The organism is Gemmatirosa kalamazoonensis, from assembly GCF_000522985.1.
GTDB lineage: Bacteria > Gemmatimonadota > Gemmatimonadetes > Gemmatimonadales > Gemmatimonadaceae > Gemmatirosa > Gemmatirosa kalamazoonensis.
Map to the genome: position 1 here is coordinate 571974 of NZ_CP007129.1, position 56977 is coordinate 628950.

General features: G+C 72.5%; 53 protein-coding genes (2 of these 53 only partly in view). 9 read left to right on the plus strand and 44 right to left on the minus strand.

Annotated elements, in window-relative coordinates; translation table 11 throughout:
- From J421_RS25455 to J421_RS25540, 19 genes are all read right to left on the minus strand, one after another.
- Positions 1 to 498, minus strand: the 5' portion of a protein-coding gene (locus tag J421_RS25455; protein WP_025413938.1) for a hypothetical protein. Its footprint begins 24 nt before the window's first position; the window shows 498 of its 522 coding nt (coding positions 1–498); it begins with the start codon at positions 496 to 498; its stop codon lies off the left edge, out of view.
- 17 nt (positions 499 to 515) lie between these two features.
- Entirely contained in the window at positions 516 to 704 is a 189-nt protein-coding gene (locus J421_RS25460; protein ID WP_025413939.1) for a hypothetical protein, read from the minus strand.
- 51 nt (positions 705 to 755) lie between these two features.
- The gene (locus J421_RS25465) at positions 756 to 1799 is read right to left on the minus strand and encodes a universal stress protein (protein ID WP_025413940.1); all 1044 of its coding nucleotides are present in this window, start codon (positions 1797 to 1799) and stop codon (positions 756 to 758) included.
- A gap of 115 nt (positions 1800 to 1914) precedes the next feature.
- Entirely contained in the window at positions 1915 to 4314 is a 2400-nt protein-coding gene (locus J421_RS25470) for an ABC transporter permease (RefSeq protein WP_025413941.1), read from the minus strand.
- A gap of 13 nt (positions 4315 to 4327) precedes the next feature.
- Positions 4328 to 4669, minus strand: a complete 342-nt coding sequence (locus tag J421_RS25475) for a hypothetical protein (protein ID WP_148306533.1) — start codon at positions 4667 to 4669, stop codon at positions 4328 to 4330.
- Positions 4670 to 4694: 25 nt separating this feature from the next.
- Positions 4695 to 5270, minus strand: a complete 576-nt coding sequence (locus J421_RS25480) for an electron transport complex protein RnfA (RefSeq protein WP_025413943.1) — start codon at positions 5268 to 5270, stop codon at positions 4695 to 4697.
- Positions 5267 to 5986, minus strand: coding sequence for an electron transport complex subunit RsxE (rsxE, locus tag J421_RS25485; RefSeq protein WP_025413944.1), 720 nt, complete (start codon positions 5984 to 5986; stop codon positions 5267 to 5269). The genes J421_RS25480 and rsxE overlap by 4 nt, the downstream gene beginning before the upstream one ends.
- Before the next feature lie 16 nt (positions 5987 to 6002).
- The gene (locus J421_RS25490) at positions 6003 to 6983 is read right to left on the minus strand and encodes an FAD:protein FMN transferase (protein ID WP_025413945.1); all 981 of its coding nucleotides are present in this window, start codon (positions 6981 to 6983) and stop codon (positions 6003 to 6005) included.
- Entirely contained in the window at positions 6980 to 7129 is a 150-nt protein-coding gene (locus tag J421_RS32305; RefSeq protein WP_148306534.1) for a FeoB-associated Cys-rich membrane protein, read from the minus strand. Before J421_RS32305 ends, J421_RS25490 begins: the two co-directional genes overlap by 4 nt.
- Positions 7126 to 7791 (minus strand): RnfABCDGE type electron transport complex subunit G, encoded by a 666-nt coding sequence (locus tag J421_RS25495; RefSeq protein ID WP_025413946.1) that lies wholly within the window; start codon positions 7789 to 7791, stop codon positions 7126 to 7128. The genes J421_RS32305 and J421_RS25495 overlap by 4 nt, the downstream gene beginning before the upstream one ends.
- The gene (locus tag J421_RS25500; protein WP_025413947.1) at positions 7788 to 8804 is read right to left on the minus strand and encodes an RnfABCDGE type electron transport complex subunit D; all 1017 of its coding nucleotides are present in this window, start codon (positions 8802 to 8804) and stop codon (positions 7788 to 7790) included. Before J421_RS25500 ends, J421_RS25495 begins: the two co-directional genes overlap by 4 nt.
- Positions 8801 to 10180, minus strand: coding sequence for an electron transport complex subunit RsxC (gene rsxC / locus J421_RS25505; protein WP_025413948.1), 1380 nt, complete (start codon positions 10178 to 10180; stop codon positions 8801 to 8803). Before rsxC ends, J421_RS25500 begins: the two co-directional genes overlap by 4 nt.
- Entirely contained in the window at positions 10153 to 15270 is a 5118-nt protein-coding gene (locus J421_RS25510) for a 2-oxoacid:acceptor oxidoreductase family protein (RefSeq protein WP_025413949.1), read from the minus strand. Before J421_RS25510 ends, rsxC begins: the two co-directional genes overlap by 28 nt.
- A complete protein-coding gene (locus J421_RS25515) occupies positions 15267 to 16181 on the minus strand; it encodes an RnfABCDGE type electron transport complex subunit B (RefSeq protein WP_025413950.1) in 915 nt (304 codons plus the stop codon). Before J421_RS25515 ends, J421_RS25510 begins: the two co-directional genes overlap by 4 nt.
- Positions 16178 to 17212, minus strand: coding sequence for a hypothetical protein (locus J421_RS34140; RefSeq protein WP_025413951.1), 1035 nt, complete (start codon positions 17210 to 17212; stop codon positions 16178 to 16180). Before J421_RS34140 ends, J421_RS25515 begins: the two co-directional genes overlap by 4 nt.
- Entirely contained in the window at positions 17202 to 18164 is a 963-nt protein-coding gene (locus J421_RS25525) for a thiamine pyrophosphate-dependent enzyme (RefSeq protein WP_025413952.1), read from the minus strand. The genes J421_RS34140 and J421_RS25525 overlap by 11 nt, the downstream gene beginning before the upstream one ends.
- Positions 18161 to 20077: a 2-oxoacid:acceptor oxidoreductase subunit alpha gene (locus J421_RS25530; RefSeq protein ID WP_025413953.1), complete on the minus strand. Its 1917-nt coding sequence runs from the start codon at positions 20075 to 20077 to the stop codon at positions 18161 to 18163. The genes J421_RS25525 and J421_RS25530 overlap by 4 nt, the downstream gene beginning before the upstream one ends.
- Before the next feature lie 146 nt (positions 20078 to 20223).
- Positions 20224 to 21165, minus strand: coding sequence for a universal stress protein (locus tag J421_RS25535; RefSeq protein WP_025413954.1), 942 nt, complete (start codon positions 21163 to 21165; stop codon positions 20224 to 20226).
- A 36-nt stretch (positions 21166 to 21201) separates the two neighbouring features.
- Entirely contained in the window at positions 21202 to 21801 is a 600-nt protein-coding gene (locus J421_RS25540) for a CBS domain-containing protein (RefSeq protein WP_025413955.1), read from the minus strand.
- Between the two features lie 323 nt (positions 21802 to 22124).
- Here J421_RS25540 and J421_RS25545 point away from each other — a divergent pair, with 323 nt between their 5' ends.
- Together J421_RS25545 and J421_RS25550 are read left to right on the plus strand one after the other, a co-directional pair.
- Positions 22125 to 22814, plus strand: a complete 690-nt coding sequence (locus J421_RS25545; protein ID WP_025413956.1) for a hypothetical protein — start codon at positions 22125 to 22127, stop codon at positions 22812 to 22814.
- Positions 22815 to 22932: 118 nt separating this feature from the next.
- Positions 22933 to 23262, plus strand: coding sequence for a hypothetical protein (locus tag J421_RS25550; RefSeq protein ID WP_025413957.1), 330 nt, complete (start codon positions 22933 to 22935; stop codon positions 23260 to 23262).
- A 42-nt stretch (positions 23263 to 23304) separates the two neighbouring features.
- Here J421_RS25550 and msrA read toward each other — a convergent pair whose 3' ends face one another.
- The 9 genes from msrA to J421_RS25595 all read right to left on the minus strand — a co-directional run bounded on the left by msrA (position 23305) and on the right by J421_RS25595 (position 35066).
- Entirely contained in the window at positions 23305 to 24765 is a 1461-nt protein-coding gene (msrA, locus tag J421_RS25555) for a peptide-methionine (S)-S-oxide reductase MsrA (protein ID WP_025413958.1), read from the minus strand.
- A 4-nt stretch (positions 24766 to 24769) separates the two neighbouring features.
- Positions 24770 to 28360: a M1 family aminopeptidase gene (locus J421_RS25560; protein ID WP_025413959.1), complete on the minus strand. Its 3591-nt coding sequence runs from the start codon at positions 28358 to 28360 to the stop codon at positions 24770 to 24772.
- Positions 28357 to 29292: an ABC transporter ATP-binding protein gene (locus tag J421_RS25565; protein WP_025413960.1), complete on the minus strand. Its 936-nt coding sequence runs from the start codon at positions 29290 to 29292 to the stop codon at positions 28357 to 28359. The genes J421_RS25560 and J421_RS25565 overlap by 4 nt, the downstream gene beginning before the upstream one ends.
- A gap of 103 nt (positions 29293 to 29395) precedes the next feature.
- Positions 29396 to 29767 carry a hypothetical protein gene (locus tag J421_RS25570; protein WP_025413961.1) on the minus strand — a complete coding sequence of 124 codons (372 nt, stop codon included), beginning with the start codon at positions 29765 to 29767 and terminating at the stop codon, positions 29396 to 29398.
- A gap of 9 nt (positions 29768 to 29776) precedes the next feature.
- Positions 29777 to 30106, minus strand: coding sequence for a hypothetical protein (locus J421_RS25575; RefSeq protein ID WP_025413962.1), 330 nt, complete (start codon positions 30104 to 30106; stop codon positions 29777 to 29779).
- Positions 30107 to 30229: 123 nt separating this feature from the next.
- A complete protein-coding gene (locus tag J421_RS25580) occupies positions 30230 to 31117 on the minus strand; it encodes a creatininase family protein (RefSeq protein WP_236646340.1) in 888 nt (295 codons plus the stop codon).
- A 112-nt stretch (positions 31118 to 31229) separates the two neighbouring features.
- On the minus strand, positions 31230 to 31769 hold the full coding sequence (locus J421_RS25585) for a mycothiol transferase (RefSeq protein WP_025413964.1): 540 nt from the start codon (positions 31767 to 31769) through the stop codon (positions 31230 to 31232).
- Between the two features lie 11 nt (positions 31770 to 31780).
- On the minus strand, positions 31781 to 32218 hold the full coding sequence (locus J421_RS25590) for a VOC family protein (protein ID WP_025413965.1): 438 nt from the start codon (positions 32216 to 32218) through the stop codon (positions 31781 to 31783).
- Positions 32219 to 32360: 142 nt separating this feature from the next.
- The gene (locus J421_RS25595) at positions 32361 to 35066 is read right to left on the minus strand and encodes a GAF domain-containing protein (protein ID WP_025413966.1); all 2706 of its coding nucleotides are present in this window, start codon (positions 35064 to 35066) and stop codon (positions 32361 to 32363) included.
- A 263-nt stretch (positions 35067 to 35329) separates the two neighbouring features.
- Between J421_RS25595 and J421_RS25600 the strand changes: the two genes are divergently transcribed.
- Entirely contained in the window at positions 35330 to 36238 is a 909-nt protein-coding gene (locus J421_RS25600; protein ID WP_025413967.1) for a lysyl oxidase family protein, read from the plus strand.
- On the opposite strand, the gene J421_RS33090 is transcribed toward J421_RS25600, so the two are convergent.
- The 3 genes from J421_RS33090 to J421_RS33095 all read right to left on the minus strand — a co-directional run bounded on the left by J421_RS33090 (position 36210) and on the right by J421_RS33095 (position 38805).
- Positions 36210 to 37235, minus strand: a complete 1026-nt coding sequence (locus J421_RS33090) for a hypothetical protein (RefSeq protein WP_025413968.1) — start codon at positions 37233 to 37235, stop codon at positions 36210 to 36212. The two genes, J421_RS25600 and J421_RS33090, sit on opposite strands and share 29 nt — an antisense overlap.
- Before the next feature lie 277 nt (positions 37236 to 37512).
- On the minus strand, positions 37513 to 38331 hold the full coding sequence (locus tag J421_RS25610) for a hypothetical protein (RefSeq protein WP_025413969.1): 819 nt from the start codon (positions 38329 to 38331) through the stop codon (positions 37513 to 37515).
- A 117-nt stretch (positions 38332 to 38448) separates the two neighbouring features.
- Positions 38449 to 38805, minus strand: a complete 357-nt coding sequence (locus J421_RS33095) for a hypothetical protein (RefSeq protein ID WP_025413970.1) — start codon at positions 38803 to 38805, stop codon at positions 38449 to 38451.
- Positions 38806 to 38891: 86 nt separating this feature from the next.
- On the opposite strand from J421_RS33095, the gene J421_RS25620 reads away from it, so the two are divergent.
- Entirely contained in the window at positions 38892 to 39527 is a 636-nt protein-coding gene (locus J421_RS25620) for a class I SAM-dependent methyltransferase (protein ID WP_025413971.1), read from the plus strand.
- A gap of 49 nt (positions 39528 to 39576) precedes the next feature.
- On the opposite strand, the gene J421_RS25625 is transcribed toward J421_RS25620, so the two are convergent.
- The 10 genes from J421_RS25625 to J421_RS25670 form a co-directional block, all read right to left on the minus strand.
- The gene (locus J421_RS25625; RefSeq protein WP_025413972.1) at positions 39577 to 39846 is read right to left on the minus strand and encodes a hypothetical protein; all 270 of its coding nucleotides are present in this window, start codon (positions 39844 to 39846) and stop codon (positions 39577 to 39579) included.
- Positions 39847 to 39987: 141 nt separating this feature from the next.
- Positions 39988 to 40302: an EthD family reductase gene (locus J421_RS25630; protein ID WP_025413973.1), complete on the minus strand. Its 315-nt coding sequence runs from the start codon at positions 40300 to 40302 to the stop codon at positions 39988 to 39990.
- Positions 40303 to 40375: 73 nt separating this feature from the next.
- A complete protein-coding gene (locus tag J421_RS25635) occupies positions 40376 to 40993 on the minus strand; it encodes a transglutaminase-like cysteine peptidase (RefSeq protein ID WP_025413974.1) in 618 nt (205 codons plus the stop codon).
- Positions 40994 to 40999: 6 nt separating this feature from the next.
- Positions 41000 to 41485 (minus strand): hypothetical protein, encoded by a 486-nt coding sequence (locus tag J421_RS25640; protein WP_025413975.1) that lies wholly within the window; start codon positions 41483 to 41485, stop codon positions 41000 to 41002.
- Positions 41486 to 41533: 48 nt separating this feature from the next.
- Positions 41534 to 41953: a VOC family protein gene (locus J421_RS25645; protein ID WP_025413976.1), complete on the minus strand. Its 420-nt coding sequence runs from the start codon at positions 41951 to 41953 to the stop codon at positions 41534 to 41536.
- 21 nt (positions 41954 to 41974) lie between these two features.
- Positions 41975 to 42376, minus strand: coding sequence for a hypothetical protein (locus J421_RS25650; protein ID WP_025413977.1), 402 nt, complete (start codon positions 42374 to 42376; stop codon positions 41975 to 41977).
- Between the two features lie 28 nt (positions 42377 to 42404).
- The gene (locus J421_RS25655; RefSeq protein ID WP_148306536.1) at positions 42405 to 42830 is read right to left on the minus strand and encodes a hypothetical protein; all 426 of its coding nucleotides are present in this window, start codon (positions 42828 to 42830) and stop codon (positions 42405 to 42407) included.
- 502 nt (positions 42831 to 43332) lie between these two features.
- Positions 43333 to 44313: a carbohydrate kinase family protein gene (locus J421_RS25660; protein ID WP_025413979.1), complete on the minus strand. Its 981-nt coding sequence runs from the start codon at positions 44311 to 44313 to the stop codon at positions 43333 to 43335.
- A 138-nt stretch (positions 44314 to 44451) separates the two neighbouring features.
- Entirely contained in the window at positions 44452 to 44952 is a 501-nt protein-coding gene (locus J421_RS25665) for a YciE/YciF ferroxidase family protein (RefSeq protein WP_025413980.1), read from the minus strand.
- 49 nt (positions 44953 to 45001) lie between these two features.
- Positions 45002 to 45664 (minus strand): hypothetical protein, encoded by a 663-nt coding sequence (locus tag J421_RS25670; protein WP_148306537.1) that lies wholly within the window; start codon positions 45662 to 45664, stop codon positions 45002 to 45004.
- Between the two features lie 208 nt (positions 45665 to 45872).
- Between J421_RS25670 and J421_RS25675 the strand changes: the two genes are divergently transcribed.
- From J421_RS25675 to J421_RS25685, 3 genes are all read left to right on the plus strand, one after another.
- Positions 45873 to 47411, plus strand: a complete 1539-nt coding sequence (locus J421_RS25675; RefSeq protein WP_025413982.1) for an alpha-N-arabinofuranosidase — start codon at positions 45873 to 45875, stop codon at positions 47409 to 47411.
- Positions 47412 to 47611: 200 nt separating this feature from the next.
- Positions 47612 to 49111, plus strand: coding sequence for an L-arabinose isomerase (gene araA / locus J421_RS25680; RefSeq protein ID WP_025413983.1), 1500 nt, complete (start codon positions 47612 to 47614; stop codon positions 49109 to 49111).
- Positions 49112 to 49303: 192 nt separating this feature from the next.
- Entirely contained in the window at positions 49304 to 50662 is a 1359-nt protein-coding gene (locus J421_RS25685; RefSeq protein ID WP_025413984.1) for a glycoside hydrolase family 27 protein, read from the plus strand.
- Here the strand turns inward: J421_RS25685 and J421_RS25690 are convergent.
- The 3 genes from J421_RS25690 to J421_RS25700 are packed head-to-tail and all read right to left on the minus strand — an operon-like array spanning position 50604 to position 53492.
- Positions 50604 to 51476, minus strand: coding sequence for a LytR/AlgR family response regulator transcription factor (locus J421_RS25690; RefSeq protein ID WP_025413985.1), 873 nt, complete (start codon positions 51474 to 51476; stop codon positions 50604 to 50606). The genes J421_RS25685 and J421_RS25690 overlap by 59 nt on opposite strands.
- On the minus strand, positions 51473 to 52768 hold the full coding sequence (locus J421_RS25695) for a sensor histidine kinase (RefSeq protein ID WP_236646341.1): 1296 nt from the start codon (positions 52766 to 52768) through the stop codon (positions 51473 to 51475). The genes J421_RS25690 and J421_RS25695 overlap by 4 nt, the downstream gene beginning before the upstream one ends.
- Position 52769: 1 nt before the next feature.
- Complete coding sequence (locus J421_RS25700) at positions 52770 to 53492, minus strand: YceI family protein (RefSeq protein WP_158508902.1); 723 nt, start codon at positions 53490 to 53492, stop codon at positions 52770 to 52772.
- 480 nt (positions 53493 to 53972) lie between these two features.
- Here J421_RS25700 and J421_RS25705 point away from each other — a divergent pair, with 480 nt between their 5' ends.
- Positions 53973 to 56246 carry a TonB-dependent receptor domain-containing protein gene (locus J421_RS25705; RefSeq protein WP_260525868.1) on the plus strand — a complete coding sequence of 758 codons (2274 nt, stop codon included), beginning with the start codon at positions 53973 to 53975 and terminating at the stop codon, positions 56244 to 56246.
- 186 nt (positions 56247 to 56432) lie between these two features.
- A protein-coding gene (locus tag J421_RS25715) for a DUF4097 family beta strand repeat-containing protein (RefSeq protein WP_025413989.1) crosses the window boundary here: on the plus strand, positions 56433 to 56977 show its 5' portion. It continues 316 nt past the right edge of the window; only the first 545 of its 861 coding nucleotides appear in the window; the start codon lies at positions 56433 to 56435; its stop codon lies off the right edge, out of view.

Below are 56977 nucleotides of genomic sequence, written 5' to 3' on the forward strand. Positions count from 1 at the left end.
CCGCGGCCCGCGCGGCGGCTCGACGATCATCGCGTCGGCCGCCGTCGCGCCGGGCCGCAGCTCCGAGTGGCGGATGCGGCCGCCGAGCAATCCCGTGTACACCATCATGCCGCTCACCACGGCGGCCCCCGCGATCGCGACGAGCGTCGCGCCGCCCGGCACCGGCGTACGGCGCCAGCGCACGAGGGCGCCGAGGGCGAGCACGCCGAGCACCCCGGCCGCGATGAGCGACGCGTCGCCCATCTCCTCGTGGTCGTGGATCATGGCGCGACGCACGCCCGGGTATCCGCGAATCGCGTCCTCCGCCGGCTCGCCCGTGACGTTCGCCGCGGCGGCCGCGAGCCCGGTGCCGACGAGCACCACGAACGCGGTGCGCCGCAGCACGTCCGGCGCCCACCGGAGCGAGCCGACGAGCAGCGCGAGGCCGAACAGCGCCCCGAGAATCGGCACGTGATTCGTGAGCAGGTGGACGTGCACGCCGGAGAAGAAGTCGCTCATGGGAGCCGGGCTCGCGTTCAGAGATCGGGTGGATGGGAGCCGTCGCCCGCGCCGGCACGACGCCGCCCAGCGAGCAGGAAGAACAGGGCGACGGCCAGCCAGAAGCCGACCGTCATCCAGCTGCGCCGCTCGAGCGCCTCGAGCAGCGAGAGGCCGAAGAACAGCGCAAACACGGTCATGCGCTGGCTCGCGGGAGATTCGCGCATGGTACCTCCGAGCGTGGAATCGATGTTCCGCCCGCCACGCCGATCGGAAGTCTACACCGACGGCGCCGGGTCTCTCCTGAACGCGGCCGAGTTCCCGGGCCCCGGAGGCCACGCGGATGCGGGCTCCGGGCAGCACAGCACCGAGCCCGCCGGCAACCGCACGCTCGTTAGGCGCACGACGTCCGCCGCCACGCTGCCCACGAGCAGCCGCTCGACGAGCCCCGGCCCGTGCGTTCCGACGGCGACGAGGTCCACGCCCGCGCGCTCCGCGTAGTCGAGCACCTCCGCCGCGGGGTCGCCGACGAGAACCGCCGTGCCGATCGTGACGTCGCGTCGGCCGCGTGCGTAGCAGCAGTCGTCGTCTCCGACCGTCCCGAACCGCAGTCCGAAGGCGAGCCGCCGCAGCAGCTCGTCCGCTCCGGTCGCGGGCACCTGCTCCGCCGCCCTCGGCCGCCTCGGCTCGGGTCGCGACCGCACGTGCACGAGCGACAGCGTGCCGCCCGGCACGACGAGCTGCGCCGCGATCGCCGCCGCGCGCACGCTCGCGGCGCTGAAGTCCACGGCGGCCACGGCGTGCCGGATCACACCGTCCGCGTCCGGTCCCGCGGCGACGACCGGCCGGTCGCCACTCCGCAGCACCTGGAGTGCCGTCTCCGATCCGAACAGCCGGTCCACCAGCCGGTGCCGGCCGATGCCCAGCACGACGAGCGCGGCACGCCGTTCGTCGGCGACCCGGGCGATCGTCTCCGCGGGCACGCCGAACGTCACCTCCGCGGGCCACGGCGCGGCGACCACCGCGTCGATCTGGTCCCGCAGCACCTCGTGCGTCGCGGCGGCGCGCTCCGCCTCCAGCGCCTCCATGCACGCCACCGGAGCGTCGACGTAGACCGGGAACGGCTCGAGCACGTCGAGCACCTCCGGCGCCCCGCCTAACCGTTCGGCGAGCCGCCGCGCGACGAGCAGCGCGGACGCCGCGGCCGCGCGGCCGTCGGTGGCCACGAGAACCGGCAGTGCGCTCGGCGGCGTGAACGGCGGCGCGGTCGGATGCACGGCGCACGACGCCGACGAGTCGACCGGGCTGACGGTAGCGGACATGGGACCCCTCTCGACGCGGGTGACGCCTGCATCGTAGCGTCGCCGGTACCGACGGGCAGTCGGGTGATGCCGGTGGCGTTGTCGGGCAATCGCCGCGCGGCGTGTACGGAGACGGTCACTCCACGGTGAGCGTGACGATCGGATCGACGCGCGCGGCACGCCACGCCGGAACGAAGCACGCCACCGCGGCAGTCAGCACGAGCACGACGGCGCTCGCGACGAGCGTCGCCGGGTCCGACGACGACACGCCGAACACGAACTGCCGCATCGCCCGCCCGAGCCACAGCGACGCGACGGTGCCGAGCAGCGCGCCGGCGCCGGCGAGCGCCGCGCCCTCGCGCACGACCGCGCGCACGACGTGCCGTCGGGCGGCGCCTAACGCGAGGCGGATGCCGAACTCCCGCGTGCGGCGCGACACGAGGTACGCGAACAGCCCGTACGTGCCCACCGCTCCGAGCAGCAGCGCCGAGAGCCCGAACGTCGCGGCGAGCAGCATGCGGAAGCGCGGCGTCGTCAGCTCACGGTCCATCCGCTCGGACATCGTCACGAGCGTCTTCGGCTCGAGGTCGGGATCGAGCGCGCGCAGGCGGGCGCGCACCGCCGCCGCGACGCTCGCCGGCGGCACGCCGGTGCGCACGACGACGTACGTGAACGGGCGCGGCAGCTGCCGGTTCGACCAGTAGAGCTGCGGCTGCACCGGGGCGCCCGGGTCGACCGGCGGCACGTCGCGCACGACGCCGACGATCTCGAAGCGCACGCCGCTCTCGGACATCGTGAGCCGCTGGCCGACCGGGTCCTCGCCGGGCCAGTAGCGCCGCGCGAGCGACTCGTTCACGAGCGCGACCGCCGGCCCGTCGAGCACGTCGCTCGCCTGCAGGTCGCGTCCGCGCACGACGGGCACCCCCAGTGCCCGGAAGAATCCGGGGCTCACGTCGAAGTAGCGCACGGACGCGCCCTCGGGCGTCGGCCGGCCGACGAGCCGCACCTCCTCCGTCTCCATGCCGCCGAACAGCGGGCCGCCGGAGGCGGTGCCGACCGCCGTGACGCCGGGGACCGCACGCAGCTCGCGCTCCACGCGGTCCCACAGCGCCGCGACCCCGGCCTGCCCGCGGTAGCGCTCCGTCGGCGCGAACACGGAGAACGTGAGCAGCCGCTCGCGGTCGAAGCCGGGGCGCCACGACGCGAGCGCGCCGAACGACCGCGCGAGCAGGCCGGCGCTGGACACCAGCGTGAGCGCGAGCGCGAGCTCGCCCGTCACCAGCAGGGCGCCTAACGGCGACCGGCGCGCGGCGACGGAGCGTCCGCCGTCGCGCAGGCAGTGGGCGAGGTCGACGCGCGAGGCGCGGAGCGCGGGTACGAGCCCGAACACGATCGTGGTCAGCGTCGCCAGTGCGAGCGCGAACGCGAGCACCCGGCCGTCCACGCGCACGTCGGCGACGCGCGGGAGACCCTCCGGCGCGAGCGCCTTGAACGCCGACACCGACCACCACGCGAGCACGAGCCCGAGCGCCGCGCCGGCGAGCGCGAGGACGAGGCTCTCGACGAGGAGCCCGCGCACGACGCGGCCGCGGCTCGCCCCGAACGCGGCCCGCAGCGCGACCTCGCGGCCGCGCGCCACGCCGCGGGCGAGCAGCAGGTTCGCGACGTTCGCACACGCGATGAGCAGCACGACGCCCACCGCTCCGAGGAACAGCAGCAGCATCGGGCGCACGCCGCCGATCACGAGGTCCCGCAGCCGGACCATCTGCAGCCCCCAGCCGGGCGTCGCGTCGAAGTGCTCGCCGCGGAGCGCGCTCGCGATGCCCGCCAGCTCGGCGCGCGCCGTGCCTAACGATGCGCCGTCGCGCAGACGGCCGTACGCGACGAAGCCGCGCCACGCGCGGTGCTTCTCGGCGCGCGGGTCGATGTGCAGCGGCCGCCAGAGCTGCACGAAGTCGTACGGCGGCGGCGCGAAGCCGGGCGCGAGCACGCCGACGACCGTCACCGGCGTGCCGTCGAGCACGATCGCGCGGCCCACGACGTCGCGCGAGCCGCCGAACCGGCTGCGCCAGATCTCGTCCGTGAGCAGCACGACGCGGCTCTCGTCGCCGACGAGGTCGGAGCGGTCGATCAGCCGCCCGAGCTCTGCCCGGGCGCCGAGCGCGCGGAACATCTCCGGCGTCGCGATGCCTCCCGGGACGCTCTCGGCCCCGCGCGTCGTCGTCAGGTGGTACGGCCACGACCGGCCGATGCCGATCACCTCGATGCTCCGCGCGCGCGCCGCGATGTCCTCGACGTTGGGCGGCGACACGCTGCACCAGTCGGGCGTCGCGCCGGGATACTGCTCGCAGATCGTGATCAGCCGGTCGGCGCTCGGGAACGGGAGTGGCCGCAGCAGGATGCCGTCGACGACGCCGAACATCGCGGTCGTGACGCCGATGCCGAGCGTCAGCGTGAGGATCGCCGTGACGCTGAACGCCGGCTGCGCGCGCAGCCCGCGCAGCGCCTGCCGGAGATCGGAGAGGAGGGCGTGCATGGGAGCGCTCCGGTCAGTGCACCATCGCGTGCAGCGGTCCGGTCGCGCCGCACTCGGTGCACGTCAGGTAGCCGCGGCCGACCACGCGCAGCTCGGTGCGTCGGTCGCAGCCGTCGCACAGGCCGCGGACCGTCGCGTGCCGCTCCGGCACGAGTCCGGCCTTCGCCTGCAGCGCGTCCATCACCGTCGGCGCCTCCGCGCCGAGCGGACAGCGCCCCTCGCACCCCTCGCCGAGGTCGAGGCAGATCAGCTCCGCGTCGTGCAGCGACGCCTGACCGTCGTGCAGCGGTTCGTCGGTGAGCAGCGCGCGCACGTCCATGTCGCGCACCGAACAGTGGATCGTTGCCTCGCGCATGGTGTCCTCCTTGGTGAGCGTGCGGTCATGCCGTCCCCATCCCCGCGAATCCCATGAACACGAGCGAGAGCATGGCGACGATCAGGAACACGAGCGCCGGCCCCCGCGCGATCGCCGGCACGGGCGCGAACGCCATCCGCTCGCGGATGCCGCCGACGAGCGAGAGCACGGCCGTGATCCCGAGCCCGCCGCCGACGGCGAACACGAGCCCCTGGAGCAGCGTGTAGCCGCGGTTCGTCTGGAAGATCGTCATCCCCAGCACCTGGCTGTTGCTGGCGATGAGGGGAAGGAAGATGCCGAGCTCCCGGTACAGCGGGGGGCTCACCTTCTTCACGAACAGCTCCACGATCTGCACGATCGACGCGATCGCGACGACGAAGGAGATCACGCGCAGGAACGGCGCGGCGTCGAGCACGAACGCGTTCAGCGCCCACGCCGCGAGGCTCGCGAGCACCATCACGAACGTCGTCGCGAGCCCGAGCCTGAGCCCCGTGACGCTCTTGTTCGTCACGCCGATCACCGGGCACAGGCCCAGGAAGTACACGAGGACGAAGTTCGTGACGACCGCCGCCGACACGAAGATCCAGAACATGTCGCTCATACGAGTGCGGCCTCCCGCTCCCGCTCCCGCTCCGTCGTGCGCGGCGGCGAGACGACCGTCGCCGCGGCCGGCGCCGCCCGACGCTCGCGCGCCAGCTTCCGCAGGCCGTGCCAGTTCGCCACGAGCAGCAGCACGCCGATCATGAAGAAGCCGCCCGGCGGCAGGAGCATCACGACCCACGGCTCGAACGCGTGCGGCATGACCTGCACGCCGAGGAACGTGCCGTTGCCGAGCACCTCGCGCGGGATGCCCATCAGCAGCAGCGCGATCGTGAACCCGGTGCCGTTGCCCAGCGCGTCGAGGACCGAGAGCGCGATCGGCTGCCGTGACGCGAACGCCTCCTGTCGGCCGAGCACGATGCAGTTCGTGATGATGAGCGCGATGTACGGCCCCATCGCCTTGTGCACGTCCGGCACGAGCGCCTCGAGCGTCATGTCGGCGATGGCCAGGAAGGTGGCGATGATCAGGATGTACGTGGTGATGCGGATCTGGTGGGGGATGATCCTCCGCAGCGTCGACACGATGACGCTCGACCCGACGAGCACGAACGTCGTGGCGAGGCCCATCGCGAGGCTGTTGGCGACCGCGTTGGTCACCGCGAGCGCGGAGCAGAGCCCCAGCGTCTGCACCAGCACCGGGTTCTCGTGCCACAGCCCGCGCGTGAGCACGGCTCCCGCGCTCGTCGGCGCCGACGACTCCGCTCTGATCATGCTCATGGGCGCGGCCTCCTCGTCAGATGATGCGGGCGAGCTGCGCGCCCGGGAGGTTCCGCGCCAGCTCGCGCACGATCTCCGGCTCGCTCATGCCGAACAGCGCCGTCGTCGCCGCGTCGGCGCGCATCACGGAGTCGGCGACGATGGAGAGGCTCTGCATCGCCGTCGCGCGCGGCCGCGCGGTGGCCGGATCCATGATGTGGTGGTACCGGCGCCCGCGGTATCGGAAGAACTGCCGGTACGTGCCCGACGTCGCGACGGCGCGGTCGGCCAGGCGCAGCGTCCCGGCGAGCGCGCGCTCGTCGGTCGGCGACTGGATGCCGATCGTCCACGGCGCGTCGTCCGGCGCGGTGCCTAACGCGTACAGATCGCCGCCGGCCACCACGACCGCCTTCGCCACGCCGTGGCGTCGCAGCGCCGCCACCGCGCGATCCACCCCGTACCCCTTGGCGACGCTGCCGAGGTCGAGCCGCGCGCCGTCGTCGTGGTAGCGCAGCACGTGGCCGCCGCCGCGCGTGCCCAGCTCCACCGCGCGGTGGAACCGGCGCCCCGCCAGCTCGGCCACGCGGTCGTCCGGCGGCGGCTCGTGGCGGTGCTTCACGTCCCAGAGCACGCACACGGCGCCGACCGCCGGGTCGTAGCGGCCGTCGAGCGCGTCCGCCCAGCGCAGCCCTTCGGCCGCGACGTACGCCGTCTCCGGCGTCACCGCGACGGCGTCGCGCATCGCGAGGCGGTTCGCGCGGCCCACGTCCGACGTGTCGGTGAAGCGCGTCATGGTCCGCTCCACCCACCGCAGCTCGGCCACCGCGGCGTCGATCGCCGCGTGCGCGTGCAGCGGGTCGCGGTCCACCACCGCGAACTGCGCGATGGTGCCCATCACGGGGACGCTGCGCCGCACCACCCCCGCGGGACGCCGCCGGGCGAGCGGCACCGCCGCGACGACGAACGCGCCCACGGCGAGACCCATGAACTCGCGGCGGCCGATCTCTGTGCTGGTCATCGCTTCGCTCCCCTGGATTCGCAGCCCCCGTCGCCCGTGCACCCCGCGCAGCGTCCGTCGCAGCCGTCCCGGTCGCGCGGACGCAGCGCGCTGAACAGCCCGAACAGCAGCGCCGCGCCGATCACGCCCACGATGGTCGTCATCACGGCCTGGCCTCCTCGCGATAGGCGTCCATGAGCGGCTGCCAGCGCGCGATCGCGTCGTCGATGATGCGGATGACCGCGCGCGACGAGATCGTGGCGCCGGTGATCATCACGACGTCGTTCGGCGTGGTCTTGCCGCGGTCCTTCTTCACGCCGGCGACCGGCGCGACGACGTTCGCGAACCCGTTCACGAACGCGCTGTCCTTGTCGATCTTGTCGCCGAGCCCCGGCGTCTCCTTGCTGGAGATGACGCGCATCGCGATGAGCGTGTGCGCCGCGGCGTCGTAGCCGAACATCACGGTCACGGGATCCTGGAAGCCGTTCCCCGTGGCGCTCACCGCGAAGCCGATGCGCTTCCCCGTCGCGTCGTGGCCGAGGTAGATCTTCTCGAGCCCCTTCGCGCTCGTCCCCGCCGGCAGCGTCTTCACGAGCGCGCCCTTGGCGAGATAGAGCGTGTCGAACGACCGCGGCGCCTCGAGGACTTCCTGGATCGCGGCGCGCATCACCTCGCTCTTGTGGTGCTCGATGCGCGGCAGCGTGAGTCGGTACGCCGTCACGATCAGCAGCCCGGCGAGCGCGCCGGCCGTCGTCATCAGCGACAGCAGCCGCCACGACGGGACGTCGCGGCCGAGCACCGGCGGCGCGGACGTCATCCCCATGCTCATGCGGGCACCTCCTTCGCGGCGCGCACGCGCGTGCCGAACGGCCGCGGCTGCGTCACGCGGTTGATGAACGGCACGAGCGCGTTCATGAGCAGGATCGCGTACATCACGCCCTCGGGCAGCCCGCCCCACGTGCGGATGACGACGACCAGCACGCCCACGCCGGCGCCGAACAGCCACCGTCCGCGGTCGGTCACCGGGGCGGTCACCATGTCGGTCGCCATGAACACCGCGCCCAACACGAGCCCACCGGAGAAGAGCATGAACGGCGCGGACGCGTAGCGCGCCGGGGCGACGGCGTGCAGCGCCGCGGCGAGCAGCGCCACCGTCGCGAGGATGCTCGCCGGGATGCGCCAGTTCAGATACCCGCGCAGCGCGAGATAGCCGCCGCAGAGCAGGATGACGAGTGCCGCCGTCTCGCCGAGCGAGCCGCCCGTCGTGCCGAGCACGAGGTCGAGCAGCGGGGTGCCCCGGTGCTCGAACTTCAGGAGGCCTAACGGCGTGGCGGCGGTGATCGCGTCCACGGCGCCGCCCTTCAGCAGCGGCAGCGCGAAGTTGTCGCCCCGCAGCGCCCACCACGACCCGCCGACCTTCGGCCACGTCGTGATCGCGACCGGGAACGCCGCCTGGAGGAACGCGCGGCCGAGCAGCGCGGGGTTGAAGATGTTGTACCCGAGCCCCCCGAACAGCAGCTTGCCGAAGCCGATCGCGAATGCGCCGCCTAACGCGGCCATCCACAGCGGCATGCCGGCGGGCAGCGTGAGGCCGAGCAGGATGCCGGTGATCGCGGCCGAGCCGTCGCGCAGCGTGCCTCCCGTGCCGAACGCCCGCTCGGTGCCGACGGCGCCGACCACCGCCGCGGCGACGACGAGCAGCGCGCTCGGCCCGAAGAGCCACGCCGCCGCGAGCACGATCGGCGCGAGCGCCCCGACGACGTTCCACATGATGGTCGCCGTGCCGTCGCGTCCCTTGATGTGCGGCGACGCGGCGATGACGAGCGTGGGGTCGCGTGTCATGCGCCCGTCCCCGCCATCACGCGTCGCCGGAGTGCCGACTTGCTCGCCGCGAACAGCTGCGCGAGCGGGATGTTCGACGGGCAGACGTAGCTGCACGACCCGCACAGCATGCAGTCGCTCAGGTGCTCGGCCGCCATCTCGTCGTGGCGGCCGGCGCGCGCGAGGTCGCCCAGCAGCGACGGGTTGAGGAACATCGGGCACGCGTCGAGGCACCGGCCGCAGTGGATGCACGGCAGCGCGGCCTGGTCGCGCACCTCGTCGTGCGTGAGCACCACGACGCCGGTCGTGCCCTTGAGGATCGGCGCGTCGAGCGTCGACACGGCGGTGCCCATCATCGGCCCACCGAACAGCACCTCCGCCGCGTCGTCCGTCAGGCCGCCGCAGTGCGCGAGCAGGTCGCCCACCTTGGTGCCGACGGGGACGATCAGGTTCGCGGGACGCCGGACGCCGTGGCCGCTCACCGTCACGATGCGCTCGACGAGCGGCAGCCCGGTCTCGAACACCTCGGCGATGGTGGCGATCGAGCCGACGTTCTGCACGATCGCGCCGACGCTCGCCGGCAGCTGGCCCGACGCGACCTCGCGGCCGAGCACCGACTTGAGGAGCATCTTCTCCGCGCCCTGCGGGTACTTGACCGTGAGCGGGAGGATCTCGACGTCGTCGTTGCGGAAGCCGTTGCCGTTCGCCGCGCGCAGCGCCGCGATCGCGTCGGGCTTGTTGCGCTCGACGCCGATCACGCACCGCTTCGCGCCGAGCGCGTGCATCATGATGCGCACGCCGAACAGCACGCGGCGCGGATACTCCACCATGATGCGGTGGTCGGTCGTGAGGTACGGCTCGCACTCGGCGCCGTTCACGACGAGCGTGTCGATCGCGGCGTCCGCCGGCGGCACGAGCTTGACGTGCGTCGGGAATGCCGCGCCGCCGAGCCCCACGACGCCGGCGTCCTGCACGGCGCGCACGACGGCGGCGCGCGTCAGGCCGTCCCACTCCGGAACGACGCGCGGCCGCGCGATCTGCGCCGACCACCTGTCGACCGCGATGCGGACCGCGGTGCACATCGAGCCGTCGGGGTGCGGCCACAGCGCGACGTCGACGACGCGTCCCGACGCGGACGCGTGCACGGGCGACGACACGAAGCCGTCCGCCTCCGCCACGACGTCGCCGCGCTCGACGTGCGCCCCCTTGCGCACGATCACGCGCGCCGGCTTGCCGGCGTGCTGCCGGACGGGGAGCACGACCTCGTCGGGGTACGGCATGCGGCGGATCGGGAGCGCCGCCGTGAGCTCCTTCGACTCCGGCGGATGAACCCCGTGCGCGAACGCGTGCGCGCTCGCGCGGAACCGCGTCAGAAGGCCTGCGCGCGCTTCAGCCATTTGTCGAGATCCTTCTCCTTCGGATTGAGCGGCGTCCCCGGGTGGATCGCCGAGACCGGGCACTTCTCCGCCGCCATGACGAGCTGCGCGAACGTGCCGGCCGTCGCGTCCTTGACGTAGGCTTGCTTGTCGGCGTTGTAGGCGAAGAGCTTCTTGTTCAGGTTGATGCACTCGTTGCACGTCGTACAGCGATCGGACTCGATGTACGCATCGACGGCGAGCGCGTCGACGGCGGCGTTGCCCCGTGCTTCGGCGACGGCCATGGGAGATTCGGCGATCGGCTTCGCGACGATCGGTGGCTGGGACTCTTCGTTTTTCACCGCAGAGGACGCAGAGGACGCGGAGGACGACGCTGCTTTGGTGGTTTCCTCTGCGGCCCTCTGCGTCCTCTGCGGTTCGATGCTTTCGGCGGCACCGCCGTCAGGCACCCGAGCGAGCAGCTCGCGCACGGTCATCTCGCCGCGGCTGGAGCGCAGCAGCGTCTCCGCGAGCCGAGTCGCGATCGTCTGCGGGTAGCTCGCCTTCAGCTCGGCGATCTTCGCCTCGTACTCGCGCCGCGCCGCGTCGAGCCGCGCCTCGAGCGCCGCCTCGAGCGACTCGGCCACGCGCTCGCGCACCGTGTCGCTCACGCGGACGCCGGCCAGCTCGCGGAGCTGCGCCCAGAAGAGCTGGCGCTCCTCCGCCAGCCGCACCATCTCGTCCGACACGCTCCACCGCGCGAGCGTCCTCTCGCGCGTGAGCACGTACACGAACGGCCGCCGCCCGGCGCGCGCCTCCGCCGACGCGGCGAGGTACTCGTGGAACGGCATCGGCGCGTCGTCGTCCTGCGCGATCGGCGTGAAGTGCTTGCGGAAGCGTCCCTCCGTCGCCGCCCAGTCGGCCGTCGTCAGCGGGAGCTCCATCGAACGAGCGGCGCCGTCGGCGTCCACGTACTCCAGCGTGTACGTCGGCCACGCGTCGTCGAGCGACGGATTGCCGTCGAGCGAGAGGCACTGCGCGAAGCTCGGCCCCGCGTCCGGGTCGAACGTCACGAACGGGAAGGCGCGCGACTCGAGCGCGAGGCGCGCCGCGTGCTGCGCCGAGTCGTCGGCCAGCCCGTGCTCCACTGGGCACGGCGTGTAGATGTTGAACAGCGCCGGTCGGCGCTTCTGCAGCCCGCGCAGCACGCCGGCCATCAGGTGCGACGCCGACGCCTGTGACGACTGGTGCACGTACACGCCGCGGTGCGCGAGCGCGATGAGCGCGAGCTCCTTGCGCACTTCCGTCTTGCCGTGCGTCGCCGCGCCGTACCATGCCATGTCCGACACCTGGCCGGTGAAGCCGCTCGTGCACGCCTGGCCGCCGGTGTTGGAGTAGACCTGCGTGTCGAGCACGATGACGCGGATCGGCTTCGCGCTCGCGAGCAGGCGCGAGAGGTTCTGGAACCCGATGTCGAGCATCGCGCCGTCGCCGCCCATCGCCACGATCGGCGGGCAGAGCGCGAACTCGTCGTCGGTGAACGTCCGCCAGTCGAGGTCCGCGAGCTCCCGCTCGGTGGACTGCGCGTCGTACGTCCCGCCCAGCAGCGTCTCCGCGCGCCTCACCGCGGCGAAGCCGTCCGCCATCTTCCGCATGTGCCCCTCGAACACGCCGATGGCGAGCGACGGGCTGTCCTGGAAGAGGTGGTTCGCCCACGGGAACGGGTACGGGTTGAACGGGTACGTGCTCGCCCACACGCTCGAACAGCCGGTGCTGTTGGCCATCGCGAGGTGCGCGCGGCCGCGCGTGCTCGGGCCCTCGGCGTAGCGCCAGCGCAGGTCCTTCAGGTCGTGGATCGCCCGCGTCAGGCGCTCCATCTCGCCGCGCTTCTCGTCGTCGAGGTCGAGCGTGAGATGCCCCCCCACGCGCATGACCGCGTCGAGGTCGGCGTCGGCCGAGAGCAGCCCGCGCGCCTTCGCGTCGAGGCCGGCGATCAGCTCGCCGAGCCGCGCGATCTGCCGCTCCACGCGCGGCCGCATCATCGCCTCGATCGCCGAGACGACGAGGTGCACCGCGGTCTTCTCACCGCACCCCATGCATGCGCCGTCGCCGCCGGCCATCGAGCGGTAGCTCTCCTTCCGGAGCAGAAGCGTCGGCAGCACGCCGATCCCCTGATCGATGTCCGACACGTTCACGAACCGGCTCGGCGTGTCGGGAAGGCGCTGCCAGATCCGCCAGTTGTCGCGGAGCGTCGCGACCGTCGCGTCGTCCTGCCTCACGGTCACGAGCGCGCCGTCGGGGCACACGTCGACGCACAGGTTGCATCCCTTGCACGCCTCGGGGTTCACCGTCACCGAGAGCAGCCCGCCGCTCCCCTTCTGCCGGCGCTCCGCGCCGTCCCAGAACGTCTTCGTCTTCGCGAGCGGGAACTCGGCGATCGCGGCGCGCACGAGCGCCAGCTCCTCCTCGACGGTCGCGCGCTTCGCCGCGTCGGGCACGAGCTTCGGCAGCACGTTCGTCGCCGCGGCCGCGAGCGTGTCGGCGAAGCTCGTGAACGCCTCCGCGCCGACGAGGCGGCGCACCTCTCTGCCTAACGGCTTGAGGAGCGGCTTCACGCGGTCGATGGTGCCGCGCGTCGCGGCGTGGGCCGCGGCTGCCGCGAGCACCTCCTCGGGATCGCTCACGAGCCCCGGGATCGCCGCGTCGGGGCACTGCGTCCAGCACTGCGCGCAGCCGGTGCACTTCTCGGCGAGGAACCGCGGCACCTCGAGGCGCACGTCGGTCATGTCGCGCACGGCGCTCGTCGCCGCGGGGATCGCGCCGATCGCCGCGAACGGGTCGGCGATGCCGTCCTGCCCGAGCTTGCACGGCACGCACACCTGCTCCCAGAACCGCCCCGGATTCCCGACGCCCCACTCGGCGTCGGGCGCATCGAGCAGGGCGGGCATCGCGGGCACCGCGCCGGGCGCGGCGTCGTCGGCGAGCGCGACCGGCGTCACCTCGCGCACCTCCGTCGCGCCGCGGCGGATGACGCGCAGGTTGTCCTCGACCACGCGCTCGCCCTTCGCGCCGAACTTCTTCGCGAGCTGCTTGCGGATCCCCGCGAACAGCTTCTCGTCCGCGACGCCCTCGCGCGCGAGCAGCGGCGACGTCTCGAAGAACGCGCCCATGAACGCCGCGCCCTGCATGCGGTACCGCAGCTCCGCGTCGCTCGCCTCGCTCTGCGCGATCGCGAACGCGTCGAGCACGAAGACCCTGACCTTCCTCGCCACGATCTCGCGCCGCGCGCGCGCCGGCAGCGCCGCCCAGAAGTCCGCGGGCGCGAGGTCGCTCTGGATCACGAACACGCCCCCGTCGCGGATCCCGGCGAGCGGGTTGGAGTGGCGGAACACGTTCGGGTCGGGCGACAGCACGACGTCGACGTGCGTCAGCTCGCAGTTGAGCCGGATCGGCTCGTGCGCGAACGTCGCGTAGAACGTCGTCGGCTGCCCCTTCTTCTCCGAGCCGTACTTCGGGTTCGCCTTGATGTGCATGCCGAGCAGCTCGAAGACCGTCATCGCGACGTTCTTCCCCATCGTGATCGCGCCCCAGCCGCCCACCGAGTGGATGCGCAGGGAAACGGAGCCGTTAGGCATCAGATCGAGGTCGCCGGCGCTCGGCAGCGACAGGTCGGCCAGGTGCGGGTAGCTCTCGAGGAGCTGCTCCTGCCAGATCTGGAGCTTGGGCAGCCGCGTCTCGGGCCGCACGAAATCGACGCCGAGGTAGAACTGCCGTCGGTGCGCGCCGGCCGGCGTCATGTTCAGCACGGCCGCCGCGATGTCGCCCGGCTGCAGGTCGCGGCTGCCCAGCCCGAAGCAGCCGGCGTAGAACTCGGGCACCTCGTCGGCGTCGACCGCGGCGACGCGCGGGTGCGGCAGCACGGCGTTAGGCGCCGCCGCCAGGGCACGTCCGTTCTCGACCCCCTGCCCCATCGCCGCGCGGATCTCGCGCAGCAGCGGCGGGTCCACGGCGAGCGGCTGGTCGGTGCGCTCGAGCACCACGACGGCCTTCTTGCCGGCGAGCAGCCGCGTGACGAGATCCGCGGGGAACGGCCGGAACATCGTGAGATTCAGCACGCCGGCCTTCAGCCCGTGCGTCGCGCGCAGCCAGTCGGCGACCGCCTCGGCGTTCGACACGACGCTGCCCTGCCCCACGACGACGTACTCCGCGTCCGCGAGGCGGTAGCCGCTGCACCGCGCATGGCGGCGTCCGGTGAGGCGCGCGAACTCCTCCATCGCGCGGTCCGTCAGCTCGGCGACGTGGTCGAAGTAGAACGGCCGCTGCGCGGCGACGCCCTGCGCGAAGCTGTCCTGGTTCTGCACCACGCCGAGCATCGCCGGGTGGTCCACGGCGAACAGCTCGGGGATGCGCCGGCGCTTCGCGCCGAACACGAGCCGTTGGGCGGGCGTCGGCGCGTCGATCACGTCGGACGGATCACCGAGGAACTCGCGCACGAGGCCCGGCTCGGGCGCGCGCATCGTCTCGAGCACGTGGCTCGTAAGGAACCCGTCCTGCGCGACGATCCCCGGGTTCAGCGACAGCTCGGCGACCCGGTGCGCGATCAGGTTCAGGTCCGCCGCCTCCTGCACGTCCTTCGCGAAGAGCTGGAAGAACCCCGTGTCGTCGACCGCGTGGTAGTCGTCGTGCCCCGCGTGCACGTTGAGCGCGTGCTTCGTGATCGCGCGCGCGGCGATGTTCAGCACGTACGTGAGGCGCTTCCCGACCGCGGGATAGAGCGACTCGTGCATGTACACGACGCCCTGGCCGCTCGAGAAGTTCGCGGCGCGCAGGCCGGTCATGCTCATCCCGGCGGTGACCGCGGCGGCGGCGTGCTCGCCCTCAGGCTCGAAGAACAGCAGCTTGCGGCCGTTGACGTTGCGCTTCCCCTCGGCCACGGCGGCGGCCCACCCCTCGCCCATCTGCGTGGAGGGCGTGATGGGGTAGGCGCCGGCACCCTCGCTCGCCGCGGTCTCGACGAGCACGACGGCCGTGCTGCCGTCCATCGCGCTCGGCGTGCCCGGATAGCGAGGCGGGGCGGCCGGCACGTCAGGCTTCGGCGCTGCGGCTCTCGCCGCCTTCCCGAACGTGATCACTGGGCGGTCTCCGTGAGGGCGTCTCCACGCTCCGCGCTCCACGCTCCCCGCTCGCTTCGTTCTGCACCGATGCCGAGCGTGGAGCGTCGAGCGGGGAGCGTGGAGGGATTCTCGAACTGCGCGCGCGTCATCCACACGATGGCGCCGGTCGGGCAGCGCCCGACCGCGTCCGGCGCGGCGAGCGCGTTCAGCTCGTAGTTCACCACCGCCACGCCGCTCTCCACGCTGATCAGTCCGGGCGCGGCGTCGAGGACGCATCTGCCGCACGCCGTGCACGCGACCTTGCACGCGTCGAGCGCGTCGTCGCCGGCGACGAGGTTCCTGCACTGCACGAGCAGGCGGTGGTCGAGCGGGTGCAGCGTGAGGAGGCCCTTGGGGCACGGCTCCACGCACTTGCCGCACGCCGTGCACGCGTCGACGTCGACGAGCGGGATGCCGTCGTCGCTCATGCGCATCGCGCCGTACGTGCACGCCGCGACGCAGTCGGCGAGGCCGAGGCACCCCCAGGCGCACCCCTTCCCGCCGCCGGCGACGGCTGCCGCCGCGGCGCACGTCGGGAAGCCGCGGTACTGGGCCTGCTGGGCCGCGACGTGCGCGCCGCCGGCGCAGTGCATGCGCGCCACGACCTTCACCGCCTGCCCCGCCTCGACACCGAGGTACGCCGCGATCGCGGTGCGCTGGTCGTCGTTCGCGACGTTGCACCCGGACGGCTGCCTCTCGCCGCCGACCAGCAGCTCGGCGAACGCGCGGCACCCCGGCACGCCGCACGCGCCGCAGTTCGCGTTAGGCAGCATCGCGGCCACGGCGTCGATGCGCGGATCCTCCCACACGCGGAGCTTGCGGTTCGCGAGCGCGATGAGGACCGCGAACACGAGCCCGATCCCGCCGAGGATCGCGACGGCGGTGATCATAGCCCCGCCTCCGCGAGGAGCCACCGGACGAGTGCATCGGGACTCGGGACTCGGCCCGACGGGACTCGGGCCGACGGGACTCGGGACTCGGGACTCGGGACTCGTGGGCTGACAGCGCCCGAGTCCCGAGTCCCGAGTCCCGAGTCCCGACCGCCCAGGGCCGCGAGCTGCGCCAACTCCTCGCGCAGCTGCCACGCGCTCCGGTCGCCCGATCCGGTCGCGGGCGCGGCGGCCGGGAGCGCGTGCACGGCGAGGCGCTCGGCGAGCGTGCCGCCGGCCGTCGGGTCGTGCACGAACCGCGCGGCGCTCTCCGGCACGAGCGCGGCGACCGCTGGCCCGTCGAACGACGCCACCGTCGCGAGGTCGTTCGCGTTCGCGGTCTGCATCACGAGCACGCCGGGCGTGATCAGCCGGACCAGGGGCGCGCCCGCCGAGGCGCCGCGCACCACCAGCACGAGCTTCATCTGCCCGTCGAGCAGCTCGGCCAGCGACACGGCCCGCAGGTCGGCGTCGTCCACCTCGATGACCAGCGGCGGCGCGAGGTCGCGCGCCGCAGCGTTCCACCGCGCGAACGGCAGGCCGTCGAGCGGCGGCGCGTGCGTCTCGGCGCGGTACACGCCGGCCCGCACGGCGCGGAACACGCGCCCCGCGGCGTACGCCCGGCCTAACGACGTGACGGCGCGCTGTACGGCAGCGTGGAGGTCTCCGCCGGGCGGGACGTCCACCGCGAACGCCGCGTCGCCGGCCGCGTGCAGCGTGCGCAGCACGTCGCCCGCGCGCCGGAGCGCGAACGACGACTCGGGCGCGAGGGCCGGCGCGGTATCGAACAGCGCGGCGAACCGCGCGGCGTCCACGCGCCCGCGCGCGAAGGCGCCCAACGCCGCGAGCGCCGGCGTCTCCGCGTCCGCCGCGCGGTGCGCGTCGAGGTACGCGTCGATCTGCTCCGCCGCCGCGACGACCGCGGCGCGGAACCGCTCGCGCGGCACGGCGGTCGCCGCGAGCGCGACCGCGATCTGGTCGTCAGACGGCATGCTTGTCGAGCTCCTGGTCGAGGAGCGCGCGCCGCTCGGCGGCGGTCCGCGGCGGCACGCGCCGGATCACGTCGTAGCGCGCGCAGCGCTCGTTGCGGTAGAAGACACCGAGCCGGATCCGCTCTCCGGGCGTCGCGAGCTGCCGCGCGCGCTCGAGGTCGCGCGGGTCGTGCGCGACGCGGTGCGTGTAGGTGCGCTCCAGCTCCGGTGCCGTGACGCCGTCGTCGTGCACGAGCAGCTCGATGTTCTCCGGCCGCTGCACCGCGCGCTGGTAGATCCCCGGCGTCCAGATGGGGCAGCGCTGGAGGACGCGCACGAACGCCAGCCCGTCGTGGTGGTAGGCCGCCTTCAGCGTCGCCGCGAGGTGCGCCGGCACCCACTCGGCCGTCTGCGCCACGAACGACGCGTTGGTCACGCCCAGCATCAGCGAGATCGGGTCGAGCGCCGGCAGCCAGCTCCCCTTCGGCTGCGTGTTGCTCGGGTGGCCCTGCGGCGTCGTCGGCGACGTCTGGTTCTTCGTCAGCCCGTAGATCGCGTTGTCGAGCATCAGCGCGACCATCTTCACGTTGTAGCGCAGCGCGTGCACCCAGTGCCCCGCGCCGATCGACGTGCAGTCGCCGTCGCCCATCACGACGAACACGGTGAGGTCGGGCCGGTGCAGCTTCACGCCCGTGGCCACGGGGAGCGCGCGGCCGTGGATGCCGTGGAAGCCGTACGTCTTGAGGTAGTGCGGGAAGCGGCTCGAGCAGCCGATCCCCGACACGAACACCGTCTGCTCGGGCCGGAGCTGCTCGGCCACGAGCAGCTTCTCGACCGCGGTCAGCACCGAGTGGTCGCCGCAGCCGGGGCACCACCGCGCCTGCGCGCCCTCGTAGTCGGAGAGCCCGTAGTCGCGGTCGTCGTCCGGCCCCCAGACCGCGCTCGTGAGCGGGCAGCACGTCTCGGCGCTCATGCGTCACCTCGCGTCGTGTTAGGCACCTTCGCGCGGATCGCATCGAGGATCGCGCCGGGGTGCAGCGGCTCGCCCGGCACGCGCGTCCAGCAGTCGACGTCCACGAGCGTCGACGCGCGCAGCAGCCACGCGAGCTGGCCGAGGCGCCGATTCTCCGGCGTGATGTACGGCGCGTCCGGCTCGTCGCTGTAGTTCAGCTCCACCGTGCACACGCGCCGGAAGCGCGAGAGGATCTCGCGCAGCCCGGGCGGGAGCGGCGACAGGAAGGTCAGATGCAGCGACGAGACGCGCAGCCCCGCGGCGCGCGCGCGGGCGACCGCCTCCTCGATCGCGCCGCGCGTGCTCCCCCACCCGACCACCAGCAGGTCGCCGCTCTCGTCCCCGTTCACCGTCGGCGGCAGCAGCGTGCGCTGGAGCACCGCGAGCTTGCGGCTCCGCATCGCGGCGCTGTGCTGATGGATGCCGCCGCCGTACGCCACCTTGCTGCGCGCGTCGTGCTCGAGCCCCGTGACCGTGTGCATCCCGTTCGGCTGCCCCGGGATCACGCGGCGCGACAGCCCCGTCGCCTCGTCCCAGTCGTAGGGCTTCGTCCCCTCGGGGACCGCGTCCTGGTCGAGCGCCGCACGCATCCACCGCTCGTCGAGCGCGGGGCGCGGGAACGGCGCCACGCCGGTCGCGAGGTTCGCGTCGGACAGCACCACCACGAGACAGCGGAACGTCTCGGCGATGCGCCGCGCCGTCACCATCACGTGGAAGCATTCCTCGAGCGTCGACGGCGCGAGCACGACCTTCGGCGCGTCGCCGGGCTGGCCGTGGAGCACCGCGAGCAGGTCCGACTGCTCCACCTTCGTCGGCAGCCCGGTGCTCGGCCCGCCGCGCTGCACGTCGACGACGACCAGCGGCGTCTCCGTCATCACCGCGAGGCCGAGGAACTCCGTCTTCAGCGCGAGCCCGGGGCCGCTCGTGATCGTCAGCGCGACCTTCCCCGCGTACGACGCGCCGAGCGCCACGCCCGCCGCCGCGATCTCGTCCTCCGCCTGGTGCACGATGCCGCCGAACCGCTCGAACGTCTCGCTGAGGGCGTGCGACGCCGACGTCGCTGGCGTGATCGGGTACATGGCGCACAGCTCGAAGCCCGCCGCCACCGCGCCTAACGCGATCGCCTCGTTGCCGTTCATCACCACCATCGGCACGTCCGTGCCGCCCTGCGCGGAGCGCGGGGGCACGTCGACGCGGAAGTCGAGGTTCGCCTCCGCCCACGCCCACCCGAGGTCGAGCAGCGCCACGTTCTGCCGGTAGCTCTCCTCCGACTTCTTGCGGAAGGTCTGCGCGATCTGCTCGAGCAGCCGCGCGCGGTCGCGCCCGTAGATGCACGCCAGCATCCCGAGCGCGAACATGTTCTTTCCCTTGCGCGCATTGTCGACGAGCGTGAGACACTGCTCGTCCATCGGCACCTCGACGACGCGGTAGGCACGCGTCGCGAGCTCCGCGAGCGCCGCCGCGTACGCGGCGCGCACGTCCTCGTCGGGGTGCGACGCCCACGCGCGCTCGAGCAGCACGATCGCGTCCGGCGCGAGCGCGCCGAGCCGGTGGCGCGCGAGCAGCACCTGCTCGTTGAACGCGACGACCAGGTTCGTCTCGTCGCCCCAGTTCGTCACCGGGCCGGTGCCGATGCGGATGCGGTTTCCGCTCGCGCCCTCGGGGATGCGCGGCGGCGGCTGGATCTCGGCGGGGATGATCTCCACCGTCCACACGCCGTTCCCCATCTTCGCCGACACGGCGGCGAAGATCTGCCCGCACTTCTGCGCGCCCTCGCCGGAGTCGGAGACGATCTCCACGGTGTGCTCCGGGCAGCGCAGCACGTGTGGCGTGCGCGGTGGGGCTGCACTCGTGGGCATGAGCGTCGACGTCATCGGTCACCTCGATCGCGCCGGTTGCGGAGGGTCGGTGCGATCAAGAATTGGACGTCGCGCCCGCTGCGTCGGTCGGGGACCGGGGCGGCTCCTGTCGGAGATCCCCTGATTCGGGGCGCCGGCGGTTCGCCGCTGTTAGGCGTGCGTCACGCCGGCGCGCGACCCCCGAGATGGGCGAGAATCGGCGCCACCACCGCGTCCTCGTGCACCACCTGCTGCGGCATGTGATGGAGCAGCACCGCGGACGGCGCCGTGCGGAGCACCTCGTCCGCCACGCTGCCGTGCACGAGCCGTCCGAGGGGCCCGCGGCCGTGCGTCGCCAGCGCGATCAGGTCCGCGCGGTGCTCGGTCGCGGTCTCGACGATCGCCCTCGCCGGCGGCTCGCCGCTCCGCGTGGCGACGGCGACGTCCAGCCCCGTCGGGCGCACCCGCTCCGCCAGCTCCTGCAGGTACGCGTTCGCCAGCCGTTGCTCGACGCCGAGGTCGCGGTCGTACTCGGCCGGCGTGGCGAGGGTGCGCACGAGCGGGTGCAGCGACGGCACCACGTGCAGCAGCGTGTACTCCATCCCCGTCGTGCCGAAGAGGTCGACCAGCGGCGTGATCACCGTCTCGCTCTCCGGCGAGCCGTCCACCGCGACGAGCACGCGCCGGAGCTCGGGTCGCGCGTTGCCGTCGGCCGTGATCGTCGACGGGCGGGGGCGCAGCGCGAGCACGGGGATGGTCGCGTGCCTCACGAGGGCGTCCGTCACGCTCCCGAGCCACAGCCGGCGCACGCCGCCGCGGCCGTGCGTCGTCATCACCACGAGATCCGGCGCCGTCTCGCGCACGTAGGCGACGAGCATCTCCGCGGGCGCCCCGTCGATCAGGCTCGTCGTGACCGGCACGGCGTCCGTCGCCTCGAGGCGGCGGCGCGTCGCGTCCAGGTACCGCCGCAACAGGGCACGACGCTCGCCGAGCGCGGGCGCCGGCGCGTGATGCACCGACAGCAGCTCCACGCCGGCGCCGATGCGGTCCGCGATGCTCATCGCGAACGGAATGGCGTACTCGGCGAGCAGCGAGCCATCGAGGGGAACGAGGACGGTGAGCATGCTGTTCTCCTCATGCGGTCAAGATGCGGTCACGCGTTAGGCACGCCGTGCCCGGCCGAAGACGAAGGTCCGACGCACCAGTCGCCCGTCGCCCAGGGCCCGCGCGATGTTCGTGGTCGTGACGATGCCCACCAGCGTGTCCCCCTCCATCACCAGGAGCCGATGCACGTCGGCCTCGCGCATCCGTGCGACCGCCGTCCATACGTCGGCCGTCGGTGGAAGCGCCTGCACCGATCGCGTCATCACGTCGTCGACGGTGTACGCGGCGAACGGGTCGCGGTCGGCGCGCGCCGACTCGTCGTGCGACTCGATCACGTCCGCGTCCGCCGCGGACCATTGCTCCGCGAAGAACCGGGCGGAGGGGTCGTCGTCGAGCGGATCGTCGGGCTGCCACGTCGAGGGATCGGCGTCGGCGTCCGACTCGCGCTCCTCCTCACGCTCGGTCGCCTCGATCGGCGGCGACGCGAGAAACGCGAGGATGTCCGTCGCCGAGACCACACCCACCACCCGGTCCCCGACCACCACCGGCGCACCGCCGACGTGCCGGGACACGAGGACGTCGGCCGCCTCCTGCAGCGACGTGCTCGGGCTCACGGTGAGGACGTCCGTCGTCATGATGTCGCGCAGCCGTAGCATGGCCTCCTCCGTCCGCGGGTCGCCGCACGTCGCACGCGACGCTCGTCGCGCGCGCCGGGCTGCTCGTTGACGACGCTACGCCGGCGGGACGCGGCTGTCTGTCAGGGCGCAGCGGACGGTATCCACGCGGCTCCCTGACGAGGCGACCCCAGGTCCCGTCGCGACGGCGTCTCCTCGGGATGCCACGGGCAGCACCGGACGCCGCTGTGCGTGAACGCCGCACACGCTGTCTGGCCGTCGCCGACGCCGGCACGACGAGCGTGCGCGCAACGTTGCACCGGTGACGCATCGGCACGCATCGGGATGCCTAACGAGGAACGAGTATGACGACCATGACGTTCGGTCAGCCGTTCGCCGCCGGCTACCCGGCGGCGACCCGCCGCGTCGGCTTCTGGTCCGCCGCGTGCGCGACGGTCTTCGCCGTTGCGTACGCCGTCGGACAGATCGCGGAGTGGCTGGGCTGGCTCGGCTCGCGCGGCGGGCCCGAAAGCAGCAGCACGCCGCTCGGCCTCGTGGTGCTGCTCACGCCGTCGCTGCTCCTCGGCTCCGCGTTCGTCGTCCTGCTCGTGAGCGTGGACCAGGTCGCACGCCCGGAGCGGAAGATCTGGAGTCAGGCCGCGCTCGCGTTCGGCATCGCGTACGCGGTGCTGATCAGCATGAACTACTTCGTGCAGCTCACGCTCGTCGCACCGCGGCTCGCGCGCGGCGACACGCGCGGGATCGAGCCGTTCCTGTTCGTGCCGTTCGCGTCGTTCCTGTACGCGGTCGACATCCTGGGCTACAGCTTCATGAGCGTGGCCGCGCTGCTCGCGGCGCGCGTGTTCACGGGCCGTGGATTGGAGCGCCGAGCGCGGTGGTTCCTGACGGCGACCGGGCTGCTGCTGCCGTTTCTCGTGGGCCAGATGTACTGGCATCCGCTGATCTGGGGCGCGGCGCCGTGGGCGGTGACGTTCCCGGGCGCGACGTGGAGCCTGGCGCTCCTGTTCCGCCGCGGTGAGCGGGTGGAAGGGTGACCCGGGAGGCCCCGGTGTGACGAGTGGGGGCCCCCGTGTTCCACGCGAATCGGCCGCGCTCGTTACCTTGCGTTGTCGCCCGTTAGGCAGCCGAGCCTCCTTCCGACGCCGATCCCCGATGCCGCCGTCGCCACACTCCATCAGCGAGGAACAGAGCACCGCCGTGCGGCGCGCCATCGGCGCCGCCGTCGGCGAGGCCGGCACGCCACGCACGCCCGAGGTCCAGCGATGCCTCACCGGCATCGTGCAGGGGCTGCTCGACCGCGGCGCGAGCGCCTCCGAGGTCCACGGTCTGCTCGCCGCGCTCTTCGCCGAGGTGCGCGCGCTTTACGAGGACCTCGCCGTGCGCGGGGCGCTCGAGGTCCTGCACACCGAGATGCGCTCGTATGCGCTCGCGCACGAGCGCCGGCGGCCGTCGGACGATCGGTGCGAGGGCTGCGCGCCGTAGATTCGAGCCGTCACCCGCGGCGTCGAGTCGTTAGGCCGCGCGTCAGTCGCGGAGGTAGTGGCAGGTGTACCCGCCCGGGTGCTTGCGCAGGTAGTCCTGGTGGTACGACTCCGCGCTGTACCACGTGGAGGCCGGCTCGATCGACGTCGTGATCGGCCGCTTCCACTTGCCCGAGGCCTGCACGCGCGCGATCACGCGCTCCGCCGTCTCCCGCTGCTCCGGCGACTGCGGGAAGATGGCCGAGCGGTACTGCGTGCCGACGTCGTTGCCCTGGCGGTTGAGCGTCGTCGGGTCGTGCAGCCGGAAGAACCACTGCTCGAGCAGCTCCTCGTAGCTGAGCACCGTCGGGTCGAACGTCACCCGCACGGCCTCCGCGTGCCCCGACTTGCTGTCGTGCGTGTCCTCGTACCGCGGATTCTTCAGCCAGCCGCCGGTGTAGCCGGCGTCGGTGTCGATGACACCGGGCACGTCGCGCAGGATGTCCTCGACGCCCCAGAAGCAGCCGCCGGCGAGCACGGCGACTTCCGTCTGCCGCTCCGTTTCGGCCTGGTCACTCATCTCTCGCGCTCCCATTGGAACCTCCGGAACGGTAGTCGCGCCGCGTTCACGGCGCGAACGGAAGTAGGCCGCGATCTCCGCGTACTGCTTCCGGGGTCCGCTGCCCTGCCGCTGCGACACGTAGTATTCCGCCCATCCCAGCGGCGTGCCGCCCCAGGCGGTGTCCCGCGCGTTCAGGTCGGCGCCGCCGTCGACGAGCGCCTGCACGGCGTCGAGCGCACCCGACGACACGGCGTGGTGCAGCGGCGTTCCGTGCGGGTACAGGCCCGCGCTCGGAGCGTTCACGTCCACGCCGGCGCGGAGCATCCGTCGCAGCGCCCGATCGTTCCCGTTCAGGGCCGAGAGCACGAACGCGAACTGACGGCCCGGTACGCTCACCGTCGGCAGCAGCCGTTCGACATCGTCCCACCAACCGAGGATGAGCGCCACCTCGAGGGTGACCGTCGCACCGCGCCTCACGAGGTGCTCGGCGGCGGCGACGTTGCCGTTCACGAGCGCGTTGTTCTGATTGCCGTCGAGCGCCGCGCCCGCGTCGACGAGCACGTCGATCAGTCGCAGCTGCACGCCGCGCTCGCGCGCGATCCACGACCACGACACCAGAGTGAGCGCGTAGTCGAGCTGCTCCTGCAGATTCGCCTCGCTCTCGCGCCTGGCGGCATCGATGATGGCCTGCGCCACGGAGGCGATGTCGTCGGGGAGCGTGCCGTTCCGAACGGGATCCTCCGCCACGAACCACAGCAGGTAGGGCCGCTGGAAGAAGCCGTCCAGCGCATGGCCCACCCGGTCGCGCAGCCAGGGGCCCGGCGACTCGAGACGCTCGCGGACCAGGGCCGGCGTCGCCGCGACGAGCTGCTCGAGCCGCGCGACGTCGCCGGCGTCGATCGCCGCCACCGCTTCGCGAAAGCGCGCGTCGAGCGACGCGTCGTCATCGTCAGGAGTGTGCATCGATCTACCGCGCCCCAGCCTGGCCTGGAACATCGGCGACGTTGTCGTCGCGCTCGCGCTCGATGAGCTTGCGGAACGGATCGATGCCGGCGCGCGCGGGCCGACGGGGCACGGTGAGCACGATCGTCTGCTTGCCGGTGTGGATGCGATGCTGCGCGAGGTACAGGGTCTCGCCGAGCGAGCCCCCGCCCGCCGAGGCGCCGAACGCACCGATCTCGACGAGATCGTTCATCGCCACCGGCGTCTGGTTCCCGATGCTGTCCGCGCGCGCCTTCGACGCGTCGACGAACAGCGTCACGCGATACGCGCCGCCGCCGGTGGGCTCGGCCCGCGCCGAGTCGGTGCGCACGCTCCACAGCGTGATGTGCTCGAAGAGGTCCGACAGCAGCGGCCGCAGCGAGTCGGGCGTGACGGCCTGCAGCTCGGCGTACAGAGCGCGCGACGTCGGCGGCGGCGCGTCGGGGCCGGCGAACTTCTCGCGGAACCGCCGCAGCGCCCCGTTCATGGCGTCGGCGCCCAGGCGCTCGCGCAGCGTGTACATCGCCACGGCGCCCTTGAAGTAGTACACGTACGACTGGTTCACGACGTCGAGCAGCGGCGCCTCGCGGTTCGTGTAGACGCTCCGGCCGGTGAGGTACTGGGCCATGTTGTAGTCGTAGAAGCGGCGCGCCATGTCGGCGCCGTACGCCGTCTCGAGCACCATCATGGAGCTGTACTGCGCCAGCGTCTCCGAGACGAACGACGCCCCGGCCGCGCCCGCGGGGATCACCTGCCCGCCCCACCACTGATGCGCCGTCTCGTGCGCGACGACGAAGAACGGCCGATCGACGTCGCCGGAATCGACCCGCGTGAGGAACGCGCTGCCCTCGGAGAACGCGATCATGTGCGGGTGCGCGCGCGCGAACGACGCGTAGCGCGGGAACTCGACGATGCTCAGCTCCCGGAACTGATAGGGCCCGAAGTGCTCGGAGTAGTACGCGAGCGACGCCTGCATGCTGCGGATCATCCGGTCGACGTTGACGTCGTGCGTCGGATGGTAGTAGACGCGCAGCGGGATGCCGTTCCAGCGGGCCTCGCGCACCGCGTACTCCGCGGAGAGCACCGCGCCGCCGTAGCGGGTGGGCGCCTCGGTGCGGTACTGGAAGTAGCGGCGTCCACGCTCGCGCCACTCGCGCACGAGCGTGCCCGACGTCACCGCGATCTGGCGCGCATCGGTGCCGACGATCGTCTCCGCGTCCACGAGCTCGACGCCGCGCGCCCCCGGACCGGTCGCACGCGTCTCGACGTCTCCGGCGGTCGGCGGCGGCGTCCGCGGCGGGAGGCCGTGCTCGCGGCGCTCGCGCTCGTCCGCCAGCTCGCGGCCGCGCAGATAGCCGAGCGCCGGCAGCCAGGTGCGATCGACGTACGCGCCGTTAGGCGTCACCGCCGTCGGCGCGCCCGCGTTCCGGAACCCCCGCGGGTGGGACGCGACCTCGAAGCTCATGGCGAGCGAGTCCCCCGGCGCGAGCGGACGCGCGAGCGCGTAGATGCGGTAGCGGCGCGCGCTGTCGTCGACGACGAGACGCGTGGCGCGGTCGAACCGCAGCGCGCGCGTCTCCACGTCGGGGCTCGGCAGCACGTGCAGCGAGTCGATCGGCCGCGTCGTGCGGTTCACGAGCTGGAACGTGCCGCGGAGCTCGGCCGCCCGCTGCGCCGGATACAGCTCGACGCGCATTCGCGCCGCGACGAGGCTCGGCTCCGGCGCATCCTCGAAGCGCTTGTATCGCCGCTCGTACTCGGCGCGGTGGGCCGCGATCTCGTCGGGATCGCCGTAGTCGTTCAGGACGTTCGTGTTGTAGAAGACGAAGCCGCCCAGCGACACGATGAGCGCGAGCGCGAGCGCGGCGGCGCGCACCGCCGGACCACCCAGGCGCTGGCGGGCGAGCGCGAGCCGCGCACGCCAGCCGATCTCCCGTCCACGCACCCAGAACAGGCTCGCCGCCACGGCGAGCAGCAGCGCCCACGCCGCCCAGTACAGCTTGAACCACACGAGCCCAGCGACGAACGGCGCGAGCCCGTTCAGGTCGGACCACACCCATCCCGGGTCCGAGCCGTAGATGAGCAGGTGATGGCGGAGGCCGATGAGCCCCGCGGCGAGCGTCGACGCGAAGTAGAGGACGACGATGAGATGGCCGACGTACTTCTGGTTCACGATGACGTGCACCGCCATCGCGAGAGCGGCGAGCAGCACGTAGTCGACGAGCTTGATGCCGAAGAGGAGCTCGAGGTACACCCCGAGCTCGTAGCGGTGATATCCGCGCAGTGCCTGCAGCAGGACGCCGGCGCCCATGAGCACCGCCTGCAGCGCGACGAGCATCCCGACGAGCGCGAGAAAGCGGCCGAGCAGCGCCACGCCGTTCGGCACCGGTGCGACGGCCGCGATGTCGCCCATGCCGACGTCGCGCTCGCGCCACACGAGCTCTCCGGCGAAGATCGCGATCAGCAGCGCCATCACCGGCGCGAGCGCCGCGCTCAGCACCGTGCCGGCGATGAGGTGCGTGACGGGCCACGTGGACGTGCCGTAGACCTCCGACCCGACGTCCCAGCCGAACGTGAACACGAAGAGCAGCGCGCCGGCGAGGACGACGAGGAACGCGCGCGTGGCCGCGATCTCGCGCCACGCACGCGCCGCGACGGCGAGCGTCTGCCGCACCCGCCCGGCGGTCGAGAACGAGCGAGCGGCGTCGGGCGCGTGCCCCCCGATGGGGCCGACGCGCGCCGGCGCCGTGTCGACCAGCGCGCGCCGCCGCCACCAGCGACGCCGCGTCGCGTCGCCCTGGTGCCCGAAGCGAAAGCGCGCGACGAGCAGCGCGAGCACGCCCGCCGCCACCGCGAGCCACAGGGCGCGGTTCCAGAGCAGCAGGTGCGGCCACCCGACGAGCCGCGCGTCGCGCTCGACCGGCGTCCAGTACTGCGTCGTCAGCGCCACCGCTCGCGTGCCTAACGGATCGACGAGCGCCGAGAGCGTCGCGTTGGACGGGCCGGTGATCTTGCCGGCGATGGTGCCGAGGACGAACAGCGCGATGCCGCCCAGGTAGGTGGTGAGCGACTGCCGCGTGAGCGCCGCGACGGCGAACATGAACGCGCCGATCAGGACGAGGTTCGGGAGCAGCAGGAGCAGATACGCCTGCACGTATGCGGCCGGCTGCACGGGCCCGAACTTTCCCGCCGCCATGTACGGCATCACCGACGCGAGCAGGAGCCCGAGCGGCACGCCGAGCAGCAGCACGGCGTTCACGGCGAGCCCGCCGAGGAATCGGCCGGCGAGGTAGTGCGCCTCGCGGAGCGGCGACGTGAAGAACAGGGCGTGCATCCGCGACTGCACGTCGCGCGCGGCGGCGTCGCCGAAGATCCCCGCCGTCACCAGCATCCCGAGCGTGCCGAGGATCGCCGAGGCGTTCATCACCATCACCGGCGCGTTCAGGTACTGCCTGCTCCCGTTGATCGCGTGCATCGTCAGGAACGGGAGCCCGAACAGCACGAGCGCGTACACCCAGGTCGACGGCTGCCGCAGACGGTACTCGACCTCGAAGCGGAATACTTCGCGGAGCGTCACGAAATCACCCGGGACGCTGCTGCCTCGGCGCGGGCGCCCTGGTGGCCGCCCATCACGCTGAAGTAGACGTCCTCGAGGTCCGGCTCCGTCGCCTCGAAGTCGGGGCCGGGGAGCGACTCGTCGTACACGTGCACGAGCGTGCGTCCCGACTGCAGCTTCGTGCAGATCACGCGGTGACGGCGCTCGATGTCCGGCAGCTCGGCCCTCGACACGACGCGCCGCCACACCCGGCCGCGCAGCGCGGCGATCGCGGCGAGCGGCTCGGCCTCGAGATGGATCTCGCCCCTGTCGATGATCGCCATGCGGCTGCACAGCTCCGCGACGTCCTCCACGATGTGCGTGGAGAGGATGACCACGGCCTGCTCGCCGATCTCGCTGAGCAGGTTCAGGAATCGCACGCGCTCGGCCGGATCGAGCCCCGCGGTGGGCTCGTCGACGATGATGAGCGAGGGGCCACCGAGGAGCGCGACGGCGATGCCGAAGCGCTGACGCATGCCGCCCGAGTAGCCGCCCAGCCGCTCGCGTCGCACGTCCCAGAGATTGGTCTGCCGCAGCAGCGCCTCGACGACGCGGCGGCGTGCGGCTCGATCGGTGAAGCCCTCGAGCACCGCGAAGTGGTCGAGCAGGCGCTCGGCGCTCACGCTCGGGTACACGCCGAACTCCTGCGGCAGGTAGCCGAGCGTGCGGCGCACGCGGTCCTTTTCGCGCACCACGTCGATGGATCCGTCCGGGGCCGATCCTGGCTCGCCGAGTGTGATGGATCCGGTGTCCGGCTCCTGCAGCGTGGCGATCGTGCGCATCAGCGTCGACTTGCCGGCGCCGTTCGGTCCGAGGAGGCCGTACATCCCGCGCGGGATGTCGAGATTGATGTCGCGCAGCGCACGCACGCCGTTCGCGTACGTCTTGGAGACACCACGGATTGCCAGGTGCATCGATCCGGGGAGGGGGGCGGCGGCGGGAGGGACGAGGGCTTCGACCCGGGTGTCGTGGCCGTACGGGGCGCGACGGGCGGAGGTGTCAGCCCGCCGCTCGCCCTCAGTACGGGAGCTCGTCCGGCTGCCGCCCCACGTAGTCCGGCGCCGGATCCTCGGCGAACTGCACGGCGTCGACGCTCGACCGGCCGTCGCGGAGCGCCCTGGCGACGCGGTGCATCCCGTCCATGACGGCGCCGTCGGCCGCGAGAATGATCGGGTACCGCAGGTCGGCCGCCTCCATCAGCTGCGCGTGCCCGACGAACGAGCGCCACGTCGGCGGCTCGTCGTCGCCGAACACCGGCCCGTCGATCTCGCGAATCTCGGCGAGCGGCACCGCGCGCGTCGGGAAGTGCGCGGTGAGGCGCACGAGCCGGTCGACGTCCCACGCGAGCAGCCCGTCCGGCGAGGCGCGGAAGTAGTACTGCTTGCGCATGCGCCCCCGTTAGGCGGCCCGCCGAGGTTGTGCACCGAGCGCGGCGCCCGCGGTGGCGCAGCCGGCGAGGACGACGGCGACCGCCCCGACCCCGAACGGGGCCCGCGCTCCGAACAGGATCGCGACGACCGCCGCCGCGCCGGTCGCCGCCGCGAGCGCCGCGCCGACGGCGGGCCCGCGGCCCCAGCGCGCCGGCGCGGCGACCACGACCAACCGCGCCACCAGCGTCGCGGCGAGCGCCATGCACAGCATTCGCAGGTCGTGCCGCACGCTCAGCGCCGCGATCGCGCCGGCGACGAAGGGCGCCGCGGTGAAGAGCAGAGCGAGGAGGCGTCGCATGGCTCGAGAGAGTCCTGGTGGATCTCGGCGCTTCGGAGACTGCCTAACGCGCTCGCACTCCCTGGAACGCCGCGTTGGCGTCGCCCGCTTCGCCAGTTGCAACGACCCGTCCCGCGCCCCGCGCTACTGCGGCGTCTTCAGCGGATCCTTGCTCCGCTCGTAGAACTCGTTCTGCAGCCGCAGGCTCTCCTGGTCCGCCTTCACCGCGCGGATCGACTGCACGATCGCGTTGATCCAGTTCTTCGCCTCGAACTCGCCGAGCTCGCGCGACGCGACCGCGCCCTCGCCGGCGTAGTGGTTCGGGAACCGCGCGTACCACCAGATGCCGGTGTAGAGACCGTCCGGCAGCTTCGCGCGCCCCTGATCGGCGCCCGACTCCTGCGCCGCCCGGTCCAGATGCACGAGGTCCGGACGCACGATCAGGCTCATGGACGTCTCGCTCTCGCCGGCGTGCATGTCGCCCGCCCGGCTCGACTTGTGCTGCGGCTCGCCGGGGCCGCTGCGCGCGAGTCCCTGCACGTAGGTCACGTAGTCGTGCGGCGTCTCGAGCTGCGACTGCGCGAAGTACGGGAGCAGGCTGTTGTTGCCGCCATGGCCGTTCACGATGATGATCTTCTTGCAGCCGTTGCGCGCCATCTCGTCCGTCGTCTCCTGCAGCAGCTGCAGCTGCAGGCCGCGGCTGTACGCGATGGTGCCCGGCTCGTGCTTCGCCTCGAAGATCTGGCCGAAGTAGTACTCGGGAAACACCACGGCGTACTCCTGCTCGGCCGCGTGGAGCGCCGCGTAGCGCGCGCTGAGCAGGTCGTTGCCCAGCGGAAGGTGCGGCCCGTGCTTCTCCAGGATGCCGAACGGGAGCAGGCACGTCCCCTGCGCGCGCGTGATCGCGTCGCGGAAGTCGGCCGCGGTCAGCTCCTCCCAGTGCACGGAGAGCTTGGCCGGTGCCGCAGGTTGCTGCGCGCCGGCGATCGACGCGACGAGCAGAGCGATGAAGAGCGATGACGGGGTGCGCACGTGTCCTCCGCAGCGGGTGTGCGGCTGATTGTAGCAGACGGTCGCCAGCGGGGCGAGCCGCGGCGTCGGCGCCGTCGGACCGATGGGCACCCGCGTCAGCTGCAACGATCCGTCAGGTGACGGCCTCGCTCGTGTCCGGCTTCGGCAGGCGCGCGCGCAGCCAGCGAATCTGGCCGCGATGATTGACCTCGTCCTCCGCGACGTGGAACCACGCCCAGTGCGCGTTGATCGCCGGCGCCGGCCCCACGGAGCGCTCGAGCCAGTCGTCGTCGCGCGCGGCGAGCGCCTCCAGCGTGCTCCGACGCGCCGCCGCCAGCGCGTCCAGGTAGTGCTCGAGCGGCTCGCCCCGCAGCGCACGTCGCCCCGCGGCGCCGAGCTGCAGGGCCGTCGACCACTGCGCCTGCTCCTGCGCCGAGAGGAGCCGTGCCTCGAACGTCAGCACCTGGTACGAGCGCTCGACCGCGGCCATGTGGGCGAGCAGCGCGCCGATCGAGTTGCTCTCGGCGTCGTGCAGGTGATCGAGCTCGGGGATGGTCAGACCCCGGACGGCGGCGAGCGTGGTGGATCGCGCGTAGCTCAGCATGCCGACCAGCCGTCCGATCGTCGGCGTGTAGCCGGCGATCGGCTCGATCCGCAGAGGCGAGGGAAGCATCGACCGATTCGTTAGGCCGCGGGCGGGTCCTCCGCGCCCGTGGACGGCTCGTCCGGCGCCGGCTCCCACAGCTCGAACCGGTTCCCCTCCGGATCGGCCGCCCAGCCGAAGCGACCGTAGCCCGCGTCCTCGATCTTCTCGGAGACCCACCCGCCCGCCGCCCGCAGCTGCTCGAGCATCGCGTCCAGGTTCGCCACGCGGTAGTTGATCATCCACCCGGCCGTCCCGGTGCCGAAGTACGTCGTGTCGGCCGGGAACGCCGACCACACCGTCTGCACCTGCGCCCCGCTCGCGTCCCGGCCGTCCGGCCCCGCCTCGAACACGGCATGCGTCTGCCCCGCGCCCACCTCGACGCCGAGGTGCTCCCGATACCAGGCCGCGAGCGCGACCGGGTCGCGTGCCTTGAAGAACACGCCGCCGATGCCGGACACCCGAATGCGGTCGGTCACTGCATCTCCCGTGTGAACGTGTGAGCCGCCTAACTCCGGCGGTGAACTTGCAGGCGCCCCACACGCGCTGCAAGCACGAAGGTTCGAGTGAAGGTCCGCCGTCGCGTTCCCCGGCGAATCTGCATCGAGGCACGACGACCCGTTAGGCCTCTCCGTCGCGACGGTCGCTGCCGCTGCGGCGCTCCTCTTCCGTGCGCCGCTCGTCGTGCGTGCGACGATCCACGCCCTCGCCCGTCGGCCCGTCGGCGCGACGCAGCACGACGATGAACGTCGAGCCCTTCCCCACCGTGCTCCGCACGCGCAGCTCGCCGCCCATGCCGCGCGCGAGGTCGCGGCTGATCGCGAGGCCGAGCCCCGTGCCGCCCGCCTCGCGCGTCAGCTCGCTCCGCACCTGCACGAACGGCTCGAAGATGGTGTCCAGCTTCTCCGCGGGCACGCCCACGCCGGTGTCGCAGACGCGCAGGTACGCGCGGTCTTCCGGCGGCGCCGCGTCGGGACGCGCATCCCCCGCGTCGACGGCGTCGTCCTCGACCAGCTCCACCGTGATCCGCCCCGGCGCCCCGCCGCGCCCGGACGGCGTGAACTTCGCCGCGTTCGACAGCAGGTTGATCAGGATCTGCGCGAGCTTCTCCTTGTCGGCCCACACGGGCACCGGCGGCCGTCCCACATCCTCCGGCAGCCGCACCTCGAGCGCGAGATCCCGGGCGGCGATCTGCGGCCCTACGATCGCCAGCACGTCGTGCACCACGTCGGCCACGAGCACCGGCCGGACGTCGTACTCCACCCGACCGCTCTCCAACCGCGCGTAGTTCAGCACGTCGTTGATGAGGCCTAACAGATGCCGCTGCGCGCGCGTGATGCGCTCGAGCGCCTCGCGCTGCGCGTCGCTCACGGGTCCGTGCAGCCCGAGCGCGATCAGCTCCGCGTGCCCCGCGATCGCGTTCAGCGGCGTGCGCAGCTCGTGGCTCATCGTCGCCAGGAACTGGCTCTTCGCCTGGTTCGCGTCCTCGGCGTCGGCGCGCGCGCGCTCGGCCTCGCGGTAGAGCCGTGCGTTGTCCACCGCGGTCGCCGCGCGGTGGGCGAGATCCTCGGCGAGCGCGCGGTCCGCCTCGTCGTAGCGCCGGCCCGAGTCCGCCATCACCAGCGTGAGCGCGCCCAGCGTCATGCGGCGCGCCACGAGCGGCACGACGATCGCCGCGCGGAAGCCGACCTGCCGCAGCAGCTCGAGCTCCTCGGGCGTGCGCGCCACGGCGGCGAGCAGCTCGTCGGGGATGTCGGGATAGAACTCCGTCACGCCCTCGCGCAGCACGCGCGGCAGCCCGGTCGGCTGCGACCAGTCCTGCGGGATGCGCTGCTCCAGCTCGCGCGCCCACTCGACCTTCGCCGGATCCTCGTGCGCGACGGCGAGCCGCTGCACCGCCGGCGGCCACGGATCGCGCGCGCCTAACGGTCGCGGCTCCACGAGCACGTCCACCGCGCACCAGTCGGCGAGACGCGGCACCGCGGCGGCGGCGAGCGCACGCAGCGTCGCCTCGTAGTCGAGCGACGCGGCGAGCAGCCGGCTCGCCTCGGCCAGGAACGCGCTGGCCTGCCGCGCGCGGCGCTCGGCCTCGTACGCGCGTGCGCGCTCGAGCGCGAGGCCGCACTGCCCGCCGAGCGTGGCGAGGAAGGCGCGCGTCGCCTCGTCGAACTCCACCGGGCGGAGGAAGCTCGCGCTCAGACCGGCGATGACCCGACCGCCGCTCACGATCGGGATCGCGGCGAACGCCTCGTACGCCGCGCCGGCCGAGTCGGCGTCGGGGTACAGGCGCCGCCACTCGTCGCGCGAGCCGACGAGCTGCGGCTCGCGCGTCACGACCGCGTCGGACAGCGGCCGCCCCGGGTGCAGCGGGAAGCGCCGATACTTCGCGACGAGCGAGTCCGGGTAGCCGACCGTGCGCACGATCTCGAGCTCGGCCCGCTGCGGCGCGTCTGGCGTGTCGGGCGCGTCGGCGAGCGTGTGCACGAGGGCCAGCGCGCCGGCATCGGCGCCGATCGCGGCCAGGCCGTCGCGCAGGATGACGGCGGCCACCTGCTCGGGCGTGACGGCGGTGCTGAGCCCCGCGGCCACGGCGAGCAGTCGCAGGTCGCGGTCCGCCGCGCGCTGCAGCTGCGCGTTCGTGTGCTCGAGCTCCTCGGCGAGCGTCTGCGCCTCCTCCATCTGGTGCTCGAGCTCCAGCGCCTGCTCCTGCAGCTGGTGCGCGTACGCCTCGGACTCGGCGTGGGCCTCGCGGAGCTGGTCCTCCACCTGCCGCCGCGTCGCCGCCGCGGACAGCACGTTCGCGATGCCCTGCAGGAAGTGCAGGTCGTCGCTCGTGAAGCGCCGCCGCCGGGCCGTGTGCGCGCCGAGCACGCCGTACGAGCTGCCGCCCGGCCCGTAGAGGATCACGCTGATGCCGCTCACGACGCCGTGCTCGCGCAGCAGCGGCGGATCCTCGAGCCGCGCCTCGGTGCGCAGGTCGTCGACCACCACCGGCGCGCGCGTCAGCAGCGCGTACCCGGCCTGCGACTCGCGGCCCACGTGAATCGTCGCGTTGCCGACCACGCCCTCCCGCCACCCGACCCCGGCGACGATGCGCGCCGTCTGCCCGTCGGGGAGCAGCTCCAGGATCTTCACGAACTCGACGTCGAGCGCGTCCGCGACCGCCTGGGCCGCCTCCTGCCGCAATCCCGAGAGGCTGAGCCCAGCGAGCGCCCGGACGCCCAACTCGGCGACCGCCGCCTGCTGGCGCGCGCGCAAGCCCGCGCGATCGTCCGCCCGCTCGTGGTCGGCGTCGGGCGCCCGACCGGCTCCCGGCACGGTGTCCACTGAGTCGTCCTCCCGATGGGAGCTGGTCGGGCGGCGGTGATGCACGAAGACAGGACCGTCGCGACGGAGCGTGTGACGGGTGAGCGAGCGGACCGCACGGGATGCTGCGCCCGGCGCAACTTCGAGGCCGCGTCGTGGTGATCCACCCTACACGATCGCCCCCAGCGTCGGAACCGGCCCCTTGCGTCTCGTCCGAGGAAAATGCACGCTCGCGCACCGGCATCAGCCCGCAGGTGCACGCCAGCCCTTCATCCGGAGGCGCCATGCGTCGGTCCCTGTGCTCCCTCGTCACGCTCGTCGGCGCGCTGTACTCGATGGCCTGCGCCGGCGATGCGACACCCACGGCCCTGTCGCCTGCGCCGTCGCGCCCCGCCCTCTCGAGCGGCGTGCCGGACCTCAGCGCGCCGCCGGATCTCATCGTCGACTCGAAGGCGACGCAGAACAACTGGGTCACCCGCGTCGAGGACTTCCCGGCGGACTTCTGCAGCGTGATCGAGGGCGGCGTCACGCCGGGCACGCACACCGTCATCCGCTTCACGGTCACGACGCCGAACATCGGCAAGGGCGACGTGTTCGTCGGCAGCCCGCTCGCGCACATGGACCCGAACGGCGACGGCGATTTCTCCGACCAGGACGGGCTGTTCGAGTTCGCGTCGTGCCACCAGCACTTTCACTTCCAGCACTACGCCACGTACAAGCTGATCGGCGCAGACGGTCAGGTGTGGAAGGCGGCGAAGCGCGGCTTCTGCATGCTCGACACCGACCCCTACAACGTGAACAACGGCGACGGCACGTGGACGTACCGGAGCTGTGGCACGCTCACGCGCGACGGCTTCCAGGGCGTGAGCTCGGGCTGGGCCGACACCTACGTGTTCAAGTTAGGCGGGCAGTACTTCGTGCTCGACGGCGGCGACGGACAGCCCGTCGTCCCACCCGGCGTGTACACGATCCAGGTCGAGGTGAACCCGGCCTTCGCGCCCGACAGGCGAGGCAACTGCCCGCGGGTGAAGGACCCGGCGACGGGCCTCTGCCACAACTTCGCCGAGGCGCGCTACGACAACAACGTCGGCTCGGCCACGGTGATCATCACCGACCACCCGGGGCGCAGCGGCTACGGCCCGCTGAAGAACGACAACTCGAAGATCACGAAGGAGGACGAGATCGAGAAGTGACGCGATCCGCCGACGCCGGCTTCTTCGACGGGTTCTTCGACGGCGTCTTCGGCTTCTCCGACGGTGGCTCGGGCTTCGGGTGGCTCATGCCGGGCATCGGCGGCATGCTGTCGGGCGACACCGCGCGGTGCGCGCTGTCGCCGGGCTCCGCGCCGTGCCGCATGCCCCGCATGTCGGTCATCTCGCCGTACGGCATGCTCACCATGTGGCCGGTGCGGTCGTCGTGGTGCATCACCGCACCGTACGTCACGGTGGGCGTCGGAAGCTGCGACATGAAGCCCACGGCCGGCCCGCCCATGTTCTCGATGCCCATCTCGCGCGCCATCGTGCGCCACGCGTCGACGCTCGCCATCACGAGCGTCGTGTCGTCCCGGAAGCGCCGCGCGGCGAGCAGGATCTCGGCCCGCTTCGCGCGGCGGGGCACGGCGGGGTTCGCGAGGATGTCGCTCACCACGTCGTGCATCGAGTGCAGGTTGTCGAAGATGATCGCCGCCTCCGGGTAGCGCGTCGCGAACGTGGGCGCGACCGCGGCGGTCATCGGCATCTGGTACGGCAGCGTGCGCGGCGGATCCGCGAGCATCTGCCAGAAGCGCGCGACCGTCGCGCGCACGCCGGCCTGCCGCTCCGCCGAGCCGCGGCCGACCACGAGCGGCTCGTAGAGGCCGATCTGCATCCAGTGGTAGGCCCAGATCAGGCCATTGAACTTCGGGTACGTCTTGCGGAACGCGAGCGAGTACGGTTGCTCCTGCATGAGCACCATCGACTTCGGCTTCGAGCTGAACGCGAGGTCCGGTCGCGTCCTGTAGTACGCGAGCAGTCGCGCGACCTCGCGGTCCTTCGCCGCGTCGTCGAGGCGCTCGTCGGCGAGGACGTCGTAGAGCTGGCGGTGGAGGATGTGCGCCCAGTCGAACATCGCCTTCGCCTCGGGCGCGAGCTTCGCGTACTCGACCTCGATCGCCTGCTCGGCCAGCGGCACGCGCGGCGGGCGGATCAGCACACGCGTCGTGAGGACGTCGTACTGCGTCTCCTCCAGCAGCGACGCCGGCGCGTCGGGCTTCGTCCACAGCGTCTCGTACAGGATCGCGTGGCCGTAGTCGAAGCCGTTGAACAGCCGGTCGGCGCCCTGATACTGGTTGCGGAAGTACCAGTTGTGCGGCGCCTGGAGGTAGAACGTCTCGTACGTCGTCGACCACTGCGCGCGCGCGCGGGCGACGCGCCGCTCGCGGCCGCGCCTAACGCGGAGAGGGCGACGGACAGCAGTCGGCGGGTGCGCATCAGCGGGCGCTCCACGGCAGGCCGAACGCCCATGCCCCGCCGGCGGTGAGAGACCAGGCGGGGTCGTCGCCCGTGAGACGCCGTCCGACGCCGCCGTCGATCGCCCAGCGCGGCGTGAGCTGGTAGCGTGTGCCGACGCCGGCGTGCCATTCCACGTCGGCGCCGTCGTGCAGCGGCCTGCGTGCGTACACCTCGCCGGTGACCAGCATCGAGCGGAGCGGGAACGTCCTGTCGATCGCCGCGCCGGCGAGCCAGCGCGAGACCTCGACGGCCCGCGCGCCGGCGGCGGCGGCCGTCGCCGCGCGGCCGAACGTGTACTGGCCGTTCGCGTGCACGCGGGCCCAGCGGAACGTCTTCGTCGCGATGCCGGTGAGCGACGAATACACCCGGTCGGGCCCGAGCGCGCCCGCCGGCAGCAGCAGGTCGCCGCGGATGCCTAACGCCGGCAGCCTCGTCTCGACGTTCAGGTTGTGGAGCACCGACACGTCGATGCCGGCGAGGCTCGTCGTGTGCGTGCCGAGCCCGCCGTCGACGTAGACGAGCGGCGCGCCGACTTCGAGCTGGGTCCGCGGGAGCACGCCGAGCGCGATCTCGGGCTCGAGCCCCCAGCGATAGACGCCGCCCTTCGCGCGCTCGAGCCGCAGCGGCGCGGCCTGCAGCTCCACGCCGCGGCGCTCGATCGCGTACGCGTCCTCGATGCGCACGGGGCGGCCCGCGTCGGTGTTGTAGTAGTCGGTCTGCGCGAGCGCGATGCCCGGCACCGCCCCCGCGACGAGCGCGGCGCCGAGCGTGCGGCGCGCGCGTGAGATGGTGGTCATGCGACTGCCTCGATACGTCCCGAGTCTGCGCGCATCCCGGGGCCGCGGACGCGGCGGGGCTGCGCGCGGTGAGCGTCGGCCCCGCGCTCCGGTTGGGTCACGGAGCGCGGCGCTCGCTCAGGCTCGCGGCGGCGGCGGCTCGGGTGCGGCTCGCGCGGAACGATGCAGGTGCTCGTCGGCGACGACGATCCGCGTGCGCCCGGCCGTGAGCGTCACCGCGAGCTCCGAGGTCTCCGCGGATGCCGCGGCGACGGTGCACCCGTCGGCGACCGCGCACGGCGCGCCGTCGTGCTGGTGCCGCGGCGCATCCTTCGGCGCGTGCTCGCCGTGATGCGCGGTGGACGCCGCGTGCGCGTGCGGCATCCGATCGCCATGCTCGGCGGCGCACGCGGCGCACCCCATGCCGCCGAGCACGGCGACGTGGAGGATCAGCAGCTCGAGCGCGAGCGCGACGAAGCGGCGGGAGCGTCTCACGAGGGAAGTCACCACGTGCAAGGTACACGCTTTCCGCGCGCGGTGGCCGGCGTAGATTGTCGGCCCCATCGGCTCCGGAGCGACGCGTGAGCGACTGCTGCGACTGCTACACCTCCAAGTTCGACGACGCGCGGGCCGCCGACGACCTCGCGCGCTACCACCGCGAGGGCCCCAACGACACCACCCGCCGCCTCCTCGACGTGCTGCGCGCCGAGGGCGTCGAGGGCGCGACGCTGCTCGACATCGGGGGCGGCGTGGGCGTCGTGCAGCACGAGTTGCTGGGCGGCGGCGTGCGCGAGGCCGTGGCCGTGGACGCGTCGCGCGCGTACCTGAGCGTCGCGCGCCGCGAGGCCGAGCAGCGCGGGACCGCGCAGCGATCGACGTTCCTGCTCGGCGACTTCGTCGCGCTCGCGCCCGAGATCGCGCCGGCGGACGTCGTCACGCTCGACCGCGTGATCTGCTGCTACGGCGACATGGAGTCGCTCGTCGCGGCGTCCGCGTCGCGAGCGCGGCGCCTGTACGGCTTCGTCGTGCTGCGCGACACGTGGTGGGTGCGAGCCCGCGAGGCGTTCGACAACCTCGCTCGCCGGCTGCGTGGCGTCGCGTTCCGGAGCTACGTGCACTCGCTGGATGCGATCGACGCGGCGGTGCGGCGGCAGGGATTGCGCCCGCGCTACTCGGCGCGGACGCTCGTCTGGGAGATCGCGGTCTACGAGCGGTAGGCCGTCGGCGCTTCGGATCTCCTGGAGGTCCTGCGTTGGGCCCGCGTCTTCACTTCGCGCGCTTCCGCGCGGCCCGCTGGCGGGCCCGCTGCTTCGCGAGCGTCGGCTTCAGATACCGTCGGTACCCGTCGGGACTCATCCACCCCTTCGGACACTCGACGCGCTTCAGCTCTCCGGCGCGCAGCTCGAGGAACTGGTGCGTCTTGCTCGTACGTCGCTCCACGCGAATCCGATAGGTGCCCTTCTCGATCGCGCGCACGCGGCCCGTCCGGCCGTCGGGCACACGAACGCAGTCACCGACCGCGAAGCGTCCGCTCATGAGTCCTTCGCTGCGCAGGTGTCCGCCGACGGCGAGGTCTTGGCGAGAGCGTGTCCGGTCGCGCCTGACGTCGGCAACATCAGAGCTCCATCAGGTCCTTCGCGACCACGATGCGGCCGCCGACGTGCGCGCGCGCGCGTGTTACACCTCGGCGGCGTCGAACAGGTACATCTGCACGTCGTCGTCCTCGGGCGCCAGCACGCGCCGATCCGCCGCGCAGGCCTGGCCCTCGGGCGTCGCGAATGCGCGGCGGAGGGCCGCCAGGTCGTCGAAGTACAGCGTGCCCACGAGGTACGGCTCGGGATCGCCCGCGGGCGTGAGGATCGGCCGTCGACTCACCTCGTACTTCCGCAGCCCGGGCAGCCGCTTCGCGAGCGGCACGTGCACGTCGAAGTAGTGGGCGTCGAACGCCGCCGGATCCTTCGGCGTCCGATAGATCACGATCATGCGGGCCATGGTGCGGTCGATGGAGGGTGATTGCCGCGCGACGCCGGAATGATGCGCGAAGGGTCGCGGCAGCTGCAACGACTCAGTGCCGCGCCGCGCGCTCCTCGTGCTCGGTCAGCAGGCACCCCGCGAACGCCGTCGTCTCGAACCGCGCGTTGACCGCGACGTGCGGTCGATACTGCGCGCGGACCTCGGCCAGGGGGCGGACCATCGCCGCCCGCGTCCGCGCGACCGACTCGAGCACGAACTCCACGCCACCCTCGCGGAAGACGACCCACGCGTGGTGCGCCGGGTCGTCGCGCGTCACGTCCCACCGGCCCGCGACCAGCTCCGCGTCGACGCCGAGCTCCACCAGCTTCCGCCACGCCCACAGCGCGTGGTCCTCGCAATCGCCCTGACGCAGCCGCTCGAACGTCCCCGGGTGCTGCCAGAAGTCGGACTCGTTGAACAGCTCGCGGTCGCTCGCGTACGTGCACCCCAGCAGCCAGTCGCACACCTCGTCGATCGAGCGCACCTGCACCTGGCTCTCGCGCTCGAAGTACCAGTGGAAGTCGCGCACCGAGCCGCGGCCGAACGCGCCCACCGGCAGCGTGGCCGTCGACCGCTCCCACGGATCGTCCACGCGCACACGCGGGCGCATCCGCTCGACGAGCGGCGCGAGCAGGCGGGCGAGGAGGCGCGGGATCGGCTCCGCGGGCATCGCGCGCTACCTCTGGTGCAGGCGCCGAAGCATCGCCAGGAGGTCGGTCGGCGGATCCGGATAGCGGAAGTTCTCGAGCCGCCAGCCCGACGCGCCGCGCATCACCTCGACCACGACGTCGGCCCGCGTGTGCCGCGCGCAGCCGCCCTCCCCGACGACGTCCACGAGGAACCGATCCCCTGCCCGCCGGGCACGCCGCACGACGTAGTGCTCGCACGGGTCCTGCGCGTTCAGGAACGGATCGCCGTCGAGGCCCACCACCTCGTCCGGGCTGCGCGCGCTCGCCACCGAGTCGCGCCGAAGCGCCGCCACGATCGCCGGCGCGAACAGCGTGCGGCGTTCGTGAATGGCGCGCATCCACGCGGGCCCGGCTCCGCTCGCCGTGGCGAGTGGCGTGTACCACGTGTAGAACGCCTGCACGACCCGCCCGACCGAGTCCGCGGTCGCGTCTCGGCTGGGCTGCGCTGCCGCCTGCAGGCCCCCCAGCGTCACGGCGGCAGCCGCGAGGGCACGCGATCCGAAGGAGGTTCGCCGAGCCATTCATCCCCCAGTGTGCTGGTTCTCGCGAAACCAGATCAGCTCCACCGGCGCCCCGTCGACGAGGATCATCGCGGCGCGCACGCCGTCGGACGGCGATCCCGGCGGGTGGATGACCTCCTGCCCCTCGAGCGCGGCGTCGAGATCGTCGACCTCGAACGCCACGTGGGGCAGGCACTTGATCGCGGGGTGGAGCGGGCTCTCGTCGGAGTACCGCATCCACTCGATGCCGAACGGGCTGGAGGAGAAGCCGGAGACGTGCAGCCCGAACGCCGCCAGGTGCGTCTCGTTAGGCCGGGGCTCGTGCGTCGGAATCCCGATGTGGTGAAACCGCCAGCGCAGTCGCGAGACGACGGGAGGAGGCTCGTGATCGAGTCGGTGCACGGAGCGCACGAGAGCAGCGAGCGTCGGCTCGGCCGTCATGACGACGACTCCAGGTCGGGTTCAGCGATGCGTTAGGCGGTGCGCCACGACGTGTCGCTCCAGCGTGCTGTCGGCGAGCCTGAGCGCGCCCTCGAGCCGACCCTGCGCGACCCAGAACCGCCAGACGCCCACCGCGATGCGGCAGGTGGCCTCCGAGCGCCCGGACGTCCGCGCCACGGCGACGCGGCACGCGAGGGGGCCCATGTCGACGGTGTCCGCCCCGGCCACGCGCGCTCCCTGCATCGTGACCGCGCCGACGCCGGTGGAGTCGATCCGATACACCACGTGCTCCAGGTGACACGTGGGACGAGCGACCACGCACACGGATTCACCGGCCCAGCGTCCGAGCAGCTCCGACGCCGGCTGCGACCGACCGGCGAGTGCCAGGACCCACGACGCGACGAGCGGAAGTACGTGGTGCATGCTTCCTCCCTCGGAGACGCCGTGCACCTCAGCGCCGCACGGAGTCCGCGCGCAGGATGACCCAGGCGATCTCCGCGCCGCGCGGCGCGCTCGGGCCGAGGACCGTGTACCCGCTGACGCGCCACGGGGCGGCCCGCACCCCGGGCATGATCTGCGCGAACGCCGTGTCGACGTGCATCCCGAACGCGCGCCGGCGACCCATGGCGTGGTGCGTGAGCCGGCAGTCGGCGTCGAACACCAGCGCCACCGTCGCGAGGCTGTCGCCCGGCGTGAGCGCGGCCGATTCGGGGTACAGCGCCCGCACCATCGCCTGCAGCGTGTCGGCGCGCAGGGGGAACGCGCCCGGCTCGCAGGCCGACGCCTGCACCGTGGGCTGCGCGCCCGCCACGGCCACCGCGGCCGCGATGCCGAGAACCAGCGAGCCACCTGCCACGTCTCGGACGATCCGCCTCATGTCTGCTCCCGCGCGAGGGTCGACGACTCCGGCCCTAACGTTGCCGCCCGGAGTACGTTGCGCCAGGCCGGACGGACCGATGGATCGTGAGCGCGGCCTAACGCCGGGGGATGAGGTCGGACTCAGGCACGGCACGCAGTCGACGACGTCCACGCGAGTGGTTCGCCCCTCGGCCACGCTGACGCGCACCTCTCGGCGCCCGGCCGGGCCTCCCGCGTTCACGTACGCGCGGAGGGTGAACGTCCCGGGGGGCAGCACGAACTCGGCCATGCCGTTCCGATCCGTCGCCTGCGCTGCCCCGAGCTCGACGATCTCGAGCCTCCGGCCTGCGAGCGCCTCGTTCTGCCAGTGAACGAATACCTGCAGTCGACCTCTGCTCGGCGCTTCCGTGGACCGCCCGCAGGAGAGGCTCGCGGCGCACAGCGCTGCGAGGCCGAGCACCATCGCTCGCCTCATGTCCTCCTCCTCGGGTTAGTCGATCACGGGAGGCAATCCGGTCGGACTACGTTCGTCCCTGCGCGCAGCCGTTCGACAGGTGCGCCACGAGTCCGGCGACGCCGTGGAACTCCGCGTTGCGGCCCGCGCGCTCGTTCGCACACCGCAGCGCGTCGGCCAGCGCGTCCCCGGCGAGCAGCCGCGCGAACGCCGTCGCGCCCCACACGTCGCCGCACCCCGTGGGATCCACCTCCGGCCCGCGGCGCACCGCGTCGGACGCCAGCGCGATGCCTAACGCCTCGCTCGACGCGCCACTCGACGCGCCGGCCGACGTGTCGCCGAGTCGCCGGAAGCCCGGCGCCGCGTGGTACACCACCCCGCGCGGTCCCAGCGTCACCATCGTGGCGCGCGCCCCCGCGCCGAGCGCCAGCGCGGCGAACGCGTCGGGATCGGGCGCCAGCATCGACATCTCGTCCTCGTTCACCTGGATGAAGTCGAAGCAGCGACACCATGCCGTCGCGCGCTCGAGCGGCCGGAGCTGCCGCATGCCGGTCGACTGCACGGCCCACAGCATCATGTGCAGGTCGACGTAGATCGGACCGGCGAAGCTCGCGCGCAGCCGCTGCGCGACGTCGAGATCGATCTCCCAGCCGCTCAGGAAGTTCACGTACAGCGCATCGATCCGTGCCGCCTCGAGACGCGGCGCGAGCTCGTCCCACCGCCATCCCGGCACGCCGCCGCTCATGAACTCCGTGCGGTGCTCGTCGTCGTGGTAGCGAAGCTCGGAGCGGTTGTTCGGCTCCGGCACCTCGACGAGCGCGGCGTCCGCCGCGGCGTGGCGCAGCCCCGACACGAACGCCCGCCCCGGCTCGGCCACGTCGTGCCCCACCTTGATGAGCGGCACGATCTCCCAGTCGTCGGCGAGCGCGGCGTCGAGACCGCTCAGCGCGTACGCGAGCCCGCCCCACCCCTCCACGCGCTCGCTCTTCGGCGGGCTGCCGTAGATCACGTCCCACACCAGAGTGCCGATCACGCCGAGCCGGGGCATCGCGAGCGGAAGGGGAAGGGTTCGCGCAGGGTCGTGCAGCGCGACGCAAGATAACCGCGCGTGGAACGCCATCATCCCCTTCCACCCCGGAGGCCTACGCGACTCGCCCGGCGTCCGATCCCGGACGCCGGGCCTCGCTCAGTCGCCCTGCAGCGCGTCGACGTTGATCGTGCTCTCCGCCAGCGCGCTGAGGAGCTGGTCGGTGTCGCCTTCCTCGTCCTCGGTCTTCTGCAGCAGCGCGACGTCGCTCTCGCGGCCGAGCAGCCGCGCGTACGTCTTCACGCAGCCGTAGCCGGCGATCTCGTAGTGCTCCACGCGCTGCGCGTCGGCGATGAGCGCGGCGTCGAGCACGTCGGAGCTCGCCTTCTCCTCCATCGTCTTCTCGCCTTCCGCGATCAGCCCCTTCATCCCCTCGCACGGCTCGCCGCTCGGGTCCTCGCCGAGTCCGCCGAAGATGCGCTCGAGCCGGCGGACGTGCTCCTTCGTCTGCTTGGCGTGCGCGCGGAACGCCTTCTTCAGCTCCGGGTGCGATGCCGCCGCCTCCATCTTCGGCAGCGCGTCCAGGATCTGCTGCTCCGCGTCGTACAGGTCGCGCAGCTGGTCGACGTACAGGTCGTGCAGAGAATCGAGCGACGGCATCGGGTGTCTCCTCCGAAGTGGGTGATGCGCGGCGATTCCGCGACGGCGCTCAGCGCCCGAGCGACGGGCCGCTGCCGTCGGCACGCAGCGCGACGGCCACGGTGACCTCCGCGTCGGCGGACAGCCCCGCGGCGAGCAGCGCGAACCACACCGCGCCAATGGTGACGCCGCGCCGGTACGCGGCGTCGACGATCAGCAGGTGCCTAACGGTCACGAGCGGCGGGTCGAGCGGCGGCGAGACGTGCACGAACGGCGCGAGCTCCCCCGGCGTCATCGCGCGCCGCGGCGCCCCGTCCCACCGCGTCTCGGCGTGGAGTCGCGTCACGCACGGGCTGAGGTTCGCCATGCGTGGCCGCGCGGCGCGCGCGGCCGCGGCGTAGGGCGCGTTCAGCGCGCGGCGCCACGGCGCGCGTACCATCGCGTCGGCGTCGACGCCGGCGATCGCGTCGCGGAACGCGCGGAGCGTCGCGCCGAGTGCGTCGAAGTACTCGAGCGCGAGCGACGCGGTGTCGCGCTCGCTCTCGTCGATGCGCACCGCCCGGTGGAGCGGGTCGAGGTACGCGAGACCGTTCGGCGGATCCGCGCCCCACGGGTCGAACGCCGCGAGGGAGACGAGGCGGAATCGGCGCGGCGCGCCGCCCACGACCACGTAGCCGACGCTCTCGTCCGCGGCGACGCCCGTCGTGCTCCTGCTCCCGACCTCCTCGACCATGCTGCTGCTGCTGCCTCGCGAGACCATCCGTCCTCCGCGCGTGTCGTGGTCCCGCGGACGGCGAGAGTCCCGTGCCAGCGAGTCGGCGGCACCCCTGAATCGTTAGGCGGCACAGGCGAGCTCTGCGATTGCGGCCGGGGGGCCCCCTCGCTTAACGTGGCCGGTGGGTCCGGTACGCGCCCCCTCCACCCTCGGCTCGCCTTTCCTCATGCGCGCACGCCTCCTCGCACTGCTCGCGTGCCTCGGCGCAGCGGTCGCCGCTCACGCCCAGACGCCCACGCAGCTCGTGCTGAACGCGGACCAGGGACGCGACACGATCAGCCGGCACATCTACGGCCAGTTCGCTGAGCACCTCGGCCGCCTGATCTACGACGGCGTCTGGACGCGGCGCGACAGCACGCAGCCGTGGCGCATGCGCGACGACGTGGTGCAGGCGCTGAAGCGCATCCAGGTGCCGAACATCCGCTGGCCGGGCGGCTGCTTCGCCGACACGTACCACTGGCGCGACGGCATCGGGCCGCGCGAGCAGCGGCCGAGCATCGTCAACACGAACTGGGGCGGCGTCACCGAGGACAACGGCATCGGCACGCACGAGTACCTGGCGCTCGCGAAAGCGTTAGGCGCCGAGCCGTATCTCGTCGGCAACCTCGGGAGCGGGACCGTGCAGGAGATGCACGACTGGTGGGAGTACGTGAACCATCCCGGCCACAGCCCGATGGCCGACCTGCGGCGGAAGAACGGCCAGGACGCGCCGTTCGAGGTGCGCTTCTGGGGCATGGGTAACGAGAGCTGGGGCTGCGGCGGCAACATGCGCCCGGAGTACTACGCCGATGAGCTGAAGCGCTACGCGAGCTTCCTCCCCGGCTACGGCCGCGTGCGCCCGTTCCGCATCGCCGTCGGTCCGTCGGACGCCGACTACAACTGGACCGAGGTCGTGATGCGCGACGCCGGTCGCATGATCGACGGCATCGACATGCACCACTACACGCTCGCCGGCTCGTGGGCGAACAAGGGCTCGGCGACGCAGTTCGACGAGGGCCAGTGGTTCCGGTCGATGCGCGGCGCGATGGCGACCGACGAGATGGTCACGCGGCACTCGGCCATCATGGACCGCTACGATCCGCGCAAGCGCGTCGCGCTCATCGTCGGCGAGTGGGGCACCTGGCACGACCCGGAGCCGGGGAGCCACCCGGGCTTCCTGTACCAGCAGAACACCATGCGCGACGCGGTCGTCGCCGCGGCGTCGCTCGACATCTTCAACCGGCACGCCGACCGCGTGCGCGGGGCGAACATCGCGCAGATGGTGAACGTGCTGCAGGCGATGATCCTCACGCAGGGCAGCCAGATGCTGCTCACGCCGACGTACCACGTGTTCGAGTTCTACACCGTGCACCACGACGCGCTGCTGCTGCCGATCGCGGTCACGAGCCGCGAGTGGTACAAGCTCGGCACCGACTCGGTGCCCGCGGTGAGCGCGTCGGCGTCGCGCGACCGGAACGGCGTGATGCACGTGACGATGAGCAACCTCGACCCGAGCCACGCGCACACCGTGACGCTCGACGTGCGCGGCGCGCGGGTGAGCGGCGTGAGTGGACGCATCCTCACCGCGCCCACGATGAACGCCTACAACACGTTCGAGCACCCCGACGCCGTGAAGCCGGCCCCGTTCACCGGCGCCCAGGTGGCCGACGGCCGGCTCACGGTCGCGCTGCCCGCGCACGCGGTGGTCGTGCTCGAGCTGAAGTGAGGACGAGCTAGTCTCACGCGGAGGCGCGGAGCACGCGGAGAACTGCCTCTTCGAACAGCAAAGAAGTGGGGATGAAAGGATCCGCAGGATCCTGGGATCCTTTCATCCTTTCATCCCCAGGTCTTTGCTGTTGATGTGCTCCCGCGTCTCCGCGGCTCCGCGCGAGACCTCGATAGGCACAGGTCACCGAGAACCCGAAAATGATCGATCTGCAGCACTACGAAGTGTGGCTCGCGACCGGAAGCCAGCACCTCTACGGCCCCGAGACGCTGGAGCGCGTGGCCGAGCACGCACGCGCGGTCGCCGCGGCGCTCGACGCCGCGCCGGCGATTCCCGTGCGCGTCGTGCACAAGCCGGTGCTGAAGTCGCCCGACGAGATCCACCGTCTGGTGCTGGAGGCGAACGCGGCTCCGGGCTGCGTGGGCATCGTCGCGTGGATGCACACGTTCTCGCCGGCGAAGATGTGGATCGGCGGTCTTCGCGCGCTCCAGAAGCCGCTCGCCCACCTGCACACGCAGTTCAATCGCGACCTGCCGTGGGCCGACATCGACATGGACTTCATGAACCTGAACCAGTCGGCGCACGGCGACCGCGAGTTCGGGTTCATCGGCGCGCGCATGCGGCTCGATCGCAAGGTGATCGTCGGGCACTGGGAGGCGCCGGACGTGCAGGCGTCGCTCGGCGCGTGGACGCGCGCGGCATGCGCGTGGCACGACGCGCAGGGCGCGCGGTTCGCGCGGTTCGGCGACAACATGCGCGAGGTCGCCGTCACCGAGGGCGACAAGGTCGCGGCCCAGCTCCGACTCGGCTACTCCGTGAACGGCTTCGGTGTGGGCGACCTCGCGCGGTACGTGACCGACGTCGCGGACGCGGACATCGACGCGGCGGTCGCGCAGTACGACGAGCAGTACGCGGTCGCGTCGTCGCTGCGCCGCGGCGGCGACCGGCACGACGCGCTGCGCGACGGCGCGCGCCTCGAGCTCGGCCTGCGCCGGTTCCTCGAGGCCGGGGGCTTCAAGGGCTTCACGACCACGTTCGAGGATCTGCACGGCCTCGCGCAGCTGCCCGGCCTCGGGCCGCAGCGGCTGATGGCCGAGGGCTACGGCTTCGCTGCGGAGGGCGACTGGAAGACCGCGGCGCTCGTGCGCGCGATGAAGGTCATGAGCGCCGGCCTCACGGGCGGCACGTCGTTCATGGAGGACTACACGTACCACCTCCATCCCGACGGCCAGAAGGTGCTTGGCGCGCACATGCTCGAGATCTGTCCGTCGATCGCCACGTCGAAGCCGTCGCTCGAGGTCCATCCGCTGTCCATCGGCGGCAAGGCGGATCCCGTGCGTCTCGTGTTCGACGCGAAGACGGGGCCCGCGGTGAACGCGTCCGTCGTCGAGATGGGCGACCGGTATCGCATGATCGTCAACGTGGTCGACGTCGTACCGACCGACGAGCCGCTGCCGAAGCTGCCCGTCGCGCGCGCGCTCTGGCGCCCGCGTCCGGACCTCGCCACGTCCGCCGCGGCGTGGATCTACGCCGGCGGCGCGCACCACACCGGGCTCAGCCTCGATCTCACGACCGAGCATCTCGCCGACTTCGCCGAGATGGCGGGAATGGAGCTGCTCGTGATCGACGAGGACACCACCGTGCGCGAGTTCAAGAAGGAGCTGCGGTGGAACGACGTGTACTACCGTCTGGCGCGCTGACGCCGACGCGCGCACGCCCGACTCCACGTTCTTCCGTCTTCAATTCGAGGAATCTCGAGAATTCAAGGAAAGCCTCTTCAGCGACGAACGGGATTCGTCGAATTCTCCCGATTCCTTGCATTGAAACCCGAAGCAGTGGAGTCCTGCCCGTCGGATGAACGACCTGATGGCATGATGAGACGAGCCTGCCCCGTGGCGCGCGCACTCCTGGTGGTCATCGCCCTCGTCGCGTCGGAGGCCGGCGCGCAGCGCGCGAGCCTCGCGCCGACGCCGCCGATGGGGTGGAACAGCTGGGACTCGTACGGCACGACGGTCACGGAGACGCAGGTGAAGGCACAGGCCGACGTGATGGCGCGCGATCTCGCGCCGTACGGCTGGCGCTACGTGACGGTCGACATCCAGTGGTATCAACCCACCGCGCGCGGGCACGACTACCAGCCCGGCGCGCGGCTCGCCATGGACGACTATGGGCGCCTCGTGCCGGCGCCTAACAAGTTCCCGTCGGGCTTCAGGTCCCTCGCGGACTACGTGCACGCGAAGGGGCTCAGGTTCGGCATCCACATCATGCGCGGCATCCCGCGCCAGGCCGTCGCGGCGAACACGCCGATCCTCGGCACGGCGTACCATGCGCGCGACGTCGCCGACACGACGAACCCGTGCCGCTGGAACCCCGACATGTGGGGCGTCGACGTCACGAAGCCCGGCGGGCAGGCGTACTACGACGCGATCGCCGCGCTCTACGCGTCGTGGGGCGTCGACTTCGTGAAGGCCGACGACATGGGAAGCCACGCGTTCCAGCCGTCGGAGATCGCCGCCCTGCGCCGCGCGCTCGACAGGACCGGCCACCCGATCGTGCTCAGCATCTCGCCCGGCCCCGCCCCGCTGGACCAGGCGGCGTTCTTCGCCGAGCACGCCGAGATGTGGCGCATCTCCGACGACTTCTGGGACGACTGGCGGCTCGTGCGCAAGCAGTTCGACTACGCGCGCGACTGGGCGCCGTCCGTCGGCGTGCGCCACACGTGGCCCGACGCCGACATGCTGCCGTTCGGCCGGCTGCGCCTCACCGATTCCGCGGGCCGCGGGTCGCCGAGCCGGCTCACGGCGGACGAGCAGCGCACCGTGATGACGCTGTGGAGCATCTTCCGCTCGCCGCTCGTCATGGGCGGCGACCTGCTCACGCTCGACGCGGCGACGCGCGCGCTGCTCACGAACCCCGAGGTGCTCGCCGTGAACCAGCACGGCCGGTCGCCGCGCCAGGTGCTCGACCAGGGCCGCGTGCGCGTGTGGCGGTCCACCGCGCCGAACGGGCGCGACGCGTACGTGGCCGTGTTCAATCTCGACACCGCGTCGCAGCGCATCGACCTGTCGTGGACGGACATCGGTCTCGCCGCGGGCCGACACCGCCTGCGCGACCTGTGGGCTCGGCGCGATGCGACGCCGGCGGAGCGGCTGCGCGTGGAGCTCGCGCCGCACGCCAGCGCGCTCTACCGCGTCACTTCGCGAGCCCCATGCGCCGCTCCAGCTCCTCGGACCGGCTGCGGCTCACCTTGAGCTGCAGCCCACCGCGCAGCTGCACCGTGTAGTCGCCGCTCGCGTTCCGCGTCAGCCCCTCGATGAGGTCGAGCCGCACGATGGCCGAGCGGTGCACGCGGAAGAATCGCTCCGGGTCGAGCCGATCCTCGAGCACCTGCATCTGCTCCCGGATGAGATACGTCCGCTCCGGCGTGTGGATCTCGACGTACGGGCCGCTCGCCGTGACGTACTGCACCTTCGCCACGGGCACCACGCGCACCTGCCCGCGGATCTCGACCGCGATGCGCTCGAGGTAGTCGGGCCGCGCCGGCGTCGCCGCGGGCGCCGCCGCGGGTGCGGGTGTCGCGACGTCGGCTTCCTCACGCAGCGGCGCGGCAGGCACCGGCGTCGCGCCGCCGCCCTGCACCGCCTGCAGCGCGGCGAGCAACTCGCCCGAGAGCCGGCGCAGCCGCTTCGACTCCACCGACTCGCGCGCGCGCTGGAACGCCTGCACGAACCGCTCGTCGTCGTACGGCTTCACGAGATAGTCGACCGCCGCGGCGTCGAACGCCTTCAGCGCGTACTGGTCGTAGGCCGTGACGAACACCGTCACCGGCATCGCGTCGGGCCCGATCTCGCGCACGACGTCGAGCCCCGTGCCGTCGGGCATCTGCACGTCGAGGAACACGACGTCGGGCGCGTGCGCGCGGATGGCCGCGACCGCCTCGGCGCCGCTCGTCGCGGTGCCGACGATCTCCACGCCCGACTCCTCGCCGAGCAGCTCGGCGACGCGGCGGCGGGCCAGCGGCTCGTCGTCGACGATGAGCACGCGCACCGCCCGCGGCGCGGTCATCCCCGCGCCGCGCTCTCCGCGCCGACTGCGCCCAGCGCGGCCGGCGTCGCGTCGTCGTCCACCGCGGCGACGCCCGCCGCGTGCAGGTCGGCGCGCGTGTGATACGGCAGCGTCAGCTCGGCCACCACGCCGCCGCCCGGCGCCGCCGTGAGCGTGAGCGTGTGCTCCGGGCCGTAGAGCTGCGTCAGCCGCTCGCGCGTGTTGCGCAGCCCCACGCCGCCCGGCCGCGCCAGCGCGTCGGCATCGTCGATCGCCGGCCCGTTGTCGCGCACCGACAGCACGACGTCGTCGCCCGCGCGGCGCACGGTCACCGCGACGCGCCCCACCGCGGCGTTAGGCAGCTTGCTCACCCCGTGCTTGATCGCGTTCTCGACGAGCGGCTGCAGCACGAGGTTCGGCACGAGCGCGTCGAGCGCCGCCGGATCCACGCTCGTGTCCACGTGGAGGCGTCCCTCGAAGCGGATCTCCATGATCTCGACGTACTGCCCGAGCACCGCGAGCTCCTGCGCGAGCGGCACCTCGGGCTCGGTCGACTCCTCCAGCGTGTGGCGGAGCAGCGCGCTCAGTCGCGCGATCATGCGCCGCACGCCGCGCGGGTCGCTGCCGACGAGCGACGAGACGGCGTTCAGCGTGTTGAACAGGAAGTGTGGGTCGAGCTGCGCGCGCAACGCGGCGAGCCGCGCCTCCGCGAGCTGCGCCTCGAGCCGCGCCGCCTCGGCCTGCAGCCGCGCGCGCTCCGCCTCCAGCTCCACCGCCTCGTCGTGGCGCTTCTGCAGCCGATGGAAGTAGTCGCGCGCGAAGCCCACCGCGAGCACCGCGAGATACACCACGAAGTCGTCGAGCCAGAACAGGCGCTTCAGCCCGAACAGCGGGTTGTACCCGAACGCGCGGTCGCGCGGCGAGAAGAACACCTCGAAGCGCAGGTACGAGACGACGATCTCCATCCCGATCGCGATAACGACGCCCACGCCGAGCAGCGCGAGGACGTTCGTGTGCCAGTGCCCGCGCTCGAAGGAGTAGCGGCGGCTGAGGCGGAAGATCGGACGCGTGAGCGCCGCCCACAGGTACGCGCCGGTGAACGCGAGCCCCACCGAGGCGGCCGGGAACACCGGCTTCAGGAAGCCGGCGCGCGGATCGAGCAGCTGCCCCACCGCGGTGAGCACCGCCATCGCCGTCCAGAACGCGAGGATCAGCGCGGGCTCCACCCACCACCGCGGCGCGGAGGTCGTCGTCTCGGCAGGGGCTGGAGTCGTCATCGCGCGGTACGCCGCCACGGAGAGGGTCGTGCGCACGTTACCGGCCCTGACCGGGAGCGGCAATCGCCGGCGCCGTCTCGGGCACGAAGCGGAAGTCGTACTCGAGCGTGATCGTGTCCGCGACGCTCAGCAGCACCGGCACCCGCGGCTGGTCGAGCGAGAAGTCCTTGAACGTGAACGCCGTCGTCGCGGTGCCCGTCACCGCGCCGCCCTCGGCGCGCGCCGTCACCTTCCACACCGTCGGCCGCGTCACGCCGCGCACCGTGAGGTCGGCGAGCAGCTCGAACGTCGCCGTGCCCGACGTCGGCAGCGTGCCGGTGCCGCCGCGGAACTCCGTCGGGACGAGCGTCGCCGTCGGGAACGAGTCGACCTGCAGCGTGCGGCGCTTCACGAAGCCGTCGCGGCGCGCCTGGTCGCTCGTGAGGTTCGTGAGCGTGACGACGATCCGCGAGCTGTCGCGCACCACCCGCCCCTGCGCATCGACGAACAGCCGGCCGGTGATCTCCTTCGTCGTGCCGATCGCGTCGTTGTCGAGATCGTGGCCCATGAGCCGCTCGCGCACGCGGTAGCGCGCCTCGTTGCCGTCGGCCGCGAGGACGAAGCGGCGCGGGGCCGCCGCGGCCGCCGCGGTCTTGCGCGCGGGAGCGCTCTTCTTCGTCTGCGCGTCGGCGCGGGTCGCGGTCAGCGCGAGGCCCGCGGTGAATGCCGTGGCGAGGGCGGTGAGGAGGCGCGCGCGGCCGGCGTGGGATCGGGTGCTCATGGCCATATCCGGTGGTGGGTGGGCGTCGTGGATCGGCTGCGAGGATAAGGAGGCGGCCCACCGGCACGGCATCCGTCGTGTCATGGGCTGCGACTCCATGTCACGAGGTGCAGGACCGGCGGCACGAGTCGCGACGCGGCCCCGGCGCCCCCGCGCCGCCCGGGCTCATGTCGCCCCGCCCGCAACTCGTGACGCCGCGCCGCAACTCGTGCCACCGACCGGTACACGCCGCCCCCCTCGGTCGTATGGTCCTCGAAGCACGACGCGACCGCATGACGCGACCGCACGACGCGGCGGCCCCTCCTTCCCGGCCGCGCGACACTCTCCGACACCGCCGGCCATGACCAGCCGCTCACGCACCACGTTCCTGATCCTCGCGGCTGCCGCCCTCCCCGGCGCGGCGCTCGCCCAGCCTTCCGGCCCGCCGCCGGGCGCGCCCGCCGGGCCCCGCGCGGCGCCGCGCCGCAGGCCGCCGGCCGCATCGCCGGCACCGTCGTCCACGCCGCCGGCGGCCAGCCGATCGCGGCGGCCGCGGTGTCGCTGCGCAGCATGCGCGACTCGGCGCTCGTCGGCGGCGGCTACTCGCGCGCCGACGGCACGTTCCGCATCGACGGTCTGCGGCCCGGTGTCTACACCGTACGCGTGCGCGCGATCGGCTTCGCGCCGCTCGTGAAGAGCGGCGTCGCCGTGACGGCCGCCGCGCCCGTGATGGACCTCGGCAAGCTGCCGCTCACCCCCGTCGCCGCCGAGCTGTCGAGCGTGACGGTCACCGCGCAGCAGGAGGCCGTGGCGCTCGCCCCCGACCGCAACAGCTACACGGTGAAGGACATGCCCGCCGCGTCGGGCGGCAGCGCGGTCGACGTGCTGCGCAACGTCCCCGCGGTCGAGGTGGACGGCGACAACAAGGTGAGCCTGCGCGGCAACGAGAACGTCGTCGTGCAGATCAACGGCCGCATCACGCCGATGCGCGGCGAGGCGCTGGGCAACTTCCTCGCGCAGCTCCCGGCGAACATGGTGAGCAAGGTCGAGGTGGTGCCGAACCCGTCGGCGAAGAACGATCCCGAAGGCATGGCCGGCATCGTCAACATCGTGCTGAAGGAGAACGCGGACCTCGGCCTGAGCGGCGGCGCCACGGTCGGCGGCGGCACCACGGGCCAGGTGAACCTGTCCGGCAACCTCGGCTACCAGGCCGGCCCGCTCACGCTGTTCGCGAACTACGGTTTCATGCGCGACGACCGCGAGCTCTCCGGCTTCACGAGCCGTCAGGGGCTCGCCAGCGGCCTGCTGCCGTTCCTCGAGAGCGACGCGACCGGCGCGTTCTCGCCGAAGTCGCACTCGCTGAACGCCAGCGCGGACTACAAGCTCGGCGCGCGCACCACGCTCTCGTCGACCCTCATCGGGAGCAAGCGCGATCTCACGCGCGAGAACGACAACGCGTACCGCGAGCTCGACGCCACGCGCGCGCTCACCGGCCGCTCGCTCCGCACGAGCATGCAGACCGGCGACGGCCTGATGGTCGACTACACGCTCGGCTTCCGCCGCACCGCGAAGCGCGCCGGTGACGGGCTCTCCGCCGAGTTCCGCGTGAACCGCTCGCGCGACGACGACGCCGTGCGCCTCGCCGACCAGACGCTGTCGACGACGGCCGGCGCCCCGGCCGGTGCCGCCGCCATCGAGACGAACGCGACCGGCGCGCTCACGCACAACTGGACGCTGCAGACCGACTTCACGCGCACGCTCGGCAGCCGCACGAAGCTGGAGACCGGGTACAAGGGCACGCTCCGCCAGCTCGAGAACGCGTACGACGTCGCGCAGTGGTCCGATGCGACGGCCTCGTTCGTCACCGACGCGGGTCGCAGCAACGCGTTCGACTACGACGAGCAGGTGCACGCCGCGTACGCCGTGCTGAGCCAGGGTATCGGCAAGTTCGACCTGCAGGGCGGCCTGCGCGCCGAGGCGGTGTCGACTCGGTTCGACCTCGCGACGACGAGCACGCGCTACGACAACGACTACCGCAGCCTGTACCCGAGCGCGATCGCGGCGTACAACCTCGACGACCGCCGGCAGCTGAAGGCGAGCTACTCGAAGCGCGTCACGCGCCCCGACACGCGTCAGCTCAACCCGTTCGGCATGCGCGAGGACGCGCTGAACGTCTTCCAGGGCAACCCGGCGCTGCAGCCCGAGTACACGCATGCGTTCGAGCTCGGCTACCAGCAGTCGTTCGGCAAGGGCACGGTGCAGGTGACGCCGTTCGCGCGCCACACGGTGAACGCGGTGCGCTTCATCCGCACGATCGACGACGCCGGCGTGTCGACGACGACGTTCCAGAACGTCGCCACGAGCGACTCCTACGGCGCCGACGTGAACGGCTCGCTGCGGCTCGGCCGCCTCACCGGCTTCGGCGGCGTCAGCGCGTTCAAGCAGGTGACCGACGGCAGCAACCTGAGCACCGACGTGTCGAACAGCGCGCTCGGCTGGTCGGCGCGCGGCAACGCGACGGTGAAGCTCACCCGCACGCTCGACGCGCAGGGCTTCCTGATGTACCGCGCGCCGATGACGACCGAGCAGGGCCGCATGTCGGCGATGACGATGACGAACCTCGCGCTCCGCCAGAAGCTGCGCGGCGACGCGGCGAGCGTGACGCTGCGCGTGATGGACCCGTTCAACACGATGAAGATGGGCTTCGTCACCGATGACGGGCGCTTCTACCAGACGTCGCAGCGGCAGTTCGGCGCGCGCGCGGGCTGTTCCTGAGCTTCAACTACGCGTTCGGCCGCCAGCCGCGCATCCGGCAGCGCGCCCCCGAGCAGCAGCAGGAGGCGCAGCCCACGCCGGACGGCCGCCTGCCGTAACAAACCCTCGGCGGGCGACCCGTGTCCCAGTGAGCATCGGCCGGCGCGAAACCGCGTCGGCCAAGCGCTCACCCCAGCCGGAGCCGCCATGCGCGTCCTCGTCACCCTCGCCACGGCCACCACCCTGCTCGTCGGCGCGCTGCCTGCCGCCGCGCAGCGCTTCTCGCGTGACCGCGACGTCGAGGGCAGCGAGACGTGCCGCGAGATCTGGCGCGAGTACGGCCGCATGATGAGCGGGCGGCCCGCCGCGGTGTACTGCGAGGTCCGCGACCTCGGCACGCGCGCCGCGCGCGGCACGCTCGACGTCGACGGCGGGGAGCGGCAGGGCGTGCTCGTGCGCGGCGGCTCGCGCAGCGACGTGCGCACGAGCCTCGTCATCCAGGCGCAGGGCCGCTCGGTGGACGACGCGCGTGAGCTCGCGCGCCGCGTCGCGGTGGACCTGTCGCGCACGCCGCTGCGCATCACCGGCATCACCGCCATGGACGAGCAGGACGACGACCACTTCGTCGGCGCGACGCTCGTCCTCGACACGCCGCGCGAGTCCGACCTCTCGCTGCGCGTCGGCTACGCGCCGCTCACCGTGAGGGACGTGCGCGGCCGCATGGACCTGCGCGCGGACCACGGCCCGCTGCA

Excerpts from the sequence above, each read along its gene's own strand:
- J421_RS25460 (WP_025413939.1), bottom strand. The coding sequence starts at position 704 with ATGCGCGAATCTCCCGCGAGCCAGCGCATGACCGTGTTTGCGCTGTTC.
- J421_RS25465 (WP_025413940.1), bottom strand. The coding sequence starts at position 1,799 with ATGTCCGCTACCGTCAGCCCGGTCGACTCGTCGGCGTCGTGCGCCGTG.
- J421_RS25470 (WP_025413941.1), bottom strand. The coding sequence starts at position 4,314 with ATGCACGCCCTCCTCTCCGATCTCCGGCAGGCGCTGCGCGGGCTGCGC.
- J421_RS25475 (WP_148306533.1), bottom strand. The coding sequence starts at position 4,669 with ATGCGCGAGGCAACGATCCACTGTTCGGTGCGCGACATGGACGTGCGC.
- J421_RS25480 (WP_025413943.1), bottom strand. The coding sequence starts at position 5,270 with ATGAGCGACATGTTCTGGATCTTCGTGTCGGCGGCGGTCGTCACGAAC.
- rsxE (WP_025413944.1), bottom strand. The coding sequence starts at position 5,986 with ATGAGCATGATCAGAGCGGAGTCGTCGGCGCCGACGAGCGCGGGAGCC.
- J421_RS25490 (WP_025413945.1), bottom strand. The coding sequence starts at position 6,983 with ATGACCAGCACAGAGATCGGCCGCCGCGAGTTCATGGGTCTCGCCGTG.
- J421_RS25495 (WP_025413946.1), bottom strand. The coding sequence starts at position 7,791 with ATGAGCATGGGGATGACGTCCGCGCCGCCGGTGCTCGGCCGCGACGTC.
- J421_RS25500 (WP_025413947.1), bottom strand. The coding sequence starts at position 8,804 with ATGACACGCGACCCCACGCTCGTCATCGCCGCGTCGCCGCACATCAAG.
- rsxC (WP_025413948.1), bottom strand. The coding sequence starts at position 10,180 with ATGGCTGAAGCGCGCGCAGGCCTTCTGACGCGGTTCCGCGCGAGCGCG.
- J421_RS25515 (WP_025413950.1), bottom strand. The coding sequence starts at position 16,181 with ATGATCACCGCCGTCGCGATCCTCGGCGGGATCGGGCTCGTGTTCGCG.
- J421_RS34140 (WP_025413951.1), bottom strand. The coding sequence starts at position 17,212 with ATGCCGTCTGACGACCAGATCGCGGTCGCGCTCGCGGCGACCGCCGTG.
- J421_RS25525 (WP_025413952.1), bottom strand. The coding sequence starts at position 18,164 with ATGAGCGCCGAGACGTGCTGCCCGCTCACGAGCGCGGTCTGGGGGCCG.
- J421_RS25530 (WP_025413953.1), bottom strand. The coding sequence starts at position 20,077 with ATGACGTCGACGCTCATGCCCACGAGTGCAGCCCCACCGCGCACGCCA.
- J421_RS25535 (WP_025413954.1), bottom strand. The coding sequence starts at position 21,165 with ATGCTCACCGTCCTCGTTCCCCTCGATGGCTCGCTGCTCGCCGAGTAC.
- J421_RS25540 (WP_025413955.1), bottom strand. The coding sequence starts at position 21,801 with ATGCTACGGCTGCGCGACATCATGACGACGGACGTCCTCACCGTGAGC.
- J421_RS25545 (WP_025413956.1), top strand. The coding sequence starts at position 22,125 with ATGACGACCATGACGTTCGGTCAGCCGTTCGCCGCCGGCTACCCGGCG.
- J421_RS25550 (WP_025413957.1), top strand. The coding sequence starts at position 22,933 with ATGCCGCCGTCGCCACACTCCATCAGCGAGGAACAGAGCACCGCCGTG.
- msrA (WP_025413958.1), bottom strand. The coding sequence starts at position 24,765 with ATGCACACTCCTGACGATGACGACGCGTCGCTCGACGCGCGCTTTCGC.
- J421_RS25565 (WP_025413960.1), bottom strand. The coding sequence starts at position 29,292 with ATGCACCTGGCAATCCGTGGTGTCTCCAAGACGTACGCGAACGGCGTG.
- J421_RS25570 (WP_025413961.1), bottom strand. The coding sequence starts at position 29,767 with ATGCGCAAGCAGTACTACTTCCGCGCCTCGCCGGACGGGCTGCTCGCG.
- J421_RS25575 (WP_025413962.1), bottom strand. The coding sequence starts at position 30,106 with ATGCGACGCCTCCTCGCTCTGCTCTTCACCGCGGCGCCCTTCGTCGCC.
- J421_RS25585 (WP_025413964.1), bottom strand. The coding sequence starts at position 31,769 with ATGCTTCCCTCGCCTCTGCGGATCGAGCCGATCGCCGGCTACACGCCG.
- J421_RS25600 (WP_025413967.1), top strand. The coding sequence starts at position 35,330 with ATGCGTCGGTCCCTGTGCTCCCTCGTCACGCTCGTCGGCGCGCTGTAC.
- J421_RS25610 (WP_025413969.1), bottom strand. The coding sequence starts at position 38,331 with ATGACCACCATCTCACGCGCGCGCCGCACGCTCGGCGCCGCGCTCGTC.
- J421_RS25625 (WP_025413972.1), bottom strand. The coding sequence starts at position 39,846 with ATGAGCGGACGCTTCGCGGTCGGTGACTGCGTTCGTGTGCCCGACGGC.
- J421_RS25630 (WP_025413973.1), bottom strand. The coding sequence starts at position 40,302 with ATGGCCCGCATGATCGTGATCTATCGGACGCCGAAGGATCCGGCGGCG.
- J421_RS25635 (WP_025413974.1), bottom strand. The coding sequence starts at position 40,993 with ATGCCCGCGGAGCCGATCCCGCGCCTCCTCGCCCGCCTGCTCGCGCCG.
- J421_RS25645 (WP_025413976.1), bottom strand. The coding sequence starts at position 41,953 with ATGACGGCCGAGCCGACGCTCGCTGCTCTCGTGCGCTCCGTGCACCGA.
- J421_RS25650 (WP_025413977.1), bottom strand. The coding sequence starts at position 42,376 with ATGCACCACGTACTTCCGCTCGTCGCGTCGTGGGTCCTGGCACTCGCC.
- J421_RS25655 (WP_148306536.1), bottom strand. The coding sequence starts at position 42,830 with ATGAGGCGGATCGTCCGAGACGTGGCAGGTGGCTCGCTGGTTCTCGGC.
- J421_RS25660 (WP_025413979.1), bottom strand. The coding sequence starts at position 44,313 with ATGCCCCGGCTCGGCGTGATCGGCACTCTGGTGTGGGACGTGATCTAC.
- J421_RS25665 (WP_025413980.1), bottom strand. The coding sequence starts at position 44,952 with ATGCCGTCGCTCGATTCTCTGCACGACCTGTACGTCGACCAGCTGCGC.
- J421_RS25670 (WP_148306537.1), bottom strand. The coding sequence starts at position 45,664 with ATGGTCGAGGAGGTCGGGAGCAGGAGCACGACGGGCGTCGCCGCGGAC.
- J421_RS25675 (WP_025413982.1), top strand. The coding sequence starts at position 45,873 with ATGCGCGCACGCCTCCTCGCACTGCTCGCGTGCCTCGGCGCAGCGGTC.
- araA (WP_025413983.1), top strand. The coding sequence starts at position 47,612 with ATGATCGATCTGCAGCACTACGAAGTGTGGCTCGCGACCGGAAGCCAG.
- J421_RS25690 (WP_025413985.1), bottom strand. The coding sequence starts at position 51,476 with ATGACCGCGCCGCGGGCGGTGCGCGTGCTCATCGTCGACGACGAGCCG.
- J421_RS25700 (WP_158508902.1), bottom strand. The coding sequence starts at position 53,492 with ATGAGCACCCGATCCCACGCCGGCCGCGCGCGCCTCCTCACCGCCCTC.